Raw genomic sequence first — 57,671 nt, 5'->3', positions numbered from 1 at the left:
CAATGGTATCCTCTACAAGAGCTACATTATCAGCACTGGAAAAGTCTTTTCCAATTAGCTTGCCAGCTACCTGTACAGACAAATTCACAACTTCTGCACGAATTTGTTGCATTGCTTTTTCCCGTTCCCGTTCAATTTCTTGGCGGGCTATTTCTTTTTCTTTCACTAGTTGAGCTCGTAACTCTTTGATTTGTGCTTGTGATTCTGCTTCTGCTTGTTGTTTTGCGGTCTCGATAATCCCTTGTGCTTCTTTACGAGCCTCTTGCAATTGCGCTGTATATTCAGCTTTCAACGCAGCCGCTTCTTCTCTAGCATGTTCTGCACTGGTAAGATCATTCTCAATGCGACGTTTCCGTTCTTCCATGGTTTGCAACAACGGTTTATACGCATACTTTGCTAAAATCAACACTAGCACGATAAAGTTTAAAATCTGAAGTACGAGTGTGCCGTTTAAATCTACCAACGGTCATACCTCCTCTTAGCTAATGTCTATTATTTAAGTAAGTCTACCAATGGATTTGCGAACACTAATACAATCGCAATAACTGCTGCGATAATAGGCACCGCTTCGATCAAGCCTACAGAAATTAACATATTTGTAAATAATTTACCAGATTGTTCTGGTTGACGAGTCATACCTTCTAATGCTTTACCAGATACAAGACCGTCACCAATACCTGCACCAATCGCAGCCAAACCAATTGCTAAACCAGCGCCAATGGCAGAACCAACTAATACATACGCTTTCGCTAATAATAATTCCATTATAATTTCCTCCTAATACATTAATGTCCATCTCCGATTGTCATCCCCAAATATGAGGTAACGAGCATGGCAAAAATAAACGCTTGAATAATACCGATTGCTAGACTAAAGGCTAACCACACGATAGGAAGTACATAGGGTACCAATGCATATAATAATTCTAGTAGAATTTCCCCCGCTAGTATGTTACCAAACAAACGGAAGGCTAATGTGACTGGCTTCGCTATCTCTTCCATCAAATTAATAATGATAAATAACTTAAATGGTTGCACAAAGTGTTTGAAATAGCCTATACCTTTCACTTTCAGACCTACAATCCATACAAGAATCGAGCTGGAAATGGCCAATCCCAAGGTGGTGTTAATGTCATTTGTTGGCGATGCCAAGATATGCGGACTTGGAATCAAGCCCAATTCATTACTCACCAAAATAAATAGAAAATACGTAAATAGGATGGAGCTTAAAAACTTCCACTGATTGCCTAGGTTCGTTTTAAACTGTCCTGTCAATCCTTCTAACACGCTTTCCATCACATTTTGAATCCCCTGTGGTACCATGGCCCGTGACCGTGTAGCTAATAGTGTGACCACAATAATGATTGCCATCACTAGCCACGTCATGTATAGCGTATCCATATTAAAAGAGATACCCATCCATTGAACAACATGATGATGCCCTGCATGTAACTCCATATTCCCACCCCCTTTCACATAGATGATTCCCTATTACGTTGACGTACATACATACTATACTCAACATATTGCATAGGAACAAATACACAGATTCCGCCTAGTACACCTTTCATGGAAATAGAAGGAATCTGCGTGCTTATGCCTACTAACAATACGATTAAGCTAAACCGACTCATAACACCAATCCAAACTCGTCGTTTCACATCGTCTAAGGTGGCGTCTTTCATCTTATAGGTTTGAAAGGCTAAATACAAGAAATATACAACATAGGTCATAATTCCCCATAGCCAACCAGTAATATGACTAGACCAGTCCAGTATCCATAACACGACTACACCTAGTATAGCCACTGACAGTATCCATCGGCAATGACTTTTGATATAGGTTATATATTCTTTCATACAGTCTCCTTACATGCACTGACGTATGACACCATATAGACCTAGAAATCCACCGATTAATCCACCGAGAAGTACGCCCCAAGGGTGCGTGCCCACATAATGATCAATGGCATAACCAAGCCCCATACAGATACCGATAGAACAAAGTATGGTAAATCCCGTAGTAGATGCTTTGGAGATAGCCATCCATAGATCTGATTTTTCTTTCCCCATAGACATACCTCCCATACCTCTAACATTACAAATTATACCATCTACAAAGATAGTTTTAATAATATATATATTTTATACGTATCAAAACTAATCCCCTCGTGAAGCGAAAAATGATATGATTCTATCCATTTCAAGGCTATTGAAAGTAGATATCAACGATGTATGACTTTTACTCATGCATCTATTACTTTATACAAAAAGAAAATGGTTTTTCTTGCGTTTTATCAAACTCATAGCGCAATGCTTGCACAATCCGATTCGATGCCAATCCATCTCCATATGGATTCACTGCATTGGACATCTCTTTATAGATGTTTTCATTCGTAATCAACTCTTTGGCTGCTTTGTATACGGACCCTTTATCTGTACCCACCAATTTCACCGTTCCTGCATGTACCGCTTCTGGCCGTTCTGTGGTATCACGAAGTACTAATACTGGTTTACCCAATGATGGAGCTTCCTCTTGAATGCCACCAGAGTCGGTCATAATGAGGTAAGTACGAGCCATTAAGTTGGCAAATGGTTCATATTCCAATGGCTCAATCAAATGCACTCGATTCATGTGGCCTAGTACGTCTTGCACAATACTGCGCACCTTTGGATTCCGATGCATAGGGAAGATAACTTCTACGTCTTCATGCTCTCCAATAAGATCACGAATAGCCTCATACACATTGCGCATTGGGTCTCCCAAATTTTCACGGCGATGCGTAGTGACCAAAATGACCTTTTGATGTTCGTAGTCGATGTTGTTCAACAACTCTTCCTTGAACGTATAGTCTTCTTTCACCGTTGTCTGCAACGCATCGATCACCGTATTCCCCGTTACATACAAGTGATCTGGATGTATATTTTCTTTCAATAAGTTCGCTTCCGATGTAGTAGTCGGTGCAAAATGGTAGGTCCCAATAGCCCCCGTCAACTTGCGATTCATCTCCTCAGGGAATGGAGAGTAAATATTACCCGTCCGAAGACCTGCCTCCACATGTCCTACAGGAATGCCTTCATAGAACGCCGCCAGAGCCCCCACAAATGTTGTTGTCGTATCGCCATGAACAAGCACCACATCGGGCTTCGCTTCTTTCAATACCTCTTGTAAACCCATCAAAGCACGACAGGTAACATCGTACAACGTTTGCCCTTGGCTCATAATATTTAAATCATAATCTGGGGTGATGGAAAATAAATGCAACACCTGATCTAACATCTCTCTATGCTGCGCCGTTACCGTTACAATAGACTCCATATCAGGCGCTGCTTCCAAAGCCTTAACAACTGGTGCCATCTTAATTGCCTCAGGACGTGTCCCAAATATGGTCATGACTTTTAACATAGTACCTCCCACATATTTCGTTTACTTCCTTTACCATGAAAGCTGTCATACACAAACTTTCCTAAATCACTTTATTAAGCTTTTTCAATTATCTCTATTGTATCATGTACAAGCCTTCCATACTAGTAGAAACTACAAAGAAGTATGTCCAAACAAAATACCATGCCCCTCTCCCTCACAGAGTGAGCAAGTACGAGGCAAAATGCCATAAGCGTAAGCGACATGGCGTCCTATGCCCAATTCTGCAAACGCCAGAAAGCGTGGCACCCCTCTCCCCTACAGAGTGAGTAAGTACTAAGCAAAACGCCTTCAGCCGCGAAGTAGATTATCTAAGGCATATAGCATTTCATTACTAACATTAAGAAAACGCAAAAAGACCGCGGTATGTTCCCTCCCCCCTCACAGAGTGAGCAAATACTAGGCAAAACGCCATAAGCGTAAGCGACATGGCATCCTATGCCCAATTCTGCAAACGCCAGAAAGCGTGGCATGTTCCTGAACAAACATTATGAAATACCGTTTGTGAAGGAATGTGCCACGCTTTCCCTTTGCCTAAAAATAAAAAACGCCATGAAGCATGAGCTCCTGGCGTTTTGCCTAGCTATTTACGAACGTCGTTGTCTTTGGATATAATCCCAATTTTTGTTGCTGTCCACACACATGCACAAAGTATCACAAGCACTAGCAATACTCCGATAACAAAGTTTGCTTTTGCGGCCACGATAGACACACAACCTAAGAGTGCCGTAATAACATACATCAACAGCACAGCTTGTTTTTGTGTAAGCCCCATCGCCAATAGACGATGATGCAAATGCCCTTTATCTGGTTGGAACACAGGGCGTCCATTAATACGTCGCCGTACAATGGCAAATAAAGTATCTAAAATTGGTAATCCTAGCACAATCACAGGTACCACCAATGCCACAGTCGCTGCCGTTTTCACACTGCCCATAACAGAAATAGCCGCCATGGTATAGCCCAATAGCATACTACCTGTGTCACCCATGAATATTTTGGCAGGATTAAAGTTGTAGCGCAAGAACCCGCAAGCCGCCCCAGCTAATGCCAAGGTAATGCATGCCAATTCGATTTGACCCATTTGCAATGTCACGATACAAATCGTAATACACGCAATGAGGGAAATCCCTGCTGCCAATCCATCTAATCCATCAATGAGATTCACAATATTCGTAAACCCTACAATCCAAAATACCGTCAACGGTATAGCAAAATATTCTAAATACAATAGATGGTCACCAATGCTAATGAAATGCACGGCGTTCCCAAAGAGTGGCAACATAAGAGCCGCCAAAATTTGTCCCATCAATTTCGTTTTCGGACCAATTTGCTTAATATCGTCCCAAATACCTACTGCTACTAGGATGATAGAACCTACAATCAATCCTTTCACCGAAGATACATCTTTCACACTATATAGCAAAGATACCATATAGCCAATATAGATGGCCAATCCACCTAATCGTGGAATTGATACTTGATGCACCTTCCGTGCATCTGGTTTATCAATAGCACCTACCTTAACAGCAAATTGTTTCACCAAAGGCGTGCAAATATACGTTACTACAAGAGCAATGACAAAGGCCCATAAATATACTGTCATTTCACCACCTCCATACGTGGTATTTCATGATTATTACAAGTGATTGTCTACTAGTCCATCATTACAATACGAAGTTCTTTGTATAGACCATATTTATTAATTATATCAGTTAAACACAGCACATACAAGAATAGACACAGTAAACTCATGGAATCCCTTGTTCTTCATCCACTTGGTAAGCAATTATACATCATACAGATGTTATGACTAAACCTTCAATGATGCGTTTACCATCGTCCATGAGACGAGCTAATCCTTCCTCACCTGCATAGGACTCTGCATACATTTTATATAAGTTTTCCGTTCCTGATGGTCGCGCCACAAACCAACCTGTATTCGTCACAATTTTTACCCCATCAATGGGTTGATTTTCAAACAATGAGGTGGTACGAACGTCTAAGATGGGACTTCCCCCTAATTCTGTCACAGTCACATCACTAGGCTTCATCCCTTTTAAAGCATGTTTAATGTCCGCTGTGCAAGGCATATCCACACGTTGGAACACTGGTGTTCCCCATTGTGCCGTCATATCTGCATAGTGCTGTGCTGGAGTTTTCCCTGTAGTGGCTACCATTTCTACCGCTAAAAGTCCTAAAATGATGCCATCTTTATCAGTAGTCCATACAGTCCCATCTTGTTGCAAGAAGGAGGCCCCTGCACTCTCCTCTACCCCTAGACCAATCCGTCCATCAAATAATAATGGGGCAAAATATTTAAAACCTACTGGCACTTCATAGACGGGATGATTGGAATCTTTACAATAGGCATCCATCAAGCCTGTCACAACCGCTGTTTTACCTACCCCTTTCCCTTCCCAAGGACGAGTTTCATTCAAATACTTAGCAGCTACTACTAAATATTGATTTGGCGCTAACAAACCTTCTTCTGTGACGATACCATGGCGATCATAGTCCGGATCATTACCGATGGCTAGTACGTGATCACCCAGATTCTTAGCCACTTCTGCCATAGCATATGGAGAAGAACAGTCCATGCGAATCGCTCCATCATGGTCATAGGACATGAAACTAAATGTTGGATCATAGTCGCTATTAATAATGGTAAAGTTTAGATTATACTCCTCAGCAATGGCATGCCAATAGGATCCTCCACTGCCACCTAGCGCATTAATTAATACTTTCGGATTAGCTTGTTGAATCGCCTTCATATTGATAATTTGAGGCAATTCTTTTATATAAGCCATTTTAAAATCATAAGGCTCTAAGTATTGGCCTGCTTCCTCTACAGAAATTGCAACTGGTGCTACTGGTTTTTCTTCTTCATGATGACAGCAGCCACAATGAGCACTTTCATGAGCATCCACTAGATGATGAAAGGAGAATCGTTGAATACTATCTAATCCTTTTTGCAAATATTCGTTAGCTAATGCTTCAATTCGTTTGGTTACGGCTGTATCTGCTGGGCCCCCATGAGGTGGGTTATATTTAATCCCTCCATGTTCTGGTGGATTATGGGATGGTGTAATAATAATACCATCTGCTACATTCTCTGCTGTTGTATTTGCATTGTGTCGCAAAATAGCACGTGATACACTTGGAGTCGGCACAAATTCACGATGTGCATCCACACGTGTTTTCACGCGATTTCCCAACAAGACTTCAATAGCTACTTGCAAGGCTGGTTGCGATAAGGCATGCGTGTCTTGTCCAATATAGCAAGGTCCTGTGGCACCAAATTCTTGGCGTACATCACAAATCGCTTGGACGATAGCCGCCACATGTAATTCGTTGAAAGTTCCTTTCGAGGCAATCCCTCGATGTCCAGAAGTACCAAAGCTTACTCGTTCTTCTGGTTCATCATACCTCGGAGTTATTCGAAAAAAGTCTTTCACCACAGTATCTATATGAATCAAATCTTCTTTTTTTACAGGTTGTCCTGCTAATGGATGTACCATATTATCGTTCCTCCTTATGTTCTTCTAAAGGAATTTCATTTCTAGCCATTTGCACATCATGAATCATTTGTTCTGCTTCTGCAGCTTTTACAGGGTCACAGGTTTGCAATACCCGTTCTACAGCACCATTCGTAGATCGTGCGGAAAAACCTGTGCCGATAACCTCTGCCGCATCGGTAATGACCATAAATGCTGTTGGATCTTCTGCTTCTACGGCTGCTTTCAGTCGAGCCACTTGCAACAAACTTACTACTACCATAATAACCTGTTTAGGCTGATGTGTATAGGCTCCTTCTCCATTCAAAATCGTAGCACCACGACCAATTTTATCAATGATTAAATTACAAATCGTCACTGGTTTATAGGAGATGATAAACATCGCTTTCCGTTGACTAAATCCAGTAATCACCTTATTCGTCACCATCGCAGATAAATAGGTGCTAATCAATGTAGTAGCTGCAGCTTCAATATTAATCACAATAGCCCCAATGATTAAAATCATCATATTGATGCCAAATAGAATGCTACCGATTTGTAGACCAAAGCGATTTCGAATGATTAAAGCAATGGGATCAATACCACCAGTATTACCTCCCCCACGATAGACAATGCCAAGTCCTAGCCCAGAAAATAAACCACCCAAAATACCACCAATAATCGGATTTTGTGTTAAACCTAATTCCGCCAATGGGGATACCACATTAATTAGAATTGACATCAACACTGTACCAAAGATAGTAATACCTAGATGCCAGCCCCCTAGCCACCGCCATGCTGCATATAAAACAGGTAGGTTCAGCAGAAAGTTAATCATACCAAGGCTCAATGCTCCTTGGGTTACATAATAAATGATCAGAGTCAGCCCGCTAATACCACCACTTAATAATTTATGGGGTACTATGAATGCTTGCACGCCTACGGCAAACACGAGAGCCCCTACCAGAATGTGTAAAATAGCTTTCACCGTACTTAAATATTTGGGTTTGTTACTCATAGTCTCACCTATCCTAATACTACTTAAATCCTTACACCCCTATATAGATACAACACCATAAGCAAAAAGCTGCCACATTAAGAATCATCATAATGTAACAGCTTCAAGCACTCCCTATACCGCTTATGGTATAATACGATATATTATTCTGCTAAGGCAATCACTTCTACTTCTACCAAGAAGTTAGCTGGTAATGTTTTGACTGCCACACAACTACGAGCTGGTTTAGATGTAAAATATTCAGCGTAGATGGCATTAAATTTAGCAAAGTCACCCATATCTGCTAAAAAGCATGTTGTTTTTACAACTTTAGAAAAATCAGTGCCAGCTTCTTGTAAGATAGCTTCGATGTTTTTCATCGCTTGCAATGTTTGCGCTTCTACGCCACCTTCTACTAAAGCGCCTTGTGCTGGATCAATACCACCTTGACCAGAGATAAACACAAAACCATTTGCTTTGTAAGCTTGAGAGTATGGTCCTAATGCTGCTGGTGCTTGCTCTGTATACACTTGTTTCATAGTTGTCCCCTTTCATTACCATAAGACATTTATAATATACCATTAGTATAGCATGTAATGGTATCGAAGTGTAGCTATTTTTCATACTTCTATTGTACTTTATTTGCATATCTCTATAAGGAGCGTCTATATGTCTATTATTTATACTACTTATGAAAGTCCCTTGGGCACTCTCACGCTATATGCCACCGCTTCGGCCTTAGTAGGGCTCACCTTTCCTACACAATCCATCACCTTCTCAGCTCCTATCTCGCGGGTGAACAGTACAACCTCTCCTATACTCACACAAACTATCCAGTGGCTAGATCAATACTTCAGTGGACACATCCCAAGCATGACCATCCCCTTAGCTCCACAAGGGACACAGTTCCAACAACGTGTGTGGTCGCAATTAGAGCATATCCCCTACGGTACATCCCTTACCTATGGCGAGTTAAGCCAACGTGTATTCAACTCTCCCGCACCAAAAGGAGCCCAAGCCATCGGCTCAGCCGTCGGGGCAAACCCGATCTCCCTCATCATCCCTTGCCATCGTGTCCTAGGCAAAGGAAAAGCCCTCACGGGATATACCGGAGGGCTGTCCATTAAGCGAGCCTTATTGACGATCGAGCATATCGATTTTGTGGACAAGTAGGCTTACTTGATATATTGTAACATTTGTAGGAAGTATGGCTTAAAGAATGTACCTTCCACTTCACTAGTTCCCATTACAATCGTTGTCAAATACTGTGGCGTTCCCACTATAGCTATTCGTAGATAGGTTGGATATTGAACTCCTTTTATATCATACGTCATATTTCCCGCTGTTGTCATCGTACCATATTTAGTATCTGTTAAGGTATGTAATGGTTCTACATTGCGTAATCGTATCTTTGCTGGAAGTTTATTCTGAGAATAATCAATATCTCTGTCTTCTGCCATACGAATATTAAAATGGTTTAATAAGTCGTTTGCATCACGAGTAATTCTATCCATTTCTGCTGATGAAAGTCCCTCTTTTCCGTATGATAGAGATGATTGCGCATTCATTAACAACTCTTTAGGTAGTGGAAATACAAGAACCCAAGCTGTATTTAAACCATACTGATCTGTACCTTGCAATTCATAGAGATCCATATAATGCCCCAATTTAAGTCCGTCCTTCATATTCGACATGCTTGCATAGTCCTTTACTCTAGTAGTCCTAGTGCCTACTGTGCCTAAATTGGCATACATATACCCTTTTCCTACCTCTGCTAACTTTGAAGAAGACAATTGTTTAACGGTAATCTCTGGTCCTACGGTTTGACGCAAATCCACCAATGGATTCTGATCTAGCATCGCATCGAACTCGGCCGCTTTTTCTTCGCCTGTTTTTTTCTTTTCTTGTTTTTTCTTTTTCTCCATAGCTAAGTACTCACTCAAAGGAACTACTACTTCCCCCTCTTGCATTGGTCTAATACTACCTACCCTCTCATAGGTAGTATCCTGTACCTGTGCAGACACTTGTCCATAGCCCATCATAAGGCTGGCCACTAAGACAGCCAGTCCCATTCGCATCCAATATTTCATCGTTTTATTCTCCCTTCATACCTAATAGACTCATGATAACAGGGTCCCAATAAGCTTTTGATGTATCAGCCGTCGTTATCAGAGTGATAGATATCCCATCTTGACCATAGCGTCCTAAAAAACTGATATAGGCAGGTAACACGAATCCATCCACATCCAATTGCACTCTACCATGGGTATACAACCCTGTATCACCTTGTAGACGTACAGGTTTCATCATCTCTCCATCAAGAAATCGTACGTTCACAAGAGGTAGTACGGCTTTCATAATCTCGGTACTACTGAACTCTGGATTAGTACTTGTAACGAAAGGAACTAATGCTGCCCCATTCTTTTCTATACGTTTTCGTCCCCTAAGACTAACATTATAGAGGTCTATATTTCGTAGCTCTTGCACCGTTTTCTTATATAACATTTCTCCTACAGATTGTGGGGCCATCGTCGTTCCTTTATATTTTATCTTCCATGCTTCGGCCGCTTCTGCACCTGTCATGTGAAGGTGTACCAACTCTGCCGTATGTAAGCCTCGTTCATCACGCCCTTGCAACTGATACCGTTGCCCCCGTTGCACTACGCCTTTGACAATTTTATCCAGTGCCTCAGCCTCTGTTTCATCTATATGCCAATCATTAGAAGGTACTATACGAACTGTATCTTCTTTTTTTATAAAACCTTCCATTAGATCATCATGGTTAACTACCGAAACATAGCTAGGTAACTCTACGCTACTTTGTCCATCTAGCGTAATGGTTGCAGCCTGTGCAGACAGGATTGTCCCCACCAATGCTACGCCTGTCATCATACATTTCCAATTCATAATAACTCCTTTCTAGTTTAGGTTCCCCACTTTTTCCAACAATAATTTAGATTTCAATTGATGCAATTCTTCGCTAATATTAACTTTCACCTCTGGTGCTCGGCGAAGTCGCAAAAATTCTGGCCACAGCAATTGAATTTGCTCTTCTCCATAGGCTTTCACTTGTGCCAATGTTGGTACATCATACACTAATTCTCCATCTACAAAGATAGGTACCAATAGTTCTTGTACTCTGAACGTATTTGCTTTCAGCACCATTTGTTTCCACGGATGCAATGGATTTTTAAACACATAGTCCTGTGTGGTGTCCACCCTTTCATGATCCAAACAGATTAAATCCCCAATCAGTTTATTGTTCCGTGTATTGATGAACCGCAACACCTTTTTCTTACCAGGGTTTGTTACTTTTTCAATGTTGTCAGAAAATTTCATGGCTGGCATAAAGGTGTCACCTTCCCATTGACCTGCTAATTTGTATACACCACCTAAAGCTGGTGTTTCATCGGCAGTAATCAATTTAGTGCCTACACCCCAAGCAGTAATCGCCGCTCCTTGCTGTTTCAAGTCTGCAATTTTATATTCATCTAAATCATTGGTGGCAAAAATTAATGCCTCTGGGAATCCTGATTCATCTAGCATCTTGCGTGCCTCGATGGATAAGTACGCTAAATCGCCACTATCCAAACGAATGCCATAGATGGATGGCATCGTGCCACCTCGGCGTTCACGAATTTCTTGGAACACTTGGATGGCCGCAGGTACCCCTTTATGCAATGTATTATACGTATCCACCAAGAATACTAAATTATCTTCGTATTGGTCTGCATAGGCACGGAACGCATCAATTTCAGTAGGAAAACTCATGACCCAACTATGTGCCATAGTCCCTACAGGTCGCATGCCATACAATGCTGCACTGTACACATCGCTAGTGCTATCAAATCCGCCAATGAAAGCCGCTCTAGCACCTTGCACTGCTGCGCTCACCCCTTGGGCTCTTCGCATGCCAAATTCTGCTACTCCATCCTTGCCAATGACAGATCGGATACGACGGGCTTTCGTAGCAATTAAGGACTCATGATTTAAAAACATGGAAAGCGCTGTTTCCATTAAAATAGCCTCATCTTTAGCCGTCTCTACTCGAAGTAATACTTCTCCTGGGAATACGACAGATCCTTCCGGTGCTGCATAGATCGTACCTGTGAAGCGGAATGTTTTTAAATAATCCAAAAACGCTTCTGTGAACACACCTGTTTGTCGTAAATAGGTAATATCTTCCTCTGAGAAACGCAAGCCTTTCACATACTCGATAACTTGTTCTAATCCAGCGACCACCGTATAAGCCCCTTGGAATGGATTGATGCGATAAAAACGATCAAACACGCAACGCGTACGATGTTTATTTTGCGTAAATAAGCCTTGCATCATGGTTAATTGATACATATCTGTTAATAAAGCCTGTGTAATCATGAATATCTCCTATTCTTAGCAGTACGTACCAGTGTATACCACACTGTACAACGTATCATAGTGTACTAATTAGATGTTCTCTCCCACTTAGTCTCCTATTATTCTCTATTATAACCGAAGTTGTAAACTATATTCTACTATTTTTCACAGACCCTAGTATCTCTATATCTCAGCATCTATACCTTATACCTAAATTCCTATCCATCGTACTAGTATAGCGTCTATTGGTTTGTCTCTATACATATGGTATGATAACTATGGTATCAAGCCATACTTTCATCCATAATGACTACCATACACAGACTATGGTTTACCATATACATCTCTTCATTTCTAAAAGAAAGGACATGTCATGAATCTTTCACAGTTTTTTGCATTAATTCGCCCTCGTACATTAACGGCTGCTTTCAGCCCCGTTATCCTCGGTGCCGCTATGGGAGTGGCTCAGTTTGAAAGCACTCAACCAGTTTGGCTATCTCTACTATATACCCTAGGTATCCTCATTTGCGTCCTAAGCGCTCAAATGGCTGCCAATATTTGGAACGAATATTTCGATTTCAAATCGGGACTTGATCTCACCCAAGTAGCTGGAAACAGCGGTTCCATCGTCCGTGATGGCATTTCTCCCCTCATCATCAAACGATGGGGATACGTTACCACTATACTTCCACTCCTCTTAGGTGTTGCCCTGGCTAGTGCAGTCACGTGGTGGTACATCCCGGTGGGTATGCTCTGTATTCTAACCAGCATCTTATATTCCGGCGGGCCTAAGCCCATTTCTCGTACTCCATTCGGTGAACTCGCCTCAGGACTTGCCATGGGCTTTGCCATCGTGTGTATCACCCTCTTCGCATGGACCCACACCTTGCACTGGACCTACCTCATCCCAGCGGTGCCATCCACCATCTTAATCGGCACCATCATGATGACCAACAACTTGCGTGACTTCACCAACGATGCAAATCATGGTCGCCGTACCTTGGTGATTCTCTTAGGCCGTGAAAGAGGTCTCCAACTGTTGCGAGGACTCTTCCTCATTAGCTCTCTATGGATAGTAGCATGGGCTATCTCTGGTATCATACCTTGGACATCTCTATTGGCTCTGCTTTCTTTACTACCGGCTATGAAAGTCATCCATATCTTTAAGACCTATGCTGATCCACTTCGATTAAACGAGGCTATGAAGTTTACATCTATATCTTGTACGCTGTATCACTTCTTATGGGCTATAGGGCTTCTTTGTAATACTATTATGTAAAATAAGTCTTTGCTATACAGTACATGAATATATTAGCAACAGCCATACCAATTAAACTTTCATGCTGAGGCAGTTACTTCACATACCAACCTTGATGATAATTAGTACTTTCACAGAGTTAACACTAGCTACTGACAAAAAATAATTGGTATAACTAGGACATGTGGGTATTCATCAATATATAGTTAAAAACTATAAATGCTTAGATATATAACATATTTTACTTATAACAGAACTCTTGCTATACTAAGCAAGTAGAAATTCACTATGTAAGTATACAAAGAAAAGGAGATAACTTATGAAAAAATTATTTAGTTTAGCAGCTACAGCTGTATTAGGTGCTGCCTTATTAATCGGTGGCTGTGGTTCCACTGGCACTAGCTCCACTGGTTCCGACGCAGGTAAAACATTAAAAATTGGTGCTTCCCCAGTACCTCACGCTGAAATCTTAGAGCAAGTAAAACCAATCCTTGCTAAAGAAGGTATCAAATTAGAAATCATCGAGTTCAGCGATTATGTACAACCTAACGTTGCCTTGAATGATAAAGAACTTGATGCAAACTTCTTTGCTCACATTCCTTACCAAGAAAACTTTAATAAAGAAAAAGGTACTCATATTGCAACAGCTGGTGCCGTGCACATCGAACCAATGGGGGTATACTCTCATAAAATCAAAGACTTAAAAGACATCGAAGATGGTGCTCAAGTAGCTATCCCATCTGATGCGACAAATGGTGGTCGTGCATTACTATTGCTTTCCAAAGCTGGTTTAATCACATTGAAGGATCCTAACAGCATCTCTTCTACTGTACAAGATATCAAAGACAACCCTAAACATTTAAAATTTGTTGAATTAGAAGCAGCTCAATTACCTCGTGCATTAGATGATTCCACAATCTCTGTGATTAACACAAACTTTGCTTTAGGGGCTAACTTGAACCCAACGAAAGATGCATTATTCTTAGAATCCAAAGATTCCCCATATGTTAATATCGTATCCGTTCGTGAAGGCGATGAAAAACGTGATGAAATCGTTAAATTAGTGAAAGCCCTACAAAGCCCTGAAATCAAAAAATTCATCGAAGATAAATACAAAGGTGCTATTCTTCCAGCATTCTAATGGAATCACTTAGAATAGACTCCTCCAAATAAAAATAAACACTAACAACTATCATACAACACACATACACACAAACAACAGAGGAAAGTTGACACACACCAACTTTCCTCTGTTGTTCTATTTCTCATATAATGATTAGTCTACATTTCTCTTTCTCCTAACCTTCTCCAGCCAATATAAATGAAATTTACACGATAGCGCCACTCTAAATTCCTTATCCGATTCTTCGTAAGGCCCTGAGATAAATAGGTCTGTTATAGAGGCTTATAGATATGCTATGCATTTGTATATGTATATTGTATCGCAAAAAATATACCTTCAGGGGATGGCTTTGCTATCCCCTCAAAAATATATTATAGAACCAAAAAATGTTGGGGCTACTCATGTACGAGCAGTCCCAACATTTTATTTAGAATCTACTTTTACTATACAATTATTTACGTGCCATCGATTTACGTACGTCGAAAGCAACCGCTACAACAATAATTAAACCTTTGATAATCAATTGCCAGTATGGACCCATGCCAACGAATGTTAAACCATAGTTGATAACTGTGAAAATCAATACACCTGCGATGATACCAGGTACAGTACCGATACCACCAGTGATGGATACACCACCTACAACAGATGCTGCGATAGCATCTAACTCGTACATATTGCCATAGTTGTTAGTAGCACCACCAGTACGGGCTGCTTCCAAGATACCCCCTACACCGTATAAAGCACCAGCAATCACGTAAATAATCACTAATGTTACTGCTACGTTGATACCAGATACAACAGCTGCTTGTGGGTTACCACCAATAGCAAACATGTTTTTACCAAGAATTGTTTTGTTATATACCACATACATGATTAAAGAAATCACTGCCGCGATAATCACAATGTATGGAATCGTCACAAATCCTAGATCCAAGGAACCTGTACCAATTTGAGTAAACTCTGGGCGTAAACCACCGATTGGTTGGGAGTTATTGGGCTCCATATCAAAGTACAAGGAACAAATACCGTAGGTAATAACCATAGTACCTAGTGTAGAAATAAAAGGTACAATCTTTAAATATGCTACAATCACACCGGATACTAAACCGATGATAGCACCCACCGCGATAGCAATCACGATTGGTAGAATCAATGGCAATTCTGGTAAATGTTCAAAGAACGGACGCGGATAATCTGGCAATTGTGTTAGAGATGCAGATACCACAGCAGTCAAACCAACCACACGACCTGCTGACAAGTCACAACCTGCCGTGATTAAGATCATCGCAGAACCTAATGCAATGATAATACGTGGGGAAGACTGAATTAAAATATCACGAAAACTTGTGACGGATAAAAAGTTCGGGCTATACATTGAAATAGCCGCTACTAGTACTACTAGTACCAAATAGATAATATTCTGGGAAAGAAACTTTCCTAATTTACCTTGGCTCATACGATACCTCCTAGACTAAACCAGCTGTTGCTAGTTCCATTATTTTTTCTTCTGTCGCTTCATGGGCATCCAAAATGCCACTCATATATCCATTACTCATAACCATAATACGATCACTCATACCCAATAACTCAGGCATTTCTGAGGAAATCATAATGATACTTTTACCAGCACTAGCCAGTTCATTAATAATGGAATAAATTTCATATTTCGCTCCTACGTCGATGCCTCGTGTAGGTTCATCTAACAGTAGGATTTCTGGATTGGTATTCAACCAACGGGCAATGAGTACCTTTTGTTGGTTACCGCCAGAAAGACTTTGAATTTTCGTTTCTGGAGATGGTGTTTTCACTCGCAAAGAAGCCACACCTTCTTTTGTATCGTCTAGTCGTCTTTCATCATTTAATAGTTTAAACTTATTTTCATATTTTGGTAATGCTGCCATCGTAGTATTATCTACAATGGTGAGCATAGGGAAAATCCCTGTAGTACGGCGTTCTTCTGTGAGCAATGCCATACCCAATTTTTTCGCATCCCGTGGGTGGCGAATGCGCACTTCTTTATCATGCAAATAAATCTTACCAGACTCAATGCCCCGAAGACCGAATAAGGCTTCAATAACTTCTGTACGCTGTGCACCTACCAACCCGCCTACACCGAGGACTTCACCTTTGCGAAGAGAAAAACTGACATCTTTAAACGAATGTGGATGAATGGATGTTAATTTTTCTACACGCAATACCTCTTCACTTGGCGTATTTGTTTTTTCCGGAAATAACTGTGTCATCTCGCGACCTACCATTCGTTGAATGATAAGATCTGTCGTTAATTCATCAGCATGCCAAGTGCCTATATATTGACCATCCCGCATAATCGTTACTTCATCAGATATGCGTAGGATTTCTTCCATTTTATGAGAAATATATATAATTGCAACCCCTTTTTTACGCAAGGAGTTAATAATTTTGAACAGATGCTCTACTTCATCACTCGTTAGAGAGGAGGTAGGTTCATCCATAACAATAATTCTAGAATGATGAGATACTGCTTTTGCAATCTCAATATTTTGTAGCTTAGATACAGATAAATCACCAGCTAATTGTTCTGGATCGATATCTACATCGATTTCATTAAACAACGCTAGTGTATCTTCTTTCATCTTTTTATGATCCACAAATGTAAAGGGACCAATTTTTTTTGTTGGGAATCGGCCTAACCATAGATTTTCCATAACATTACGCTGTAATACAGGGTATAACTCTTGGTGGATCATAGAAATCCCCATTCCAAGAGCTTTTCGGGAGTCTGTCATTTCCACTACTTCGCCGTCAATGACCACGTCCCCTTGATCTTGCTTATAAATACCGAACAGGCATTTCATAAGAGTAGACTTTCCCGCGCCATTCTCTCCCATTAGAGCATGTACGGTGCCTGGTCGGACTTTGAAAGTGACATTATCCAAGGCCTTTACGCCAGGAAATTCCTTCGTAATTTGGCGCATTTCTAATATGTACTCGCCCATACATTTTCCTCCTACTAATCAGATAATAAAGGGGGCAAAATGCCCCCTTCCCGCATTTTCTTATTTGTCACCTAAAATCTTATCCGCATTTTCTTTTGTTACGATTTCGTAAGGTACCCAAATATATTTACCATCAACAATATCAAAACCTACATTATCTTTATTCGGTGTTTCACCTTTAGCTAGCACATAGGAAAGATTAAATACCGCTTGACCTTGTTTTTTAGCATTATTCAATACTGTACCTAGTAAAGTACCGTCTTTTAATGCTTGTACTGCTGGAGTTGTAGCGTCAACACCTACTACTGGAATGTATTTACCATTTGTGAAGTAGCCCGCTGCTTTTAAAGCTTCGATTGCACCCAATGCCATGTCATCGTTGTTAGAGATAACAGCATCAATTTTGTCACCGTAACGGCTTAAGAAAGCTGCCATTTTTTCTTGGCCTTTAACGCGGTCCCACATACCTGTGTCGCTAGCTAACTCTTCTACTTTCATACCTTCATTTTTAAGAGCTTTAATAGAGTGTTCTGTACGAAGCACTGCATCTTGGTGACCAGGTTCACCAGTAATCATAACATAATGGATAACACCGTCATTGCTATGGTATGCTTCTGGATGCTTTTTGAAGTATTCAGCTAGGATTTTACCTTGCATTTCACCACTTTGTTCAGCTTTCGCACCTACATAATATACTTTATCCCATTTCGCCATATCTTCTTTCAATGGTTCGCGGTTCAAGAATACCAATGGAATATTCGCTGCTTTCGCTTTATCAATGATAACGCCTGCTGCTGTACGGTCTACTACGTTAACGCCGATTGCTTTGTACTTCTTATTGATGAATAAGTCAATCTTTTCATTTTGTGTTGGTTGAGAGTTTTGGCTATCTACGATATCCACTTTCGCTTTGTCTTTAGCGGCTTTGTCAATTTCTGCACGAACGCCACTCATGAAAGTGTCATCAAATTTGTAAATAGCAACCCCGATTTGAGGTTTGTCACCGCTTGCTCCTTGATCGCTTCCGCAACCACCTAACACAAGTGCACCTACTGCTGCTGATGCAAGTAACGCTGCTTTCCAAGATCGTTTCATAATAATATCCTCCTTTTAGATATCCTATATACCTATAAGACTAGTCTTTCTAGTCGTGGTACCTACCGTAACCAAGCTTCTTCAGCTCGTTTTGCACTGACAATATCAATCATCCCTAACAATGTATAATAAGAACCATTGCCAGAATATTCTAGATTGATTGTATGTGCTTTGTATGAATTGCGTTCTAACACACCTCGAAGAATAGGGTCCATTACTCCTACTGCATTCCCCATAGCACTGCTCAAAATAATCCGCTCTGGATTAAATAAGTTGGCTATATTAGCTAAGGCAATTCCTAGATAATGACCTACCTGTGAAAGTGCTTCTAAACACACTTCATCGCCTTCTACTGCGGCCTCATAAATAGGCTCTACACGAAATGCTTTGCTTACAACCAATGGATTATCTTGTACCGATGTGTATCGGCCTTTTTCCATTTGCTCCATCACATAGGTATGAATCGATGTTTCCGATGCAATGTCTTCCAAGCGAACTTCATTTCCCACTTCATCCAGTCGAATCACACCATATCCAATTTCACCAGCACTATCGTTAAAACCGCGATAGAGTTCACCGTGGTAAATCAAGGATATACCAAGTCCATAACTAAATTTAAGGACAATAAGATTATCCATTTCTTTACCACTACCATAATAATATTCACCCGTCGATAAACAACGGACATCATTTTCTACATATACGGGCACATGGAATCGTTCTTCTAAGATATATTTGAATGGAATATTGTTCCATTTCCCATTAGGAGAATAAATGGAAATCCCTTTCCCCGAGTCTACCGGACCACGCAATACGAGTCCTATACTTTTAATCTTATAGTCTTCTTTAAAGATATCCTGCATGCCACGATACATATGTTGCATAATTTCATCAGAAGTACAACCGATAATTGATGTTTCTCTTTGATGTAAAATTTGCCGACCTACCGTCGTCACATAAAACACAATAGCATGTGTTCTTACATGGACGATTAGATACGTTTCAATATCATGATTAAAGTCTAATAACATGGATGGGCGTCCCAATGCAGACCGTTCTTGACGGTCTTCATAGACCAATCCTTTCCGAATTAAATTCGTACAAATATTAGTCACTGTGGGAGGCGTTATTTTTGTTTGTCTTGCGATCAATGCCTTTGATACGGGACCATGACGCCTGATGTAATTCAAAATAATTTCATCATTGCTTATTTGTGGCTTTATCATGATTCTATCTCCTTTACAGCGAATACACCCCATCACCAATATCAGCAATATACAGACTAGGGATAACACCTATTTGTTTCTCGTACTCTTCCGGAATAGCTCTCATAAAAGCCTCAATATGCTCATCTTTTACAAGGGCAATCGCACAACCGCCAAAACCTGCACCTGTCATACGAGATGCAATACAGCCTTCTTGAGATCGCGCTAAATCAACAATCGTATCTAATTCCTTACCTGTTACTTCAAAATCAACCTGTAAGGATCTATGCGATTCATTCAAGCAATGAGCGATGCCTGTTAAGTCGGCATTTTCCAAAGCTTTCATAAAATCTAATACACGTAAATTTTCAGTGATGACATGGCGAGCTCTACGCATCAACACATCATCAGAAATAAATTCCAAATCATCCACTGTAGCCAATGCCAAGCCAGAGATATCCTTATGCTTGCGAATAATTTCATGAGCCGCATCGCACTGACCTTTACGCTCGTTAAATTTGGAGTCCACAAGACCTCTTTGTTTATTTGTATTCATGATGACAAGGGTATGTCCATGCCAATTTAATGGAACTAGTTTTCGTTCCATTTTTGTGCAATCTAACAAGACACCATGGCCTTCTTTACCGTGTGCAATGGCATACATATCCATAATGCCCACTTTTACACCTACGAAATGGTACTCCACATGCATGGCCATTTTTGCCAATTCCGTGCGATCTATTGGTGTTAATCCCAATTCTGAAAGCAACATATAACCAGTTAAATCTAGCATACATGCAGAAGAGGACAACCCTGCACCTGCTGGCAAATTACCATTAAAATAAATGTCCATACCTGGCACTGTGTGACCTTTGTCTTTTAAGAATTGAATCACACCTAATGGATAATTAGCCCAATCGTGTTTAATATTATATTGGAAAGGTTCATTTACATCAACCACTACAGTTTTTTCCATATTATCCGAGTGTAAACGTACCTTGCTATCTTCACGTAAACGGATGGCTCCATAAATACCTACTTTCAATGCCGCCGGGAATACATGACCACCATTATAGTCCTGATGCTCACCAATCACATTGACACGGCCTGGAGCAAAATAACAATGCACCTCTCCTGAACCTTCGCCAAAGAAGGACAGAAAACGCTGTTGTAATTCTTCTTTATTCATTTTCTTGTTCAACCTCACTATATAGTTTGCGCAACTCCGGTGCAGTTTCTTCTACAGCACTCGTATTCGCTGCTGCCCATGCCCCCATTTCAGAGGATGCATAGTATTTAATTTTATTCGCTTCTCTGAAAGGCGGATAGAATTGAATATTAAAGTGATAATATTCTTCATGTCCTGCATATTCAGGGCTATTTACAGGATTTTGATGATATACCATCATGTATGGGAATGGCATATTAAATAAACGATCGAAGGCTTCCGTTAATGTTTTTAACATATGCGCCAAATCTTTCGTTTCTTTTTCAGTACAATCTGTGATGTAATTCATGTGACGTTTTGGCACGACAAACACACCATATGGATAATCTGTAAAGAACGGAATATAGGCTAAGAAAGAGTCATTTTCTCCCACAATGCGAGCATCTTTTTCTTTCTCAACTTGATTCATTTTACAGAATAAGCATTTACCATGTTCATGATGATGGTCTTTAGCACTATCCAGCTCCACTTGCAATTTTTGTGGTACAAAGGAATAACCATATAATTGACCATGTGGATGTGGCATTGTCACACCTACCGCTTCACCTTTATTTTCAAAAGGGTAGATGTATTTAATTTTCTCATCCTTCGCTAATTCGCTATGACGCTCTTTAATAAGGTTAAGCAATTTAACAATATGATCTTCCGATAATTCATAAAATTTAGCAGTATGCTCTGGAGAATATAAGATAACTTCACATTTCCCATAGTTTTCTTGGCTTTTGTAAAAGTCATTACCATCTTCATAGGGAGCCTCTGGCGTTTGCGTTAATGCTGGAAAGTCGTTATCATATTTCAACACATCATAATCTGCAGGGACTTTTTTATTAATACCTGGGCAGAATGGGCACCAATCCTTTGGCATCGTTGGGCGTGCTTTACGGTTTGAAGCGACCATAGTCCAAGTCCGCAATAAAGGATTCCATCGTAATTCTGACATGGAATACCTCCAATCTATAGCTATATCATGTTAATAAATAAAGATAATTTTTTATATAGTCCTATTCTTTCATATTTTAACATTTTTTTCAATACTTAATTAAATAATAAGTTATATGATTTACTCATAATTTAATCTTTTTTCATGTTTTTCGACTTTTTTGATATCCTATGATACAAAACAATGCCACATTCCCCTTCTCTCACTGCATTCTGAATGTTCGTTCAGGGGAATATGGCATTGTTTTTTCTTTATTTGGGAATATCAATACATATCGAAACTCCTGTAATACGCACAAATTATGAGTAAATCATATGGGGGCTTATTAGGGAGGGTGGGGGCTAATGTAGTGTATCTGCTAGTATGACTAAATGTAATAGATACTAAAGTTCACTAGAAGAAGGTATCTTGTGTACCACTTTGTTTGACTTCCATTTGGACCCGTCGTTCATCGGTGATGAAAGAGTCTGGTTTCATATTGATTAAGTGTAACAAGCCTCGCATGGAGTCTACACCTTTTTCTTTCGCTGCTGCAATGGCTACTTTGGCACATACTTCCGAGTCGTCCAAAGCGTTGTGATGGTTAAATTTGATACCTAAAAATCCGCCCAATGTATTCAACTTATGGTTCACCAAATCAGGCCATACTTTTCGTGTTATACGGACGGTGCAAGTATATTCTAAATCAGGCCATTCAATATTGTAGTAATCCAAGGTGGCACGTAACACGTCGATGTCGAATTTCGCATTGTGTGCTACTAACAGTTTACCTTTTAAATGGTTATTATAAATCGCCGGCCACAACTGATCAAAGGTAGGCTTATTCAGAACCTCTTCCGGTTGGATGCCATGGATACCAATGAACTCTTGGTTAAACTGCATCACTGGGGGCTTGATTAAACTATAACCACGTTTTGTGATCCGTCCATCTTCCACAGTCACCACAGCTAAGGAAATAGCACTATTCTTACTTTCATTAGCCGTTTCAAAATCTAAGGCCACAAAATTTAACATATATCCTCCTCACGCAAGACTTTAAAGTCTGCGATTACATCAAGAAAAAGCAGATGCACATAGCATCTGCTTTTATTATATAGTATTTTTAATGAAAGTAAAATCGATTATTGAATTGCTTTCTCAAACACGGCTTTGATTAAAGATTTTGTTTGTTCGTAGCTTTCACCAGGTTGTGCTTCATATTGTTTGTCCAAATCGAACCACAAATTTGGATAGTATTCATATGGATGTGTTTTGAACAATTCTACAGCATCTTGATCTTCCACCCAGTTAATTTTGATGTCTTTGAACGCAGGGTTTTCTGCTTGCAATTCTTCGATTGCGCGGAATGCGTTAGCGCAATATGGACAATGATGTAAATGGAATCCTAAAATTTCTTTCATGGTATACTCCTTTCCTATAATCGATGTATTATATCGAATTTATTCAATTATAAGTTTAGTATACCACATGGAAATTCATGTTACAACTATAAGCCTGCGTAGTATGTCGTAATCGCAGTCCAAGATGTATAAATCCAACTAGATACATCAACCTTTGTCTGTAGTGCAATGGCTAAAAACATGGCTCCTGTAATTACAGTTGCAGCAGTACTGCTCATAATCGCATCAATTCGTTCTAACATAAGAACACATCCTCTCTAATCTCTTACTTTATACGGCTGAAAGTCATCACTACACCCAGTCTTTGTAGTAGAGTCTCTCAGTTAAAAATCTAAACTATCTTTCATAGCAACAAAGATATGAAACACTTTGTCACTTATGATATACTATTAGTATAATGGAATTAAAAAATTTGACAATAATCACTTTTTCTATTTTGTTATTTACGATACATATATAGAAAAGTATCCTATATTGAACAAATATCTCATTTTATTTGATTTCTATATGTAAGGAGGAATTATGGATAAACGACAAATGAAAACTAGAAAAGCTATTTTCGACGCCTTTGTAAGGCTTTTAGAACATAAAAATTATAATGCTATCATCGTCCAAGACATTATCGACGAAGCCCTCATTGGCCGTAGCACCTTTTACGCACACTTTGAAACAAAGGAGGATCTATTAGAGGCCTTGTGCCAAGAACTATTCTCCCATATCATCGACACCGCATCAGACTTCTCTCATGCTCATGGCTTATATAAAAATAGTCACATCAAGGAAGCTATCTTCCTCCATATCTTGCAGCATTTAGAGGATAATGACAACAATATTTTAGGTCTTCTTTCCTGTGAAAGTAACGAATTATTTCTTCGCCACTTTAAAAGTAGTTTAAAAGAACTCATCCAAAGCCACTTCTTAAACAATCAAACTTGTCCTCATAACAACATCCCTCATGATTTTATCTCGAATCACATTGCGGGATCTTTTGTGGAAATGGTTCTTTGGTGGTTAGAAAACGATCGCCAATACTCTATCGAGGACATGTCACGGTACTTTTACCATATTACAGAGCCATTGATTTTAGAACATCAACATTAAGACAAGCAACAAGGCGCTACCTTGAGCATACTCGCTCATAGGTAGCGCCTTGTTATAGCCACACCACTGTATACATTTTTACTTATCATTAAAATATTCTTTATGGCATAGTGTGTTCTCACTAGGATATAAAATTTCCATATACTTTGGTCATACTATTCTATAATGTTCATATCGTACGATTCACTGAACATACACTATACACCCAGTTTAAATCATAAATAGAGTATGTATCTCCTATTAGACCTATTCGAAGCTCACTATACTTCTAGTGAAAACCGCTTTCTAGCCAACGGCAGGAACAGTACTAAAATGATGGATTCTAATAGATACGTGAGCACATAGGTCATCCATATGCCGTCATTACCGAATGGAGGGATCAGCAATTCTTGCATGCCTACGAAGAAGACCACTGCAATGAACATCATATTCCGGATAGATGCGGTCTGACCGATGCCATTGTACATACCATATAATAATAATCCTACTGCCGCACAGATAGGATAGAGCAATAGATAATGGGAATATTCCAAGGCCATCGTGTAAATTTCTGGTACTGAGGTCATAAGCATAATGGCATCATTACGGAATAATCCCAGCACGATTTCTACAATGACCACATACACCGCTAAGCATCGCAGGGAAATCTTTAACGTATCTTTCCAAAGCACCAAGTCACGTTTTCCAAATGCTTTTCCAGTAAATACGCTGACTCCGTTCGCCTGTCCATCTGTGAAGTATGCCATGATGAAGATCATCTCCAAAATCACCGCATTCGTCGCTAATACATCACTGCCCATAGCACTGCCTGCTTTAGCAAACAAATTGTTGATGGTCAATAAACAGAATGTACGAAGCATAAGGTCTGTGTTGACTTTCATGATAGATAGAAATGGTTTCACCTGTTTCAAAGTATTCCACATACGAGAAGTTAGGTCTAATCGTTCACGAACTAAGTACATAGCGCCCAGCCCTACTAAGGACGCATAGATTTGAGAAATCAAGGATGCCCAAGCCACCCCTTTTACGCCAAAGTTAAAACCAAATACAAAAAGGAAGGACAACGCAATATTCAACACATTCATGGAGATTTGCATAATCATAGTGGCGCGAATCATCATCTGTCCCATAAGCCAACCTAACGTAACATAGTTCACCAATACGAAAGGAGCTCCCCAGATTAAAATATCTGTATAGTCCGCCATCAAAGTGATCACCTCTGGATCGGGATGCATAAAACTTGCATAGTAATCAAATATCCACGGATAGCCAATGAGAAAGGCTGCGCTAATGAGTAAAGCAATGATGAGAGGTCGGAAGAAACTGAGTGATGTACTTTCCTTCGATTGTTCTCCCAAAGCCTGTGCAGAAAACACCGTAGTAGCTACTCGCAAAAAGCCAAAGAGCCAATACATATTATTAAATAAGATAACTCCTAATGCTACGGCAGCGATGTACATAGCATTATCCATATGCCCCATAATCGCCGTATTCACCGCCCCTAATAAAGGTTGGGTTACCGTAGAAATCATAAATGGAATTGTCACTTTTAAGTAGTCTTTATAGGTCAATCGTTCTTCCATCTTACCCTCACAAAAAAAGGGAGCCCATTACGGTGCTCCCCTTGAAACATTCTATTCTAACACCTTTTGATGTAATTATTATATCAAAGGATGTTCATATAACACAAATATATCTTATTCATATAGTTTATGTTATATTACAAAACAATCTATTCATCTAATGAAAAATAATGTTAGCCATAGATTAGCGGTCTAAATTATATACCGCACTTAACAATTGTTTTGTATATGGATGCTGCGCTTCTGCTAAGGCATCTCCATTCAGGCGTTCCACTACTTCCCCTTTATACATAACCACAACTTTGTGGCAGAATAAATGGACTAATGCCAAATCATGGCAAATAAATAAGTAGGTAATGCCTTTTTCTTTTTGTAAGCGCACCAATAGTTCGATGATCGTATCTTGCACAGATACATCAAGAGCGCTAGTGGCTTCATCGCAAACGATAATTTCTGGTTCTAATGCTAAGGCTCTAGCGATGGCCACACGTTGCCGTTGTCCACCACTCATATTATTCGGATAGCGACCTGCAAAATCTTCTGGTAGGTCCACCATTTTTAACAGCTCACGAGCCTTTGCATCCACATCAGCTTTTTCAATCAACCCAAAATTGCGCAATGGTTCACAAATGATGTCACGCACTTTCATCTTTGGATTGAAAGCCGCTGTTGGATCTTGGAATACCATTTGGATATGACGATAATTTTGGCGTTTTTCTTCACCTGTTAATTTCGTAATATCTTTCCCTCGGAAGATAACGGATCCAGACGTCGGTTCATGCATGTTCATGATTGTTTTTACCAAGGTGGACTTACCACAGCCAGACTCCCCTACGATAGCTAAGGTTTCGCCTCGCTCTACATCGATGGAAATGCAATTACATGCACGCAACGTAGAACCGTCAGCGAGAGGAAATTCTTTCACAATATCTTGAATTTGCATAATAATATCAGACATAGCGTTTTCCTCCAATTTCTGGCACTGCATTGAGTAATTGTTTCGTATACTCCGCTTGTGGGTTGCGAATGATTTCCTCAGCTGGACCGAATTCCACTACAGCCCCTTGTTTCATCACCATGATTTTATCAGACATATGAGCTGCTACGCCAATATTATGAGTTACAATAATCATGGATGTTTTATTTTCACGGTTGATGCGCAATAATTCTTCTACAATTTGCGCTTGTGTCGTCACATCTAGGGCCGATGTAGGTTCATCTCCCAATAATAACTTAGGAGAGAAAGTAATAGCCATGGCAATACCTACCCGTTGGCGCATGCCGCCACTGAGTTCAAATGGATATGCCTTCATGATGGCCTCGGGATGTGGCAAATTGGTGAGCGCCAACATTTCGATAGCTTTTGTCTCTGCCTCTTGTTTAGACATAGTGCTATGCAATTGAATGAACTCTACAAATTGTTTGCCGATTGTTTGAATTGGGTTCATCATATTGCCACTATCTTGGAAAATCATAGCAATATGATTGCCCCGTAGGTCTAACCAGTCTTTTGTGGAAAACCCTAATAAGTCTTGTCCATCAAAGGTAATGCTTCCTTCAGACACGCGACCCGTATTTGGCAATACACCTAATAGGGCACGGATGACCGTTGTCTTACCACTGCCAGATTCGCCTACGATGGAGACAATTTCCCCTTCTGCCAAGTCCAAGTTCACACCGGCAATGGTAGGATTTGGATTATTACCATAGGTAACGGCTAAATTTTTAATACTAAGTAACATATAGATCCTTTCTGCCTATTTCGTAAGTATCATACTGAAAGTTACTGCTATATACAACAAGGGGAGGCAAAAGTGCCTCCCAATTGTTGCGGACATCTGCAAAGGATTATTTTGCTGGTTTAATATCTTTAGTCAACCAGTAGTAGTCTGTTGGATACATCACTACATTTGTTAACCATTTGTTATTAACGATATTTGTTTTAGGGTAACCTAAGAACAATGCCGCACCATCATTCAATAAGATTTGTTGTGCTTCGATAATTAAGCTTTGACGTTTAGATTTGTCGAACTCAACTGCTAATTGATCCATGATTGCATCGAATTTAGGATTGCTGTAACCAGAACCATTTTGAGGGTTTTCACCATTCAAGTTAGTTTTCCAGTACCATTTCAAGAAGATTTCTGGGTCACCAGTGTTCGCTGTTACGATGTTGGAGATCAATAAGTCATAGTCGCCATCGATACCCATTTTATCGATTAAGTTATAGTCAACAGATTCGATGTTTACTTTAATACCGATTTTTTTCATGTCAGATTGAACTGCTTCTGCATAGATTGGAAGTTCTTGACGGCTGTTGTATACTACGAATCGCACTTCTAAGTTTTTACCGTCTTTATCTACGAAACCGTCTCCATCAGTATCTTTCCAGCCAGCTTCTGCTAGCAATTGTTTGGAACGTTCAGGATTGTATGCATTAGGGTCTTTCAAACCATCGAAACCATAATCCAAGCTTGGTGGAATTGGTGCTTTACCAGGAATGAAAGTACCTTTTAACAATACTTCGTTATAGGATTTACGGTCAGTACCGCTGATGAAAGCAGCACGAACTTTTTCGTCACCTAATACACCTTTTTGGTTAATACGAGCTAATACAGTACGCAAGGAAGCGATTTCATCTACTTTGAATTTGCTGTCATTACGCATAGTTTCAAGGTCACCAGCACCGATATTAACTGCGAAGTCTACGTCACCATTTTGTAATGCCAACGCACGAGTTGTAGGATCATCGATAGATGGAATTTCTACTGTTTTGAAAGGAACTTCCCCATCCCAGTAATTTTCGTTAGCTTCTACTACTGCTTTTTCTTTAGTGAAAGATTTCACTTTGTACGGGCCAGTACCGATAGGGCCTTCTTTAGCGAAGTCGCGGCCAGCTTTCTCAGCAGATACATCTACGATGATGAATAATGGGTCAGCCAAGAAACCAGGTACATTTGGATACGGTTTATCTGTGGTGATGATCAAGTTTTGACCGTCTGCTTTGATATCTGTGTATTTGAAGAATGTAGCAGCGCGTTTATTTTTCTCGAAGGCACGCTCAATGGATTCTTTTACCGCTTCAGCAGTTACTTTATTACCATTAGAGAATTTCGCTTTGTCGCTAATTTTGAAAGTCCAAGTCAATTTATCCGCAGATACAGACCAGCTTTCCGCCAACCAAGGTTGTGTGTTCATTTTTTCGTCGAATTTAGCTAATGTTTCGCCAATACCGTAACGCATAACTACCCAACCGAAGTAATTTTGTGTTGGCTCCAATGTATCTGCGAAGTTTGTAACACCAAATTTTACTACACTTTTGTCAGCTGGTCCTGCATTGTCGCTACCGCAACCTGCAATCACACCTAATGCCGCTACTGCCATAACGCAAAATGTAGCATTACGAAGCCATTTTTTCCAACTTTGTTTCATGTTAAGTTCCTTTCTACAAAACTTACAACTAACACATTAATGTGAATCTGTACTACGTGGGTCTAATATATCCCGTAGCGAATCGCCCCATAAATTGAAGATGGTAACCACAATGAAAATGGCCATCCCTGGATATAACATCAATTCTGGTGACGATAAAATATATTGACGGTTCTCATTCAGCATTAAGCCCCATTCTGGCGTCGGAGGCTGTGCCCCAAATCCCAAGAATGAAAGTCCCGCAATTTCCATCATCATAGTCCCGATATCCATCGCTCCTGTAACGATAGTCAAAGGCACTACATTCGGTAAAATATGGCGCCATAAAATGGTAAATTGTTTTGTACCATTCAATCTAGCTGCTGCAATAAAGTCATTATGGCGAAGTTTGATTACCGCAGACCGTATGAGTCGTGCGTATTTCGCCCAGCTCACCACTACGAGAGCCAAAATCGCATTGATGGCACTACCACCCATAATGCCAGCAATGGCAATAGCCAGTACCACACCTGGGAAAGACAACATAATATCTGTAAAGCGCATCAACACTAATTCTACTTTACCTCCAAAGAATCCAGACAAAATTCCCACTACAGTACCAACAACAGCTGTTAAGATAACAAGGATGATAGCCATGAACAAGGAAGTTTGTGTACCGTAAATAATACGAGAGAATGTATCACGTCCTAATTTATCAGTACCCATCAAATACTCTGCAGAAGGTTTCAAAAAGGATTTCGACATATCTGCATGAAACGCATCATGCGGTGTAATATAAGGAGCAAATATTGCAATTCCTACTACGATAGCCACTAAGAGGGAGTAGAAAGAAAAGCGCTTGTGTTGCAAAATAAATTCTTTCATCTTATCCCCTCGCTTTCAATCGTGGATCTAATATAGAGTAAGACAGGTCTACCAAGAAGTTGATGGCTGTATAGATAAGGGCCACCCACAATACAAAGCCCTCAATGAGTGGATAATCGCGCATGGCAATGGCATAGACCGCCATTTTCCCCATCCCTGGCCAAGAGAATACGATTTCAATCACCGCAGCCCCTGCCAAAAGCCAACCAATACCCATACCCATGATTGTTATCAATGGTAATAAGGCATTCGGTAATACATGTTTCCAAAGAATTTGCGATTCACTCATGCCACGAGCACGAGCCCCCATCACATAGTCTTGATGCAACTCCTCAATAATCACAGTCCGTACTTGACGTGTGAATTTAGCTGCCATTACAAAAGATAATGTGATGGCTGGCAAAATTAAAGCTTTAAAGTTAATCGCAGACGTAGCAATCGGTACCCAATGTAATTTCAATCCGAAGATGTACAGTAAAAGCATACCTAACCAGAAGCTTGGCATCGACACATTCACAAAAGAAAAGAATCGAATAATAAAGTCTGGCAGTTTATTCGCTTTTACCGCCGAATAAATTCCCATGGGTATAGAAATAAGCACATTCAGTACAAAGGCGGACACGGCTAATAGTGCGGTCGCACCCAAGCCTTCCGACAATTTTTCTGTAACAGCTTTTTTCCCTGAATAGGAAGTTCCCAAATCACCTTGTACAGCGCCTGCTACCCAGCGCACATACTGTTCCATGAATGGACGATCTAAGCCCATTTCTTTTCGTGTAGCATCAATCATTTCCTGTGACACAATAGTGTCCCCTGCCTCCAACACCATTAAGGCTGGATCCCCAGGAGCAATGTAGGTCAAGCAAAATGTCAAAAATGTAACACCAATCAAGGTAATCAGCAACTGTGACATCTTACTCAGTATGGTTTTCAATCATCCACATCCTTTCTTTAATGTTAGTGAGCATACATTGATGTAATTAATACATACCCAAAAAAGAAAAGCCACCCTTTGGGTGGATCTACATTAAGTTAGCAAGGGCTATAGTTTAGACAATCTTGCTCCATCTTGCCCATAACCCTATACAACTTTTAGCAATATCTTTCCCAAAATATTCTTCCCTTATTTAAGGCATTCATAATCAATATCTACGCCCAACTATATTATAGATATTACATAAATATGTTAATTTCTTTTATCAAAATTGTCAAATGACTAATGTGAATATTGCAAGACATGGAATGCATGCTTGTTTGAAAGTGTACATTTATAGGCATTTATCTGTGATTTATATCATTTTAAATCATTATTTTTACACAAATTGAAAAATATCTATATAGTAATTTTATTCACTTTGTATAATATTCATGACTTTTAAAGATAGATATAAGAAACTTTCATAAGTAACCTGAATAGTGACACAACAAAACACCTAAGAGGTTAGCCCCTTAGGTGTGTTACATTTTACTATGCAATTAAAAGAAATCGTTTTTCCAAAGCCAATAGCCTGCCAGTGCAGCAAAGCTAATACCGATTCCGATAACATATTCAAAACCGTATGGTGTATCTGCAAATGGTACCGGCACATTGATGCCCCACAAGCTAAAGATTGCCGTTGGTACCGCTAACATAATTGTCATAGCTGCCAATAATTTCATAACTAAGTTCAAATTGTTAGAAATAATGGATGTAAAGGCATTCATCATATTCATCAAAATATTAGAATACATTTCAACCATTTCCACAGCCTGCTTGTTTTCGATGATGACATCTTCTAATAGATCTTCATCTTCTTCGTAGATTTTCAACAAATAGCGCACATCATCATGACGACGAATACGTAAAATCCGTTCCATTACCGTACCATTACCACGTAGTGCAGAGGTAAAATAGGTCATGGATTTTTGTAATTCCAACAATTGGAATAAATCTTTATTCCGTGTCGTATGTCGTAATGTTTTTTCAATGTCATCCGTACGGCGGTCGATTTGTTGTAAGTATCGCAAATAGAGTACCGCTGTACGATACATAATTTGGAATAGGAATCTTGTCTTTTTAAAAGTAAAGAAGGTTGGCATTTGATTGCTCAAGAACGGATAGAGCACCTCGGCTTCTTCTAAACAGATGGTAATAAAGAAATCTTCTGTCACAAAGACACCCAACGGTACTGCATCATATACATCAGAACCACGCAGTACTGGAATGTTAATAACGACGAAAATATATTCATCTTCAATTTCTACGTGAGACCGTTCTTCCGTATCCAAAGCTGCTTTCAGTACGTCCGTTGGAATCTGTGTCATCATATTGACGATAGCCAACTCATCGGGGTCTGGGTTCACCAAATTTATCCATGAACCTTTTGTAGCATCTTGTACAGTGGAATCTGTAAACAATTCCCCCTCTACGTGTTTGTGTACCGTTAACATGTGACACCTCCTTAACGTCTTAATAACCCTATCCTTTATCTTAATCAATCGACGCCGATTCGTCAATTTTTTTATGATTTCTACTGAAAGTTTCTACCAATCTTTCACTGTTTCCGCTCAGTCAACGTATAGGAGTAAATACATTGGTAGGTGATAAAAGGGTTATAGAACAAAATGAGTTAGTAGACCATGCCCCTACACGACAAAGAGGACCTGGCCTAATGCCAAGTCCTCTTTGCTGTATAGTTGTTATGTAGTGATATATGCCTTGTATAACTACAAGGAAGGGAAGATATCACAGTTCCTCCTGCTTCATAGTTGGGCGTACATGCTAGCAGGAGGCCTTATGTTATTTGCTGTAGAAAATACGGATAGAGTTCAAGATACAAAGAATAGATACCCCTGTATCTGCAAAGATAGCTACCCACATATTAGCAAAACCGAATACACCAGCTACCATAACGATAATTTTCACAGCAATGGCGAAGAAGATATTTTGCCAAGCAATGGATAATGTACGATCTGCAATGCTCAAGGAACGCCATACAGAATCTAGATTAGAGTTCATGTATACTACATCCGCTGCTTCGATGGCAGAGTCTGCACCGCTCCCCATAGCACCGCCTACATCGGCACCTGTCAATACAGGCGCGTCGTTGATACCATCACCTACGAACATGACAGAACCATGATCGCCTCGAAGAGATTGTACTACTTCTAATTTATCTTGTGGTAATAACTCAGCACGTACTCCTTGGATACCTACTTGTTGAGCAATGTACTTCGCACTAGCTGCCACATCACCTGTAAGCATCACTGTTTGATATCCTTTGCCGTTCATGCGACGGATTGCTTCTTTAGAATCAGCTTTTAAAGCATCGGCGATGATAATACGACCTGCGTATTGACCATCAATGGCTACGAATACTTCACTACCATACACATAATCAATCAATGGGGTTGCAATATTTTCTTTCGCCAACAAACGACCATTGCCGACTAATACAGTATGACCTTCTACGGTGCCTACCATGCCGTGACCAGAGATTTCTTTCACATCCTTAGCCGCAGTAAACTCTACCCCTCTACGTTGTACTTCTTCTACGATGGACATCGCAATTGGGTGTGTAGATACGGCTTCTAAGGCTGCTGCATATTGCAACACTTCGTTTTCTGTATACTTACCAGCTACTTCTACTGTTTGTACGTTGAAAGTACCTGTTGTGATGGTACCAGTTTTATCGAAAGCAATGGCTTTCACACGGCTCATAGCCTCGATTGCTTTACCACCTTTGAACAAGATACCTTGTCGAGAACCAGCACCAATGCCAGAGAAGAATGCCAATGGCACAGATAATACAAGAGCACATGGGCAAGATACTACTAAGAAAGTTAAAGCTGTATAAATCCAATATTGCCATTCTCCTGTGAATAATGGAGGTACTACGGCAACAATGATAGCCAATGCCACTACGATTGGCGTATATACACGAGAGAAACGAGTAATGAATCGGTCGATTTTTGGTTTCGATGCCGCTGCATTTTCCACGGCATCGAGAATACGCATAACCATGGAATCTTTTAATTCGTGAGTCACTTCTAAGACAATGCGGCCATCCACATTGATACAACCAGACATGACTTCAGTGCCTACTGTAGCGCTTACAGGAACAGGTTCCCCTGTCACCGCTGCTGTGTCGATTCGTGTAGTCCCTTCTACGACACGACCATCCAATGGGATACGATCGCCAGGGCGAATTTCAATATGAGATCCTACTTGTACATCCTCTGGATTCACCACTTCTACAGAACCATCACATAGAACTAAACGTACTTCTTCAGGACGAAGATCCACTGCATCCATGACCGCATTACGACTGCGCTCTGTAGCACGTTCTTCAAAATAAATCCCTACTTGGAAGAACAACATAACGCCTACGGCCTCTGCATATTCACCAATGATTAAAGCGCCGATAGTAGCAATGGACATCAAGAAATTCTCATCAAAGAATTTACCTTTCATACCATTTTTAATAGCTGCCCATACAATACGCCATCCTAATACAATAAATGTTACGATTAACAATGGAGTCATATATTGTTCTGGTACAAGGTTAGTAAACTCTGCTACTGCCATCACGATAGCACCTACAATAATGGCCACTAAACTAGAATTATGCTCATGATCATGTTCATGGTTGCTTTCTTTTTTAGCTGCTCGCACAAATGGTACAACCACAACACCATCTTCTGTAGCATCACAAACCGCTTGGATTTGTTCTTGCAAAGCATCCGTATCTTCTACGGTAGAGGTAATCCGCAATTGTTTCGTACCAATTGTGAAAGTCGCTGCCGACACAGATTCTAATTGATTTAATTTTTCTTCAATGACACTAGCGCAATTTGCACAGTTCAAATTTTGTAATGTAAAAATGCGTTCCATAGTAGCTCCTTTTTATTGATATATTACATACGTTTTATACTTGAGTGTTTATTCATATGTTTATTATATCTACAAAATTCTATTTTGTCAATATATGATTATGTATTCATTTATTATTTTTTTATCCCTAGTTTTATCTCATTTCGATAATAAAAAAGCACCCTATTACTTAGAGTGCTAAAAAGAGGGTTATAGGACAAAATGAGCTGGTAGACTATGTCCCTACACGACAAAGAGGACTTAGCCTAATGGCCAAGTCCTCTTCGCTGTATAGTTGTTATGTAGTGACATATACCTTGTATACCTACAAAAAAGGGGGAAGATATCACAATGCCTCCTGCTATATAGTTGGGCGTACATGCTAGCAGGAGGACTTATATTATTTACTGTAGAAAATACGGACAGAGTTAAAGATGCAAAGAATGGATACCCCTGTATCTGCAAAAACTGCCACCCACATATTTGCAAAGCCAAATACACCAGCCACCATAACGATAATTTTTACAGCAATAGCGAAGAAAATATTTTGCCATGCAATGGACAAGGTACGTTCTGCAATGCTTAAAGAACGCCATACGGAATCTAGGTTGGAGTTCATATATACTACGTCTGCCGCTTCAATGGCAGAGTCTGCACCACTACCCATAGCACCGCCTACATCAGCACCTGTCAATACAGGCGCGTCATTGATACCATCACCTACGAACATGACAGAGCCATAGTCATTACGAAGAGATTGGACAACCTCCAGTTTATCTTGTGGTAATAACTCGGCACGCACACCTTGGATACCTACTTCTTGGGCAATATGGTTCGCACTGGATGCCACATCACCTGTGAGCATCACTGTATGATATCCTTTTCCATTCATACGACGGATGGCCTCTTTAGAATCTTCTTTCACAGCATCGGCAATGACGATACGACCTACATATTGACCATCAATAGCTACGAATACTTCACTACCATATACATGTTCAATGGTTGGTACCGTTACATGTTCTGTTTCTAATAAACGACCATTACCAACCAATACGGTATGGCCTTCTACAATGCCTACCATACCATGACCAGAGATTTCTTTTACATCCTTAGCCGTATTAAACTCTACTCCTCTACGCTGTACTTCTTCTACAATGGACATAGCAATCGGGTGTGTAGAACCAGCTTCTAGAGTCGCTGCATATTGCAACACTTCATTATCTGTATAAGTACCAGCTACTTCTACTGTTTGTACATTGAAAGTACCTGTTGTGATAGTACCAGTTTTGTCGAAAGCAATCGCTTTCACGCGACTCATAGCCTCGATCGCCTTGCCACCTTTGAACAAGATACCTTGTTTAGAACCAGCACCGATACCAGAGAAGAATGCCAAAGGCACAGACAATACAAGAGCACATGGGCAAGATACTACTAAGAATGTTAACGCTGTATAAATCCAATATTGCCATTCTCCTGTAAATAGAGGAGGTACTACGGCAACGATAATCGCCAAGGCTACTACGATTGGTGTATATACACGAGAAAAACGAGTAATAAAACGGTCAATCTTTGGTTTTGATGCCGCTGCATGTTCCACAGCATCGAGAATACGCATAACCATGGAATCTTTTAATTCATGCGTTACTTCTAAGACAATGCGTCCATCCACATTGATGCAACCAGACATCACTTCTGTACCTACGGTAGCGCTCACTGGAACTGGTTCACCAGTTACCGCTGCTGTATCGATACGTGTAGTACCTTCTACAATACGGCCATCCAATGGAATACGATCACCAGGACGAATTTCGATATGAGATCCGACTTGTACATCTTCTGGGTTCACCACCTGCACGCTGCCATCGCAAACGATCAAACGCACTTCTTCTGGACGAAGATCCACTGCATCCATAACCGCATTACGACTGCGTTCTGTAGCACGTTCCTCAAAATAAATACCCATTTGGAAGAACAACATAACCCAAACAGCCTCTACATATTCACCGATGATTAACGCACCAATAGTAGCAACAGACATCAAGAAGTTTTCATCGAATAATTTACCTTTCATGAAATTCTTAATTGCTGCCCATACAATGCGCCAACCTAGTACAACAAAGGTTACAATTAATAATGGAGTCATGTATTGCTCTGGCACCCAATTTGTAAACTCTGCTACCACTATCACGATAGCGCCTATAATAATCCCCGCTAAACTAGAATTATGCTCATGGTCATCCTCTACTTGTTGTGCTTTTTTAGGTGCACGCACAAATGGTACCACTACTACGCCATCTTCCGTAGCATCGCACACCGCTTGGATTTGATCTCGTAACATATCTGTATCTTCTATACTAGAGGTAATACGCAATTGCTGGGTGCCAAGCGTGAAAGTTGCTGCTGACACAGATTCTAGTTGATTTAATTTTGTTTCAATCACGCTAGCGCAATTGGCACAATTCAAATTTTGTAGTTTAAAAATGCGTTCCATAGTATCTCCTTATGAATTATAATATAAAAGCCCCCTATTACTTTAGAGTACTAAAAAGCGTTGTATGCGGATTCGAACCGCATCTTTATAACAATATATTATCGTCGTGCCAGTAGACCAACAGCGATTTTTTATTTATTCTATTATCCCATAGATTTAATAGATTTTCAATATCACTCTACCCCCTAATACTTTAGATATCTCTGCCTCTATATAAATGTTATCCCATTTCTTCTTGACTTTGCCCCTCTTATAAGATGTAATATAAGTAAAAGAAAGAGCAGTACATAACACTAAGGAGGCCTATCATGATTCCTATCGATTCTGCTTTACATGGTGATGTGATTATCTACCAATCAGGAGAAGAAAATATTTCAACTAACGTTTTATTTAAAGACGAAACATTTTGGATGACACAAAAAGATATGGCGACGTTGTTTTGCGTTGATATATCCACCATTAATTATCATTTAAAAGAAATATTTGATTCTGAAGAATTATCAGAAGAGTCAACTATTGGAAAATTTCCAATAGTTCGCTTAGAGGGTACCAGAAAAGTAACTCGCACCATCACTTTCTACAACCTAGACGCCATCATAGCTGTTGGCTACCGTGTAAACTCCAAAGAGGCTACACAATTCCGTATTTGGGCTACAAAGGTATTGCGTGAGTATATTGTGAAAGGTTTTGCCCTCAACGATGATATGTTAAAAAATGGTACTCCATTCGGTCAAAACTATTTTAAAGAACTTTTACGTAGAGTTCAATCCATTCGAGCTAGCGAACGTCAAATCTATCAACAAATTACAGATATATTCGCAGAATGCTCCGTTGATTACGATGTACAGGATCCTTTCACCCGCCAATTTTACGCTATGGTGCAAAACAAATTCCATTATGCTATCACAGGCAAAACTGCAGCTGAAATTATTTATAATGCCGTTGATAGAGATAAACCACACATGGGATTACAAACTTGGAAAAGCTCCCCTCATGGGCGCATTCATAAATCCGATGTAACCATCGCAAAAAATTATTTAACCGCAGACGAAATACGTAAACTAGAACGAACTGTATCCTCCTTTTTTGACTATATCGAAGGCATCATCGAACGAAAACATACTTTCACCATGAAAGCCTTTGCTGAAAGCGTAGATAAATTCCTATCTTTCAACGAATACGAAGTGCTCACTAATAAAGGGCATATTTCAAAACTACAAGCTGATAAGAAAGCAGTTACTGAGTATAAAGAATTTAATCGTACGCAGAAAGTATTCTCTGATTTTGACAGAATCATACACAAGCAAAACGAGTAACATGATGAGAGCCTCAAAAAGGTTGAGCAACGGTTGAGCAACCGAATCGAAAACGCCTAAAATTAGAGTAAATAGAAAACGAGAAAACCCCGTAAACACGTATGTTTACGGGGTTTGTTATTTGCTTGAATTATTCAGCTGTGATTGTTGCTACTGGGCAAACGGATTCGCAAGAACCGCAATCGATACAAGTATCGTTGATTTCGTATTTAACTTCGCCTTCAGAAATTGCTCCTACTGGACAAACAGAAGCACAAGAACCACATTTAATGCATGCATCACCAATAACGCGCATGAGACACCTCCATAAAAAATAGAAATTCGCTAACTTTATGATTATCATTTAACTAAGGTACTTACCTTTTTATATTCTCATTATTGCACGTTTTTTTAGTCTTGTCAAATACTTCTGCATACTTTTTCTATCCAATTTTTACAATTAATGTTGCATTTTTTGTATCGCTGAGTCCATGTATTATACTATTTGATAGAATTTATCATTTGTATTCAACTAAATATACAAACAATAACTATAGCTCCTCACATTCTCAATTATTCCTTCTCAATATGTATTTTGATAATAATTATATTATCAACTAGATATCTATCCAAAAAACTAATTCCCATCCAGTTAGTGTAACTGATTTGATTCGTATCCCATTATCCGTTGCTTGATCTTATACATCCGTACCCGCTGGTAATCGACTTCATCATGACACACCAAGGTTGCTACATCAACTCGCAACGTCTTGGCAATCAAATACAATACCTGTACCGATGTACCTAACGACCCTTTGGCTCCTTCAATTTTTGCTAAATAGCTTGGACTAATACCACATCGTTTAGATAATTCTTTCTGTGAAAGACCCTGACAACGTCTAACCCAAGCAATTTTTCTGCCTAAGCAAATACAAAACTCTTCATACTCTGGCATAGATTCCATTGATTGTAAATGCGTCCCCATATCTATACACCTCATTTCAAAAGTATACGACCAAACTGCTCTACTCACATTATATATAGACAAAATTCATAAATCAAGGGCATAACTGATAAAGTTTTAATCGCTATACCACATGCTAAAGCTTTCCAAAATGTCTTCTTCATTGTTGTATGATTTCTCCCTGTAATACTCTTCATAGTATGTTCTCCCTTGATCTATACCAATTTTCACAAAATATTTGCGCTAACTCATTCTTTCTCCAGCTCTATTCGACCAGACCGCTGGATAGTCACCTTCGTTTTGCTCGTATCATCCCAAGTAGATTGAGAGGTAATCCCTTCATCGGTAATTCTTAATTCCTGTTCTTTACGCACCGATGGCTTGTTTTGGCTTAACTCTTGATGGTACAGGTCTTCAAGGTTCGTTACATCCTTCGTTTCCATCCACATGTCTGACAGCAATGCAGATGGTAGACTATACCCTTCGTCTACTAGTGAAGGGTCTCTCTGCTCCTCAGTCTGTTGCTTTTCGTTTTGCTGAGCATCTGCCTCACTTTCATCTGGCAAATACTCCAGAATATCCACTAAGTGTTTCAATGATTCTATACTATACTCTTGGATATCATCATAAGTAAATGTAATCACATACCGATGTGTAGGGTCATCTTTCAAAATCATGTCCACCGTAAAACGCACCTTTGGTCCTTCCGGAGTCATTTGTACCGACCGATCCCAACGAGCCGCCGTCATATCTTCTCTCCACAGCAATCCACCTGTAAGCTGTATATACTTTTCAAATGTCCGAGAATCCTCCCGTCGCCAAATTGCCATATACTCCTCATCGGTCATTCCCTGTATTGGTTGGTCGTACCACGTCGTATTCCACCGCTCCTGAAAAACACCTTGCGTTGGCTTGTTATCTCGTCTCGTGATCATCATAGTCGTATTCTCGTCAAAATCTACTAAGATACCGACCATATGTCCACTATCTGTAGGAACTACCTTATCAATCCAATGAACACCTTTCACAGTGCCATACATATTCACCCGAAAATGAGCTGGTCGGTGGCTAATATAGAGCCCCCTCTTCTCTGGTGTAGCATTCTCCTTTTGTAATACGAAATGTTCCCCATCTATTCCTTGGGTATCGACGGCTTGCACCATTCCTATCTCCTTTGTCAAATCCTGCACCGGCTTTGCCTCCATAGCATGTGCTATACCTACAACACCTGTGAAAGTAACCATCGCCATGCCACATACCACAGCTTTCCACCATGTATTTTCAACTAGTTTGCTTTTCATTCGTTTATTTCCTTTCTTAGTGATACCTCTATACATCCGATGTTGATTTCTATACACCGCTAACATTAACACATATATATAAACCTCTAATAAGTTTTGCCATATCATTGTATTGTTACCTAGCACAATTATATATCTAGTATACCATAAATGGCTTATTACAAGCATCTAAGCACTACGTCACACTGTTTGTTTATGATATTGTGTATCCCCAAACCAATATTCATACATATCAGCACCAGTTCTGACGATACTCCCCCTATGACTATAAAATATACTTAGAGGTAGCTGCACCTGCTGAATATAGTATAAAATCATATATGATAAAACCCTAACACATAGGAACATTGGCGTCATCAATCAACTTCTCTCTATTAAATTAATCATATATCTTATGATACCCTTAGATTATGTTATCCTATAACCCATCTTGTAACGATAACGTTCTTAGAAAATATCCATCCCTATCTACGCAACAAAAAGAGAACCCACCGAAGTGAGTTCCCTTATTATAGTATTATATAGTGACTATATCTTACAGTTTGTCCAATGCTTGTGCTAAGTCAGCAATGATATCCTCAACGTTTTCGATACCGATGGATACACGCAACTGTTCTGGTTTTACACCTGCTGTCAATTGTTCCTCAGGGCTCAATTGGGCATGTGTTGTACTTGCTGGATGGATAACCAAGGATTTCGCATCCGCCACGTTCGCAAGGTTAGAGAAGATTTCAAGAGCGTCAACGAATTTGATACCTTCCTCTTTGCCACCTTTCACACCGAATGTGAATACTGCACCAACCCCATTCGGGAAGTATTTATCAGCCAACGCTTTGTATGGGCTGTTTGGTAATTCAGGATAATTTACATAAGCAATTTTTGGATGGTTTACCAAGAAATCTACTACTTTACGAGTGTTTTCTACATGGCGTTCCACACGCAAGGACAATGTTTCAATACCTTGAATAATCAACCATGCTGCTAGTGGAGTAATGGCTGCCCCAGTGTCACGCAATAATTGAGCACGTACTTTCACAGTGAAAGGAATTGGAAGATCGCCATATACTAAACCATTATAATGTACATCACCTTCTACGAATCCAGGATAACGACCGCTTGCTTTGTAGTCGAACTTACCACTTTCCACGATCACACCAGCGATAGTTGTACCATGACCGCCTAAGTATTTAGTTGCGGAGTGAACCACTACGTCTGCACCGTGTTCAAATGGACGGAACAAGTATGGAGTACCGAATGTATTGTCCACGATTACAATGATACCGTGTGCATGAGCAATCTCAGCGATAGCTTCCAAGTCCACAAGGTTTGCCCCTGGGTTACCAATAGATTCTACATACACAGCTTTTGTGTTGTCGTCGATAGCTGCTTTGAATTCTTCTAAATTATCTGGGTTCACGAATTTTGTAGTAATACCGAAGCGTGGCAATGTGGCACTGAATAAGTTGTAAGTACCACCGTACAATGTGGATGCTGCTACAATGTTATCGCCAGCAGATGCTACGTTTTGGATAGCATACGTAATCGCTGCAGAACCAGAGGCTACGGCGATAGCACCTGCGCCACCTTCTAAAGCAGCTACACGACCTTCTAATACGTCTTGTGTAGGATTACCTAAACGAGTGTAGATAGGACCTGCATCAGTTAAGGCAAAACGACCTGCTGCTTGTTCTGCATCTTTAAATACATAGGAAGTTGTTTGATAAATTGGCACCGCACGGGAACCTGTTGCGTCCACTGTATGACCTGCATGTAATTGTAATGTTTCAAATTTGTAATTGCTCATGTTACTTTCCTCACTATTCTTAAATCTTTACTAAGTTTAACTAGGATTAAATCACCCAGTCTAGTATATATGTTTCTTCAATCGGTCTCGATTGTAATTCACTGACCTCGTATGGTGTTTCTTGGTACACATAATAATTTAACCAGTTTGTATAGAGTATAGTCGATGCGGATCGCCATCGAATGATAGGATCCTTCGTCGGGTCATCTCCAGGGAAATAATTTTCTGGAATCTCAATATCTAACCCTAACTTTCTATCCCGATCATACTCTTGATATAAAGTATCTCTATCATATTCAGGATGTCCAAAGACAAACACATGTTTATTATCATAGGACCTAACGATACCAACACCAGTCTTATCCGCGCGGACTAGCACTTCCAACTGAGGGTGAGCGTTGATTTCCCTTTCACTCACCGTCGTATGCCGTGAATGAGGCATATAGAAGAGTTCATCTAGACCACGCATAAGCATGGGTTTCGTGTTCTGCACTTCTTGTTCATATACACCGAACAACTTGCTAGGCAATTCTTCCTTGTGGATACCGAAGTGCTTATAAATCCCTGCTTGGGCTCCCCAACAAATGTAGAGGGTCGAACACACATGGGATTTGCTCCATTCCATAATCTCTGAAAGCTCATCCCAATAATCCACTTCCTCAAATGGCATTTGCTCCACAGGGGCACCGGTAATAATCAAACCATCAAAGTATTGATCCTTGATTTCCTCGAAAGTCCTATAAAACGTTTCCAAGTATTCTTGGCTCGTGTTACTCGCTGTATAGGACGTCATATACAGAAAAGTAACCTTTGTTTGTAACGGTGTATTGCTCAATGCCCGCAACAGTTGAATCTCCGTCGCTTCCTTCCGAGGCATCAAGTTAACCACCACCAAATGTAGGGGGCGAATATCTTGTGATTCAGCCCGTTCAGAATCCATGACAAATATATTCTCTTCTGAAAGCTTCCCTATAGCAGGTAGCCCTTTCACCACTCGTATAGGCACACAATCCACCTCACTTTCCCGTAAAACCTATCGAATAACGATGAATTAAGTATACTAAGATGTCCATCATATGTCAACAATATACGTACATTTATCCTTATACAGGATACATATTATTATATATAGTCACTACCTATAACAAAATAGCAAGTCTACAAATTTGCAAATATTCCTCCGTGGATACTAGCTCTTTATCACCATCACTAGAGTCACAATGATATATCCCCCAGAAAAGTACGATGTACCCCGCCCCACCCCTGAGGAACGCAGTTAGACGTAGCAGCCTTCGTGGCGGTCGCTTACTGACTACTCTACTCGCACAAACAGAAAAGCCCGTAACATACCCCTGAGCAAGCATAACCACTGTATAGCTTGTGAAGGGGTGTGTTACGGGCTTATTTTGCCAGTATTACGGTATGCGACCGTAGCAGGCTGCATAGCGTTACAAGAGACGATACATTATGAAATACCGTTTGAGAGGGGGTATACCGTGCTCTTCCCTTTGCTATATTCAGTTACGACCGCCACAGGCTGCATAGCGGAACAAGTGACGTTTTATAAGAGCGCATGCTCTTTTCCGATTTTAATCACTTGCTCTACAGACATATTGGTAATACGAGCAATCATCTCTACTGATAATTTTTCATGTAGCATACCAATAATCGCATCAATCTTTCCTTTAGTTTCACCTAGAACCATGCCTTCACGCCAATACTTCTTCCGATCCATTTCTAATTTCATATACTCACCTCTCCATTCTTTACTCTGCTTTACAACTTTTACTACCTCGTCCATCTGTTGTACCAAACTATCTGTTGGTGGTTTTCCATCTACATAGTCTAAAAAGTTCTGCAACAGTTCTGATACATCATTCATTTGTCCCTTTGTACTTAAAAATATAGTTGTTGTGCCATCTCCTAATTCTTCTCCCTGTTCTTCTCTACATGTTTTTATATAGGTATACTTGTGTCGCTTTCCAGAAAATATAGGAAACGTGCAAATAAAGATAACATAACAATCATTCAAGGTTACATAGTCGTCGCCCTTTTCCATACAATAGTGATCAATTCCAGCATGATAGAATCTCGTCCGCTTTATCATCTCTGACATATTCTTGTATGTTTGCATTTCAATGTTATATACCGTCCCCTTATCATCACTGACATACACATCCAAACGGATTCCCTTACCATCAAGACTTGAGTCCATCGTCTTTTCCGTTTCAATGTAGGCAATATCCCGAATCGGAACCTCTAACAACCGTTCCAACAATCCTTTACAGATAGATTTCTCACGCATAACTTTTTCAAAGATGAAATTATCCTGAATACTCAGGTCATCAAACTCTTTGAATTGCATAGATGCACCTCGTTCTTTAGTTTAACTAAATTATACCACATACATGCTGCAGTACGGTAGCACACCATGTACCACCTATCTACACAATTCTTTAAAAATACTATAAACCCTCTAACATTTCCTACCAATATAATTATAGAAATAATTATTCAAGTCTTATTATAATACACATCCCCCTGAGGAACGCAGTTAGGCGTAGCAGCCTTTGTGGCGGTCGCTTACTACCTAAATCACACAACCACAAAAAGAGCGTGGCATATCCCGAAGCAAATCTCAGTGTAACGTAAATTTGCGGAGGGATGTGCCACTCTCTTCAATTCCCAAAGGAACGCAGTTAGGCGTAGTAGCCTTTGCGACGGTCTTTACTGACTAAATCAAACAAACACCAGAAGAGCACGGTGTGCCCCCGAACAAACATTATGAAATACCGTTTGAGAGGGGGTATACCGAGCTCTTCAATTTCCTGAGGAACGCAGTTAGGCGTAGTAGCCTTTGTGGCGGTCTTTACTGCCTAAATCACACAAACACAAGAAGAGCGTGGCATATCCCGAAGCAAATCTCAGTGTAACGTAAATTTGCGGAGGGATGTGCCACGCTCTTCCCTTTATCCTATTCAGTTACGACCGCCACAGACTGCATAGCGGAACAAGTGACGATTCACAGGCTTCATAGACTAATAAGTAGTATTTTTACTGAAAGTATGCTACAATATAATTGTAAATAAGAAGAGCCACAAACGTGTCCAAGGCGTTAGGCTCATCTCAAATCTAGTAAAAATGATGATGCCTAACGTGTATAAGTGCTCGTAACACTTATCTTTTACGTTAGGCTTTATCATTTCTAATTAAAGAAACGATAAATATCTATAATAAATTTCAAAAATTTTACTACTAAAAGTAATTTTTTCCAAAATTTCATAGAAACCACCCCCTCCCATAGTAGGAAGAGATGAGCCCAACAACACGTTGATGGCTCTTCAATTTTATTATAGCACAAATCACACATAACGTTAATGATAATTACTAAAAACCCTAAGGAACGCAGTTAGGCGTAGCAGCCTTTGTGGCGGTCTTTACTACCTAAATCACACAAACACAAGAAGAGCGTGGCATATCCCGAAGCAAATCTCAGTGTAACGTAAATTTGCGGAGGGATGTGCCACGCTCTTCCCTTTATCCTATTCAGTTACGACCGCCACAGACTGCATAGCGTTACAAGAGACGACCCACAGGCTGCATAGCGTTACAAGAAACGTCACTACCCGAAGTGGGCATCCACTAATTCTTGCATGGTTCCTTCTTTCGCATACGGAATTGTATCCACCTGTACAAAGTGATCTCGACAAACACTTTCACCAATAGGTCCAAAGATAAAATTCATAGCAATTTTATAAATAATCGTAGATGGGGCAAATCCATATACTTGATGTTCCAGAATATGTGCTAAACGGTCTTCATCATTGGGAAACTCAGCTTTCATCGCAGGATTATTATATAAACGTTTCACAATTTCAGCGATGTACAACCCAGATTTCATATACAAATCAATAAATGTTTTAGAAGAATCTTCAAATATATGAGGGTTCTCTGTTTCTAATGCATCTACCATTTGTTTCACTATTTTTTTCGGTGTAAAAATCTGATTCGTTTGTTGTGGTGGAATGTAGTCAAAAATATCTTCTGAGCTATCTTCAAAGTAATTCGCTAATTCCACCCTTTTTCGTAAGAACTCTTGAATAGACTCATTAAATGTTGACGAATCAAATAACTGTCCAGCGAACCCTTCGCCACCATCTCGCAAGTACCTAAACTGTTCCAATGTAATTCCCGTTACCTCCAAGAATACATTTTCATCTACATAGGTATCAAAGTTCTCTAAGGTAAGATTCATATCCCCATACGCCATCAAGAAACTTGGTATTGTTCTCGCAAATCCACGCAAATGACCACGAATTTTTTCTTCGTCACCATTCACCCGTTTTTGTAATACCTCTTCCTCTTGTTGACGAATTAATTGTTTTGGCAAGTTTTCTAACGTGTCCTTCAATTTGTCAGCCAATTTCGCTTGATGTTCTTCTTCTACGGCACGAATTGCTTCCTCACGCTTCACAATCAGTTCTTCTTTTTCCGCTTCACTAGTTGCTTCGTTCATCTTATCGGTAAATTCCCGCTGTGTATGAGCAATCGCTATCTCTTGATTAGCATTATTCTTACGAACCGTATCTTCTATGGCACTTTTTACCTCTTTTTCAAGGCGTTGTGAGCTTCTATTTTTCAGACCGTAGGTATCTTTCATTTCCTCAACGATAGGCGTAATATAAGGATCAGTAACCTGTCTAATAATCTCGTCCGCTGTTGGTTTCGTTTCCTGATGACGTACCGTACTTTCAATGTGCTCAATAGAGGTGCGTAATCTATCTCCAAACAGTTCACCCTGACGATTGACTACAATTCCCTCTGGCACCACTGGACGATTATCCTCATCCAATTCCACATCTTCAATGGCAAGTTCTTCGCCCATCGTAATTCTACCTTGGTCAGCCACTGGCAGTTCTTCCAAAATATCCAAAACAGCTTGCGTTGCTCGGAATACATTCGCCATGTTATCAAACAAGAAATTCGACATAAATCCACGTTTCACAACCTCTTGTGCCTTAATTTGTCGAGGTATGGTCAACACTTGAGTAGCATCGATTTCCACCATGCGACCATCTGTATCCTCTGCAATGACAGGGAAAAAGTTCAATAACTCCCCAATATTTTCTTTTCTATCCGAACTCGTTCCAGCCCCATTAGCAGTAGTAGACCGTAAATCATTGGCAAATTGGTCATACACTATGAGAGTTCGTTCTGGTGCAAAATCAAATACGTAGGCACGCTCTTTACGATAATGCACACCTTTTTCTATCCAAGCATAAGGATTTTGTGCTCGAAATGCCGCTTGCATATATAAGGCAGGCGACTTCATATTGCACAGCATCATGACACCCGTCCACTCTGGTACCGTCACGCCTGTGGTGAGCTGACCTACTGAAAGTGTGATAGTCCGTTCATGATCCTTAATCGCTGTTCGTACCGCTTCCAAAGAACGAAGATTTTCATTTCCCTCATCGGACGTATAGGCATTACCAGAACCAGCCGCCAATACAATACCATAATTTTCAAAGGTAGGATGTTCTTCCAGTAATCGTTTCAATGCTTTTGCGGAGTCTACTCGATCTAAGAGCCAGAATGTATGCTTTAGTTCATTTCGCAGCTCTTTTGTCGAAAACGGATATTTCTCATTCCGTGTCAATGTATCTAACCAAGCTTTTACCGCATCAACATGGATAAATTCTCCGCTCTCTTTCGTGGCGAAAAATTCATTTAAATCAAAGGCAAAGTCATAGGTTTCCCCATCAATGTGTACTCCTTCTCGTACCACATCTGTAATCATATGTGACATTTGATAGGTAAACATGTTGAGTTCTGGCAAGGATTCATAGGGGTTTTCACTTTCACTATGAGGGTCCCACTCTTGTTTCGCCCGTTGTTCATCCGCATAGGACCAATGGTAAATTTGTTCCTCTCCAAAACGACCTGACCCGATGGATTTAAAAGGAGTACCCGATAAATGAAGTGTCCATCTACTTTGAATCTTCTTAAATGCAAAATCTGTTTTCCAAGTATCAACACCTTCATGGGCCTCATCAATAATCACAAGATCCCACATTAACTTAGCTACCCAATCTAATTTATTATGTTGCCCACCAAAATCGATAGACCCTTTCAAATCTTGTAAGCTAATAAACGCAATTTGCCCTACCTCTTCACAATCCCTCGCATAGTCCATAAACTCATCACGACTCATAGCTGGGCGATGTTTTAAGGATTCTGTACTACTTACGAATTTATACTTTGTATTCCCTGCTATAAATTTGTGAAAGTCATCATACCAAGAATTAGCTACCGCTGGACGATTGGTGAGGACCAATACATTCATCACGTCTAAGCGCTTCACTAAATCGTAGGCCGCTAAGGTTTTACCAAATCGTGGTTTCGCATTCCAAAGGAACTCCCCTTTGTCATGGGATAAAAAATACTCCAAGGTCTTACTAACAGCTCGGTCTTGCTCCATCCGCAACACATACTCACACTGTTGACCCGGTTGGTACCCCGACACATCATGACGCGTAAACTTATGAAAAAGGTCCTCTGCAGCTTCAGGATGCCCATTAAAATAAAACCATTCCGTTCTCGGCTTACGCTCCACTTCATGATATGTTAAAAACTGGTGAAAGTCATAGTCTTTAAAGTTAATCCCTTTATTGGGTTCCTCCGTATATTCTGCGTCATGATGCCACAAAATAGCTGCATCGACACCAGACGTATGGACCTGTTCATTCACACGAACCTGCACCTCTCGCTCCGTATAGCCAATCTTAATCCAACCTTCATGACTTGGCACAGCCGGTAACGTATAGGCATAAATCTTTGGTTCCACTTGTTTTTTCGTTTGTATGGTCGTTCTCATCAGTCCATAGCCCTCACTTTCGATTCAATAAACTCTATCTCCTCTTGTGAAAGCCCATATTTGCGATACAACTGACGGTCGATATCTTCAATCGACCGTGACCAGTCGATATCAGAATCGACCGTAAAATCTTGGAGGGGGACGAAACGCCAAGTATTTCTTTTATTATCTTGAGTGATTTTAAGGATTCCTAACAAAGTTCTAGCGAACTTTGTTTTGATGTATTTCATACATGAATTTACAGCATCAGCGGTTTCAAAATTCCCAACAGATAGAAAAGTTTGTGTGTGCCCGATTAGGGGTTCCCCGATTAGGGGTGTGGATAACACTTCCCCTATAGCACCTGTACCATTTGCTTTAGGTAAAATCACCTTATAGTTCTCTAAATTTTCTGGTCCATTAATATAGTCTCTTCTAACCCATTTATAAGCCCTAGCATTATTTTCGCGTCCTATAATCTGAATATAATCTTCTCGCATATCTCCATTTGATAGTTCAGATTTAAATACCTCCGGCAGTTTATCAAATATATTCGTTGTTACATCATATTTATGACCTTTACTTAATTTCATTTCTGCATCTGGATAATCACTATGTAGCTTATCTGTTAATTTATAACTTTCAGGAGCATATATTAAATCGCTAAATGTTTCAAATCCATCAAATTCATATACCTTATGATATATACTATTTAATTCAGGAAAAGCGGTAAACGTACCAATTTCCCCAAACTCTTTCTCTTTATCTGTATAGGTAATTGCCACTCCACCTTTAATATCTGTATTAGGAAACACCTTTGATGAGTCTTGTTCATAGTACAACACTTTAAAATGAGGATCGTTCAATTTTTTGCGGTTCCATTCCTTCGGAGTTTTTCCCGCATTAAATAGAAATCGAGCCGGAGTAATTAAACACACTCTATCCGATACCTCTTCAGCTCCATCCATCATATAATTATAGATAGGCTTGTCACTTGTACCTTCTGTTTGCTCCTGATACGGCGGATTCCCTATAACAACATCAAACTTCATCTGTCCCTCTCCTTTGCTAATACTCTCTATGGTGACTAATTCCTTATGCTTCCAATCTTTCACAACGGTCAACATATCCCCTTGAGGCGCAGGGGTACTATCTGTTTCTGTATCAAACAAATTCATTTGCATTTCTTTCACAGATTGATCCGAATATGGCGTCCGTTTCGTCAATCCATTCATTTGAAAGATATTATACACGATGATAGTAGCGATGGCTTTCACCGTTTTAATCGTTGGCAATATACCAAATGTCTGTTCATAATGTTCACAGAAGGATAGCAATAAATTTTCTCGTGCTAATAGCAAGGAATCCCCTTGCAGTTCATACCCATAGGTACTTTCATAAGCTAATTTTGCTAGCTTGATAAATTCCTTTTCCGAAGTCACCTCTTGGCTAATTCGTTGTAGTTTTCTATCTAAACATCCTACTCGTTTTAGCACTGGAATACTATCGCCCGTCACAGAGTCGTAGCGAGTCACGATATACGGTGCTTCCCCACAGGCAAGCTCTAACCAGCGAAGACCAACCCACTCTTTCAAGGGCATATCGTTCCATTCCTCTAACACCGCTGACACCTGTTTTTCCACTAACCACGGTGGCGTAAACACCTCACCACTAGACCGTGTTCGTTGCTCTTGCTTACGAGCATGCTTTGCCACCCTTGGTTGTACAATCGCTTGATGTTTACCCACCAAGAGATTCCTTCGTATTGGTTGATCACTACAAAAGGACTTTCCCATCCCCTCATAGGATGGAGATGCCCAAACAATATTCCGTTGTGTCGTCTTATCTTTTAACAGAGTCCTTAAAAGACTATCTATATCTTGAGCCGTTTGATCAATCCCAAGCTGTGTAGTTACTATCTGCATCGCATTCCCTTTACCGTAGTGCATGTAATATATTTGTATTACCAGTAGTTACCAGAACTGAACATGTATCTGTGATTGTATATAACACTGTCATATATAGCACTATACAAATATCTAGATTTTTATTGTATCGAGCGTTCATTTTCATTACATAATTAAGCAAAAACATCTGCTTTTTTATTTTAATCAATGTCCAATTTCGTTATACAATTAAGTAAAGATATCTTTCTATCATTATCTTTATTATAGCACACTAAACGAAGTATACTGATTTCACAAGAAAGATAATCATGGATACTGTAGCCAAAATTTACAGCATCCCCATCACAGTAAAAGCACTAATATTTCTTCGCAAACTGTGCTAGGCTATGAGTAGATCTATAGTAGTATTTTTTCTTAACATATGCTACAATATAAACGTAAACAAGAAGAGCCATCAACGTGTCAGTGGCGTTAGGCTCATCTCTAAAGATTCTAGAAATGGATAAGCCTAACGTGTTAAGGTGTACAAGACCTTATCCGTTGGGCTTTTTCATTGGTTATTTAAACAACTCAATGAGCTGTACTATTAATTTAAGAAGTAAAATCAATACATTGATTTTTCTAAACTTTTTCATAGTACCACCTCCTCCCAAAGTAGGAAGAGATAAGCCCAACAACACGTTGATGACTCTTAACTTCATTATAGCAAAAAACTAGACAAACCGCAGAAGTAAATTGAAACTAGTTCTTATATTCTGATCATATTTTATCCATATATTAAGAGAAGTAAAATCCAACCCAAAGATTCCATATAAGTATCGTGCACCTACAATACACCCACCTGAGGAACGCCGTTAGGCGTAGTAGCCTTGTGGCGGTCGCTTAATAACTACACGCACAAACACAAGAAGAGCACGGTACGCCCCCGAACAAACAACATCCCGCTGAGGAACGCAGTGAAGCGTAGCAGCCTTTGTGGCGATCTTACTGACTAAATCAAACAAACGCAAGAAGAGCGTGGCATATCCCGAAGCAAATCTCAGTGTAACGTAAATTTGCGGAGGGATGTGCCACGCTCTTCCCTTTGCTATATTCAGTTAGGACCGCCACAGACTGCATAGACTAACAAGTGACGATTCACTGGCTACACAAACTAAAAAGTAGTATTTTTTCTTAACATATGCTACAATATAGACGTAAACAAGAAGAGCCATCAACGTGTCAGTGGCGTTAGGCTCATCTCAAATATTACGAAATATGATGATGCCTAACGTGTATAAGTGCTACGAACACTTATTTTTTACGTTAGGCTTTATCATTTCTAGTTAAAGAAACGACAAATATCTATAATTAATTTCAAAAATTTTACTACTAAAAGTAACTTTTTCCAAAACTTCATAGAAACCACCTCCTCCCAAAGTAGGAAGAGATGAGCCCAACAACACGTTGATGACTCTTAATTTCATTATAGCACAAAACTAGACAAACCATAGAAGTTAATTGAAACTATTTCTTATATTTTGATCATATTCTAATCAGATTCTAGCCATATATTAAGAGAAGTAAAATCCAACCCAAAGATTCCTTATAAGTATGGTACACCTACAACAATCCCCCCCACCGAGGAACGCAGTTAGGCGTAACAGCCTTTGTGGCGGTCTTACTGACTAAATCACACAAACACAAGAAGAGCGTGGCATATCCCGAAGCAAATCTCAGTGTAACGTAAATTTGCGGAGGGATGTGCCACGCTCTTCAATTCCCTAGGAACGCAGTTAGGCGTAGCAGCCTTCGTGGCGGTCGCTTACTGACTACCCGCACAAACACAAAAGCCCGTAACATACCCCTCAATCCCGCTGAGGAACGCATTTAGGCGTAGCAGCCTTTGTGGCGCTCGCTTACTGACTACCCGTACAAACACAAAAGCCCGTAACATACCCCTGAGCAAGCATAACCACTGTATAGCTTGTGAAGGGGTGTGTTACGGGCTTATTTTGCCAGTATTAGGATATTCGACCGCCACAGGCTGCATAGCATCACAAGTGAGTAACCTTTAATTATATCGACTTTTATAATCCGCTTATATACCATTAGAAATAACTAGCATATGCATTATATTTTTCAAATTCTATATGCCAATTTGATATTTATGAGCAATTTTGATTATTTTATTGATGACTTTTCTCATTTCTTGTTTTATAATTCTAATCAACAGTACAAGCGCTTGCACCATAATCTATTTCCCATTCTAATTAACAAGAGCTAGGAGGTGTTTGCCAAAACTAATGAACTGGATGACACATCAACTAGTATTATAGTGATAAGTTCTTTCCTAAAAGGAGGAGATACTATGGCAACATCGTATATTACCAAATGTCTTCAAGCGGCACGCCCCGATTTCGGAGAAGATTCTTATACCGATGAAGAGCTAGTCGCCTTAGCCCAAGCAGGTCATACATCTGCTACTGTCATTTTATGTCATCGCTATGTACCACTTATCACACGGTACTCTCATGTACGTCAACTCCGCAGCCTAGAACATGATTTAGAGGCTACATTATGGGAAACATTCTTAACAGCTATCCAAACCTATGATTTGAACGGCAAAGTCCCATTTGCAGGTTTTGTAAAATCTCGTATCCATTACAGGGAAATGAACCTTTTCCGCAGTAGCCTTCAACAATGGAATCACGAGTCTTTGCTACACGAAGATAATGATGATACAAATCCTATCATCCACATTCCCTCAGAGGATGATACAGAAGAGACCGCCCTCGCCAACCTACAAATAGTAGCGTTGAAAGAGGCACTTTCACGTATCAATACAAGCCACGCAAAATTACTAGAACAAATTTTATTTCAAGGTAAATCCATTAGTGATATGGCTGAATCATATGGAATGAGCCGCCAAGGCATGCACAAAAAGTATAAAAAGGCTATTGCTTTAGTACAACAAAAATTAGAATATTCTAACTATTAATTGATGGTAGGGCTTATCACAAAACCTGAATCTCTCCAAGAGGGATTCAGGTTTTACCGTTTCTTTTATATAATGTTAGCTCAACAAATTCCCTACTTTCAGGTATATAGACATAACAATAGCCACCTTGCTACTACTTAGCAAGATGGCTACGGTAATCCTTGGCACTAAGTTCCTATATACTAATGTTTACATATACCTCTAGGGTATGCGTGGCACCTCTGTCTAAAGGTTCTATCCTACCTTATCGTTTCAACCACTTATACACCCATAAGGCAATTCTAATAATTTTAACTACTTTTTCAAGCTTGTCCATACTAGGCGGCCAAAGTGATCGCGTTATTACGAACAACTCCCACCAATGGGTATGCATATAATTTACCTAATGCATCACCTACGGCTTTGATGTCTTCATTAGACGCTGCTTCGTTCACATAGGCAAAGTTTGCTACTTTCACATTGTGCGCACCTTCACCTTTTTTAAATTGTAATTGTAATTTAGTCACCATTGCTGTTGTCATACTGTACTCCCTCCTTATGCTACCACTGTAGATTCTGTGGTTACTAATGTACCACGTTGAAAGCTAGTCAAGCGTTGATCTTTGCGACCACGAAGCACATCTTTTTCCACCATAAGCTGACCTACTGCATCAATTTCAGATTTGGTCACACCTTCTTTTGGGAATCCTACTACGATGCTCACTTCTTCCTTAGATGTGTCCGTAAAGACTAAATGTAATTCTTTTTTCATGACTGTACTCATTTCCATATTGTTCTCCTTTCTTAGTACCAAGTCCTTACACTTAGATACATTCAAAAAAAGAGACCTTGTCAACCAAATACAAACATTTTTATCATTCTCTTCTCCGCCACTGAAGTCTGCGTCATAGGCAAGCTACCTTCTCCTTATGTTTATGATATAGCTGTATGCTATAACAATTTCCATATTATCCGTATTTTACTTAGTCCTATCGTATTGCTATACTATATTTGTCGATGTGATACTCGACAGGAACTATGAAATCTCATACGTTCCAGCCTTTCAAACTACTTACATATGTGATAACGGTGACTTCCCATACACACCAATAGTTATCACAAAAAGCCACCTACTCGGCCCCATACGAGTCAGGTGGCTTTTACCTTATATGTAACTTTTATTATAAAGCCTGTAAAGACAGAGTTATATGCCCAAGTGTTTACAGGCTTGTATTGTTATATAGACGGTGTATGCTTATGTATCCTGCAATACTGATACAGCTAGCATGTACTGATACACTATGTTTACACTAATAAAGTACGTATACCCCTATAGGTTATGTGCATACTATTATCCGCCAATACAGTCTGTATCTTACACATGCAGAAGATTAGACTTGCCACGAAATCCACGCAATGGTATCCGTTGTGTGGTTTTCTAATTTACCATCTATAGCTTTCGCAGATAAGAACTCACGAATTTCTTCTTTGATTATCTCCAAGTCACCGCCCACTTTACGATGCACGCGCAAGCAGAAATAATCCACTGCCTCATCAACAGTCAAGGTTTCCACTTCTTCCACCGTTTTGTAGGTAATGTTGACATTCTTTCCAATTTCGTTGACTGTACCCAAGCAATCTTGCAACATGGATTCCCATGGGCTACCACTTACACCGTATCGTTCGGAGTAAATGGCATCTAAATATTCATCTTTCCGATCGGCGAACATGATACATAAACAATGCTTGCGACTCGCCCGATGTAATACTTGTAAATTAGCTGTATCCGACATAATCGGACAGAAAATGCTGTACACCAAGTCGAATTGTTTATCCCACCCTAGTGCTTGTCGTGCCTCTTCGGACCATGGTCCCAACCATAAATCTAGTGAAAGTCCTTCTTGTTCGCTAATGACCTTGCCCCCTTCTAACATGCCAGTAGAAAGATCCACACCCGTTACTTTCACCCCATTACGAGCAAGTCCCATCGCATAGTCACCAGTACCACAGCCTACATCAAGAGCTGTTTCTCCTTCTGCTGGATGGATACCTAGTTCTTGTAATCGTCCTACAAAACCCACCACTTGTGCCACCCGATCCTCGCGCTTGTGCATATTGACGAAGAACTTAGACGTTTGATTCCAAGATTGTTGTTCCTCTTGCCAGCCTTCCATAGAAACAGGCATCGTTGTGATTGTACTCATGAAAACCTCCTTATCATTTTATATTTCAAGGAATAGATATCATTTACACTCCTATTACTAATAGTTGTAATCGTAATATTAGCACTATTCTTACTACTATCATTATATACGATATGTCTTACATTATATATGATAAAAATTATCAATTTATATATTTTGATTATACTATACAATACGCACTTATACTATGCCTATGACAACAAAATTTATGCACCCATACATCATAAATTCTTATAATCATCTAAGATTCTATACATCTATCATATCATGTTTAACAACAAACTCCATTATGAAAGATATAGGATTGTAAGTACAAATACCTATATATTCATAGGGATACCTATGTTGGAAGACTAATTACAAAGAGTATAGAAATTTTTTACCAACTCATTTTGTCCTATAACCCTAATTAGAACACGAAAAGCGACCTTGCGGTCGCTTTTCGTATTTAGAATCTACGATTCTGTTAGATTATGCTTCGATAGCTGTAACAACACCAGCGCCTACTGTATGGCCACCTTCGCGGATCGCGAAACGTAAACCTTCTTCAATA

General features: G+C 39.8%; 49 protein-coding genes (1 of these 49 running past the window's edge). 6 read left to right on the top strand and 43 right to left on the bottom strand.

Going from position 1 to position 57,671, the window contains the following annotated elements:
- The 10 genes from atpF to EO125_RS02255 all read right to left on the bottom strand — a co-directional run.
- Positions 1 to 463 carry the 5' portion of a F0F1 ATP synthase subunit B gene (atpF, locus tag EO125_RS02300; RefSeq protein WP_127147476.1) on the bottom strand. It extends 32 nt beyond the left edge of the window, so 463 of the gene's 495 nt are visible here — the first part of the coding sequence; it begins with the start codon at positions 461 to 463; its stop codon lies beyond the left edge, outside the window.
- A 29-nt stretch (positions 464 to 492) separates the two neighbouring features.
- Complete coding sequence (atpE, locus tag EO125_RS02295) at positions 493 to 765, bottom strand: F0F1 ATP synthase subunit C (RefSeq protein ID WP_009353316.1); 273 nt, start codon at positions 763 to 765, stop codon at positions 493 to 495.
- 20 nt (positions 766 to 785) lie between these two features.
- Positions 786 to 1,457, bottom strand: a complete 672-nt coding sequence (atpB, locus tag EO125_RS02290; RefSeq protein ID WP_127068361.1) for a F0F1 ATP synthase subunit A — start codon at positions 1,455 to 1,457, stop codon at positions 786 to 788.
- 14 nt (positions 1,458 to 1,471) lie between these two features.
- A complete protein-coding gene (locus tag EO125_RS02285) occupies positions 1,472 to 1,858 on the bottom strand; it encodes an ATP synthase subunit I (RefSeq protein ID WP_127147475.1) in 387 nt (128 codons plus the stop codon).
- 9 nt (positions 1,859 to 1,867) lie between these two features.
- Positions 1,868 to 2,071, bottom strand: coding sequence for an AtpZ/AtpI family protein (locus EO125_RS02280; protein ID WP_164723754.1), 204 nt, complete (start codon positions 2,069 to 2,071; stop codon positions 1,868 to 1,870).
- 184 nt (positions 2,072 to 2,255) lie between these two features.
- Positions 2,256 to 3,404 carry a non-hydrolyzing UDP-N-acetylglucosamine 2-epimerase gene (gene wecB / locus EO125_RS02275; protein WP_127147473.1) on the bottom strand — a complete coding sequence of 383 codons (1,149 nt, stop codon included), beginning with the start codon at positions 3,402 to 3,404 and terminating at the stop codon, positions 2,256 to 2,258.
- A gap of 601 nt (positions 3,405 to 4,005) precedes the next feature.
- Positions 4,006 to 5,028 (bottom strand): glycosyltransferase family 4 protein, encoded by a 1,023-nt coding sequence (locus tag EO125_RS02270; RefSeq protein WP_127147472.1) that lies wholly within the window; start codon positions 5,026 to 5,028, stop codon positions 4,006 to 4,008.
- Positions 5,029 to 5,218: 190 nt separating this feature from the next.
- Positions 5,219 to 6,943 (bottom strand): phosphoglucomutase, encoded by a 1,725-nt coding sequence (locus EO125_RS02265; protein ID WP_164726412.1) that lies wholly within the window; start codon positions 6,941 to 6,943, stop codon positions 5,219 to 5,221.
- Position 6,944: 1 nt separating this feature from the next.
- Positions 6,945 to 7,937: a YitT family protein gene (locus EO125_RS02260; protein WP_127147471.1), complete on the bottom strand. Its 993-nt coding sequence runs from the start codon at positions 7,935 to 7,937 to the stop codon at positions 6,945 to 6,947.
- A gap of 143 nt (positions 7,938 to 8,080) precedes the next feature.
- Entirely contained in the window at positions 8,081 to 8,455 is a 375-nt protein-coding gene (locus EO125_RS02255) for a RidA family protein (protein ID WP_127147470.1), read from the bottom strand.
- Between the two features lie 256 nt (positions 8,456 to 8,711).
- Here EO125_RS02255 and EO125_RS02250 point away from each other — a divergent pair, with 256 nt between their 5' ends.
- Entirely contained in the window at positions 8,712 to 9,089 is a 378-nt protein-coding gene (locus tag EO125_RS02250) for a methylated-DNA--[protein]-cysteine S-methyltransferase (protein WP_206168344.1), read from the top strand.
- A gap of 2 nt (positions 9,090 to 9,091) precedes the next feature.
- Here the strand turns inward: EO125_RS02250 and EO125_RS02245 are convergent, their stop codons facing one another.
- Genes EO125_RS02245 through EO125_RS02235 form a run of 3 tightly spaced genes read right to left on the bottom strand, consistent with a single transcriptional unit; the run spans position 9,092 to position 12,293 of the window.
- Positions 9,092 to 10,006: a hypothetical protein gene (locus tag EO125_RS02245; protein ID WP_127147468.1), complete on the bottom strand. Its 915-nt coding sequence runs from the start codon at positions 10,004 to 10,006 to the stop codon at positions 9,092 to 9,094.
- A gap of 4 nt (positions 10,007 to 10,010) precedes the next feature.
- Entirely contained in the window at positions 10,011 to 10,823 is an 813-nt protein-coding gene (locus tag EO125_RS02240; RefSeq protein ID WP_127147467.1) for a hypothetical protein, read from the bottom strand.
- A 12-nt stretch (positions 10,824 to 10,835) separates the two neighbouring features.
- Positions 10,836 to 12,293: a nicotinate phosphoribosyltransferase gene (locus EO125_RS02235; protein ID WP_127147466.1), complete on the bottom strand. Its 1,458-nt coding sequence runs from the start codon at positions 12,291 to 12,293 to the stop codon at positions 10,836 to 10,838.
- Between the two features lie 352 nt (positions 12,294 to 12,645).
- Between EO125_RS02235 and menA the strand changes: the two genes are divergently transcribed.
- Both menA and EO125_RS02225 read left to right on the top strand, forming a co-directional pair.
- Positions 12,646 to 13,551 carry a 1,4-dihydroxy-2-naphthoate octaprenyltransferase gene (menA, locus tag EO125_RS02230; protein WP_127147465.1) on the top strand — a complete coding sequence of 302 codons (906 nt, stop codon included), beginning with the start codon at positions 12,646 to 12,648 and terminating at the stop codon, positions 13,549 to 13,551.
- A 298-nt stretch (positions 13,552 to 13,849) separates the two neighbouring features.
- Complete coding sequence (locus EO125_RS02225; protein ID WP_127147464.1) at positions 13,850 to 14,671, top strand: MetQ/NlpA family ABC transporter substrate-binding protein; 822 nt, start codon at positions 13,850 to 13,852, stop codon at positions 14,669 to 14,671.
- Positions 14,672 to 15,104: 433 nt separating this feature from the next.
- On the opposite strand, the gene mglC is transcribed toward EO125_RS02225, so the two are convergent.
- The 9 genes from mglC to EO125_RS09795 all read right to left on the bottom strand — a co-directional run bounded on the left by mglC (position 15,105) and on the right by EO125_RS09795 (position 23,744).
- Positions 15,105 to 16,112 (bottom strand): galactose/methyl galactoside ABC transporter permease MglC, encoded by a 1,008-nt coding sequence (gene mglC / locus EO125_RS02220; RefSeq protein ID WP_127147463.1) that lies wholly within the window; start codon positions 16,110 to 16,112, stop codon positions 15,105 to 15,107.
- A 10-nt stretch (positions 16,113 to 16,122) separates the two neighbouring features.
- Positions 16,123 to 17,634, bottom strand: coding sequence for a sugar ABC transporter ATP-binding protein (locus EO125_RS02215; RefSeq protein WP_127147462.1), 1,512 nt, complete (start codon positions 17,632 to 17,634; stop codon positions 16,123 to 16,125).
- A 60-nt stretch (positions 17,635 to 17,694) separates the two neighbouring features.
- On the bottom strand, positions 17,695 to 18,729 hold the full coding sequence (locus EO125_RS02210; RefSeq protein WP_127147461.1) for a galactose ABC transporter substrate-binding protein: 1,035 nt from the start codon (positions 18,727 to 18,729) through the stop codon (positions 17,695 to 17,697).
- Positions 18,730 to 18,791: 62 nt separating this feature from the next.
- Positions 18,792 to 19,955 (bottom strand): ROK family transcriptional regulator, encoded by a 1,164-nt coding sequence (locus EO125_RS02205; RefSeq protein ID WP_240630419.1) that lies wholly within the window; start codon positions 19,953 to 19,955, stop codon positions 18,792 to 18,794.
- A 13-nt stretch (positions 19,956 to 19,968) separates the two neighbouring features.
- Entirely contained in the window at positions 19,969 to 21,123 is a 1,155-nt protein-coding gene (locus tag EO125_RS02200; protein ID WP_127147460.1) for a galactokinase, read from the bottom strand.
- The gene (gene galT / locus EO125_RS02195; protein ID WP_127147459.1) at positions 21,116 to 22,102 is read right to left on the bottom strand and encodes a galactose-1-phosphate uridylyltransferase; all 987 of its coding nucleotides are present in this window, start codon (positions 22,100 to 22,102) and stop codon (positions 21,116 to 21,118) included. Before galT ends, EO125_RS02200 begins: the two co-directional genes overlap by 8 nt.
- 393 nt (positions 22,103 to 22,495) lie before the next feature.
- On the bottom strand, positions 22,496 to 23,116 hold the full coding sequence (locus EO125_RS02190; RefSeq protein WP_127147458.1) for a 3'-5' exonuclease: 621 nt from the start codon (positions 23,114 to 23,116) through the stop codon (positions 22,496 to 22,498).
- Between the two features lie 107 nt (positions 23,117 to 23,223).
- The gene (locus tag EO125_RS02185) at positions 23,224 to 23,502 is read right to left on the bottom strand and encodes a glutaredoxin (protein WP_127068381.1); all 279 of its coding nucleotides are present in this window, start codon (positions 23,500 to 23,502) and stop codon (positions 23,224 to 23,226) included.
- 86 nt (positions 23,503 to 23,588) lie between these two features.
- A complete protein-coding gene (locus tag EO125_RS09795) occupies positions 23,589 to 23,744 on the bottom strand; it encodes a hypothetical protein (RefSeq protein WP_164726411.1) in 156 nt (51 codons plus the stop codon).
- 280 nt (positions 23,745 to 24,024) lie between these two features.
- Here EO125_RS09795 and EO125_RS02180 point away from each other — a divergent pair, with 280 nt between their 5' ends.
- Positions 24,025 to 24,603, top strand: coding sequence for a TetR/AcrR family transcriptional regulator (locus EO125_RS02180; protein WP_127147457.1), 579 nt, complete (start codon positions 24,025 to 24,027; stop codon positions 24,601 to 24,603).
- A gap of 260 nt (positions 24,604 to 24,863) precedes the next feature.
- Here EO125_RS02180 and EO125_RS02175 read toward each other — a convergent pair whose 3' ends face one another.
- The 9 genes from EO125_RS02175 to EO125_RS02135 form a co-directional block, all read right to left on the bottom strand.
- A complete protein-coding gene (locus EO125_RS02175; RefSeq protein ID WP_127147456.1) occupies positions 24,864 to 26,186 on the bottom strand; it encodes an MATE family efflux transporter in 1,323 nt (440 codons plus the stop codon).
- A 184-nt stretch (positions 26,187 to 26,370) separates the two neighbouring features.
- Entirely contained in the window at positions 26,371 to 27,144 is a 774-nt protein-coding gene (locus tag EO125_RS02170; RefSeq protein ID WP_127147455.1) for an ABC transporter ATP-binding protein, read from the bottom strand.
- A complete protein-coding gene (locus EO125_RS02165; protein ID WP_127147454.1) occupies positions 27,137 to 27,928 on the bottom strand; it encodes an ABC transporter ATP-binding protein in 792 nt (263 codons plus the stop codon). Before EO125_RS02165 ends, EO125_RS02170 begins: the two co-directional genes overlap by 8 nt.
- 106 nt (positions 27,929 to 28,034) lie before the next feature.
- Positions 28,035 to 29,618, bottom strand: a complete 1,584-nt coding sequence (locus EO125_RS02160) for an ABC transporter substrate-binding protein (RefSeq protein WP_206168343.1) — start codon at positions 29,616 to 29,618, stop codon at positions 28,035 to 28,037.
- Between the two features lie 36 nt (positions 29,619 to 29,654).
- Positions 29,655 to 30,482 carry a nickel transporter permease gene (nikC, locus tag EO125_RS02155; RefSeq protein ID WP_127147453.1) on the bottom strand — a complete coding sequence of 276 codons (828 nt, stop codon included), beginning with the start codon at positions 30,480 to 30,482 and terminating at the stop codon, positions 29,655 to 29,657.
- A gap of 1 nt (position 30,483) precedes the next feature.
- A complete protein-coding gene (nikB, locus tag EO125_RS02150; protein ID WP_240630418.1) occupies positions 30,484 to 31,416 on the bottom strand; it encodes a nickel ABC transporter permease in 933 nt (310 codons plus the stop codon).
- Positions 31,417 to 31,958: 542 nt separating this feature from the next.
- Positions 31,959 to 32,912, bottom strand: a complete 954-nt coding sequence (locus EO125_RS02145) for a magnesium transporter CorA family protein (RefSeq protein ID WP_127147452.1) — start codon at positions 32,910 to 32,912, stop codon at positions 31,959 to 31,961.
- A gap of 349 nt (positions 32,913 to 33,261) precedes the next feature.
- Positions 33,262 to 35,355 carry a cation-translocating P-type ATPase gene (locus EO125_RS02140; protein ID WP_127147451.1) on the bottom strand — a complete coding sequence of 698 codons (2,094 nt, stop codon included), beginning with the start codon at positions 35,353 to 35,355 and terminating at the stop codon, positions 33,262 to 33,264.
- Between the two features lie 379 nt (positions 35,356 to 35,734).
- Positions 35,735 to 37,828, bottom strand: coding sequence for a heavy metal translocating P-type ATPase (locus tag EO125_RS02135; RefSeq protein ID WP_127147450.1), 2,094 nt, complete (start codon positions 37,826 to 37,828; stop codon positions 35,735 to 35,737).
- A gap of 308 nt (positions 37,829 to 38,136) precedes the next feature.
- Here EO125_RS02135 and EO125_RS02130 point away from each other — a divergent pair, with 308 nt between their 5' ends.
- A complete protein-coding gene (locus tag EO125_RS02130) occupies positions 38,137 to 39,144 on the top strand; it encodes a virulence RhuM family protein (RefSeq protein ID WP_127147449.1) in 1,008 nt (335 codons plus the stop codon).
- A gap of 130 nt (positions 39,145 to 39,274) precedes the next feature.
- Here the strand turns inward: EO125_RS02130 and EO125_RS02125 are convergent, their stop codons facing one another.
- The 8 genes from EO125_RS02125 to EO125_RS02090 form a co-directional block, all read right to left on the bottom strand.
- Positions 39,275 to 39,439 (bottom strand): 4Fe-4S binding protein, encoded by a 165-nt coding sequence (locus EO125_RS02125; protein WP_009353470.1) that lies wholly within the window; start codon positions 39,437 to 39,439, stop codon positions 39,275 to 39,277.
- Positions 39,440 to 39,775: 336 nt separating this feature from the next.
- Positions 39,776 to 40,108, bottom strand: a complete 333-nt coding sequence (locus EO125_RS02120; RefSeq protein WP_164726410.1) for a helix-turn-helix domain-containing protein — start codon at positions 40,106 to 40,108, stop codon at positions 39,776 to 39,778.
- 227 nt (positions 40,109 to 40,335) lie between these two features.
- Positions 40,336 to 41,388 (bottom strand): hypothetical protein, encoded by a 1,053-nt coding sequence (locus EO125_RS02115; protein WP_127147447.1) that lies wholly within the window; start codon positions 41,386 to 41,388, stop codon positions 40,336 to 40,338.
- Between the two features lie 535 nt (positions 41,389 to 41,923).
- A complete protein-coding gene (locus EO125_RS02110) occupies positions 41,924 to 43,192 on the bottom strand; it encodes an O-acetylhomoserine aminocarboxypropyltransferase/cysteine synthase family protein (RefSeq protein WP_127147446.1) in 1,269 nt (422 codons plus the stop codon).
- A gap of 46 nt (positions 43,193 to 43,238) precedes the next feature.
- Positions 43,239 to 44,198: a homoserine O-succinyltransferase gene (gene metA / locus EO125_RS02105; protein WP_127147445.1), complete on the bottom strand. Its 960-nt coding sequence runs from the start codon at positions 44,196 to 44,198 to the stop codon at positions 43,239 to 43,241.
- Positions 44,199 to 44,753: 555 nt separating this feature from the next.
- Positions 44,754 to 45,557, bottom strand: a complete 804-nt coding sequence (locus tag EO125_RS02100; protein WP_127147444.1) for an Rpn family recombination-promoting nuclease/putative transposase — start codon at positions 45,555 to 45,557, stop codon at positions 44,754 to 44,756.
- Positions 45,558 to 46,814: 1,257 nt separating this feature from the next.
- Positions 46,815 to 50,069: a DEAD/DEAH box helicase family protein gene (locus EO125_RS02095; protein WP_127147443.1), complete on the bottom strand. Its 3,255-nt coding sequence runs from the start codon at positions 50,067 to 50,069 to the stop codon at positions 46,815 to 46,817.
- Positions 50,069 to 51,973: an Eco57I restriction-modification methylase domain-containing protein gene (locus EO125_RS02090; protein ID WP_127147442.1), complete on the bottom strand. Its 1,905-nt coding sequence runs from the start codon at positions 51,971 to 51,973 to the stop codon at positions 50,069 to 50,071. The genes EO125_RS02095 and EO125_RS02090 overlap by 1 nt, the downstream gene beginning before the upstream one ends.
- Positions 51,974 to 54,305: 2,332 nt before the next feature.
- Here EO125_RS02090 and EO125_RS02085 point away from each other — a divergent pair.
- The gene (locus tag EO125_RS02085; RefSeq protein ID WP_127147441.1) at positions 54,306 to 54,935 is read left to right on the top strand and encodes an RNA polymerase sigma factor; all 630 of its coding nucleotides are present in this window, start codon (positions 54,306 to 54,308) and stop codon (positions 54,933 to 54,935) included.
- Positions 54,936 to 55,252: 317 nt separating this feature from the next.
- On the opposite strand, the gene EO125_RS02080 is transcribed toward EO125_RS02085, so the two are convergent.
- The 4 genes from EO125_RS02080 to EO125_RS02065 form a co-directional block, all read right to left on the bottom strand.
- On the bottom strand, positions 55,253 to 55,456 hold the full coding sequence (locus tag EO125_RS02080; RefSeq protein WP_127147440.1) for a hypothetical protein: 204 nt from the start codon (positions 55,454 to 55,456) through the stop codon (positions 55,253 to 55,255).
- 14 nt (positions 55,457 to 55,470) lie between these two features.
- Entirely contained in the window at positions 55,471 to 55,704 is a 234-nt protein-coding gene (locus EO125_RS02075) for a DUF2922 family protein (RefSeq protein WP_127147439.1), read from the bottom strand.
- A gap of 601 nt (positions 55,705 to 56,305) precedes the next feature.
- Positions 56,306 to 57,118 (bottom strand): class I SAM-dependent methyltransferase, encoded by an 813-nt coding sequence (locus EO125_RS02070; protein ID WP_127147438.1) that lies wholly within the window; start codon positions 57,116 to 57,118, stop codon positions 56,306 to 56,308.
- A 471-nt stretch (positions 57,119 to 57,589) separates the two neighbouring features.
- Positions 57,590 to 57,671, bottom strand: an 82-nt coding sequence (locus EO125_RS02065; protein ID WP_164726418.1) for a hypothetical protein, incomplete at its 5' end; no start/stop codon positions are given.

This window comes from Veillonella sp. VA139 (assembly GCF_003992005.1).
Lineage (GTDB): Bacteria > Bacillota > Negativicutes > Veillonellales > Veillonellaceae > F0422.
Note: the sequence above shows the minus strand (reverse complement) of the source record. Positions and strands in the feature narration are given on the sequence as shown.

What these genes read in the sequence shown, in the direction of transcription:
- EO125_RS02205 (WP_240630419.1), bottom strand. Translation starts at nt 19,955, where the DNA reads ATGATAAAGCCACAAATAAGCAATGATGAAATTATTTTGAATTACATC.
- EO125_RS02265 (WP_164726412.1), bottom strand. Translation starts at nt 6,943, where the DNA reads ATGGTACATCCATTAGCAGGACAACCTGTAAAAAAAGAAGATTTGATT.
- EO125_RS09795 (WP_164726411.1), bottom strand. Translation starts at nt 23,744, where the DNA reads ATGTTAGAACGAATTGATGCGATTATGAGCAGTACTGCTGCAACTGTA.
- EO125_RS02225 (WP_127147464.1), top strand. Translation starts at nt 13,850, where the DNA reads ATGAAAAAATTATTTAGTTTAGCAGCTACAGCTGTATTAGGTGCTGCC.
- wecB (WP_127147473.1), bottom strand. Translation starts at nt 3,404, where the DNA reads ATGTTAAAAGTCATGACCATATTTGGGACACGTCCTGAGGCAATTAAG.
- EO125_RS02145 (WP_127147452.1), bottom strand. Translation starts at nt 32,912, where the DNA reads ATGTTAACGGTACACAAACACGTAGAGGGGGAATTGTTTACAGATTCC.
- EO125_RS02160 (WP_206168343.1), bottom strand. Translation starts at nt 29,618, where the DNA reads ATGAAACAAAGTTGGAAAAAATGGCTTCGTAATGCTACATTTTGCGTT.
- EO125_RS02125 (WP_009353470.1), bottom strand. Translation starts at nt 39,439, where the DNA reads ATGCGCGTTATTGGTGATGCATGCATTAAATGTGGTTCTTGTGCTTCT.
- EO125_RS02110 (WP_127147446.1), bottom strand. Translation starts at nt 43,192, where the DNA reads ATGAGCAATTACAAATTTGAAACATTACAATTACATGCAGGTCATACA.
- nikC (WP_127147453.1), bottom strand. Translation starts at nt 30,482, where the DNA reads ATGAAAGAATTTATTTTGCAACACAAGCGCTTTTCTTTCTACTCCCTC.
- EO125_RS02115 (WP_127147447.1), bottom strand. Translation starts at nt 41,388, where the DNA reads ATGAAAAGCAAACTAGTTGAAAATACATGGTGGAAAGCTGTGGTATGT.
- EO125_RS02190 (WP_127147458.1), bottom strand. Translation starts at nt 23,116, where the DNA reads ATGTTAAATTTTGTGGCCTTAGATTTTGAAACGGCTAATGAAAGTAAG.
- EO125_RS02130 (WP_127147449.1), top strand. Translation starts at nt 38,137, where the DNA reads ATGATTCCTATCGATTCTGCTTTACATGGTGATGTGATTATCTACCAA.
- EO125_RS02075 (WP_127147439.1), bottom strand. Translation starts at nt 55,704, where the DNA reads ATGGAAATGAGTACAGTCATGAAAAAAGAATTACATTTAGTCTTTACG.
- EO125_RS02215 (WP_127147462.1), bottom strand. Translation starts at nt 17,634, where the DNA reads ATGGGCGAGTACATATTAGAAATGCGCCAAATTACGAAGGAATTTCCT.
- mglC (WP_127147463.1), bottom strand. Translation starts at nt 16,112, where the DNA reads ATGAGCCAAGGTAAATTAGGAAAGTTTCTTTCCCAGAATATTATCTAT.
- EO125_RS02120 (WP_164726410.1), bottom strand. Translation starts at nt 40,108, where the DNA reads ATGGGGACGCATTTACAATCAATGGAATCTATGCCAGAGTATGAAGAG.
- EO125_RS02090 (WP_127147442.1), bottom strand. Translation starts at nt 51,973, where the DNA reads ATGCAGATAGTAACTACACAGCTTGGGATTGATCAAACGGCTCAAGAT.
- EO125_RS02270 (WP_127147472.1), bottom strand. Translation starts at nt 5,028, where the DNA reads ATGACAGTATATTTATGGGCCTTTGTCATTGCTCTTGTAGTAACGTAT.
- EO125_RS02260 (WP_127147471.1), bottom strand. Translation starts at nt 7,937, where the DNA reads ATGAGTAACAAACCCAAATATTTAAGTACGGTGAAAGCTATTTTACAC.
- EO125_RS02100 (WP_127147444.1), bottom strand. Translation starts at nt 45,557, where the DNA reads ATGCAATTCAAAGAGTTTGATGACCTGAGTATTCAGGATAATTTCATC.
- EO125_RS02210 (WP_127147461.1), bottom strand. Translation starts at nt 18,729, where the DNA reads ATGAAACGATCTTGGAAAGCAGCGTTACTTGCATCAGCAGCAGTAGGT.
- EO125_RS02280 (WP_164723754.1), bottom strand. Translation starts at nt 2,071, where the DNA reads ATGGGGAAAGAAAAATCAGATCTATGGATGGCTATCTCCAAAGCATCT.
- EO125_RS02135 (WP_127147450.1), bottom strand. Translation starts at nt 37,828, where the DNA reads ATGGAACGCATTTTTAAACTACAAAATTTGAATTGTGCCAATTGCGCT.
- EO125_RS02070 (WP_127147438.1), bottom strand. Translation starts at nt 57,118, where the DNA reads ATGAGTACAATCACAACGATGCCTGTTTCTATGGAAGGCTGGCAAGAG.
- EO125_RS02140 (WP_127147451.1), bottom strand. Translation starts at nt 35,355, where the DNA reads ATGGAACGCATTTTTACATTACAAAATTTGAACTGTGCAAATTGCGCT.
- EO125_RS02255 (WP_127147470.1), bottom strand. Translation starts at nt 8,455, where the DNA reads ATGAAACAAGTGTATACAGAGCAAGCACCAGCAGCATTAGGACCATAC.
- menA (WP_127147465.1), top strand. Translation starts at nt 12,646, where the DNA reads ATGAATCTTTCACAGTTTTTTGCATTAATTCGCCCTCGTACATTAACG.
- galT (WP_127147459.1), bottom strand. Translation starts at nt 22,102, where the DNA reads ATGTCAGAATTACGATGGAATCCTTTATTGCGGACTTGGACTATGGTC.
- EO125_RS02170 (WP_127147455.1), bottom strand. Translation starts at nt 27,144, where the DNA reads ATGTCTGATATTATTATGCAAATTCAAGATATTGTGAAAGAATTTCCT.
- EO125_RS02240 (WP_127147467.1), bottom strand. Translation starts at nt 10,823, where the DNA reads ATGAATTGGAAATGTATGATGACAGGCGTAGCATTGGTGGGGACAATC.
- EO125_RS02185 (WP_127068381.1), bottom strand. Translation starts at nt 23,502, where the DNA reads ATGAAAGAAATTTTAGGATTCCATTTACATCATTGTCCATATTGCGCT.
- EO125_RS02245 (WP_127147468.1), bottom strand. Translation starts at nt 10,006, where the DNA reads ATGAAATATTGGATGCGAATGGGACTGGCTGTCTTAGTGGCCAGCCTT.
- atpB (WP_127068361.1), bottom strand. Translation starts at nt 1,457, where the DNA reads ATGGAGTTACATGCAGGGCATCATCATGTTGTTCAATGGATGGGTATC.
- EO125_RS02285 (WP_127147475.1), bottom strand. Translation starts at nt 1,858, where the DNA reads ATGAAAGAATATATAACCTATATCAAAAGTCATTGCCGATGGATACTG.
- EO125_RS02165 (WP_127147454.1), bottom strand. Translation starts at nt 27,928, where the DNA reads ATGTTACTTAGTATTAAAAATTTAGCCGTTACCTATGGTAATAATCCA.
- EO125_RS02085 (WP_127147441.1), top strand. Translation starts at nt 54,306, where the DNA reads ATGGCAACATCGTATATTACCAAATGTCTTCAAGCGGCACGCCCCGAT.
- EO125_RS02200 (WP_127147460.1), bottom strand. Translation starts at nt 21,123, where the DNA reads ATGAATAAAGAAGAATTACAACAGCGTTTTCTGTCCTTCTTTGGCGAA.
- EO125_RS02175 (WP_127147456.1), bottom strand. Translation starts at nt 26,186, where the DNA reads ATGGAAGAACGATTGACCTATAAAGACTACTTAAAAGTGACAATTCCA.
- EO125_RS02180 (WP_127147457.1), top strand. Translation starts at nt 24,025, where the DNA reads ATGGATAAACGACAAATGAAAACTAGAAAAGCTATTTTCGACGCCTTT.
- EO125_RS02095 (WP_127147443.1), bottom strand. Translation starts at nt 50,069, where the DNA reads ATGAGAACGACCATACAAACGAAAAAACAAGTGGAACCAAAGATTTAT.
- atpE (WP_009353316.1), bottom strand. Translation starts at nt 765, where the DNA reads ATGGAATTATTATTAGCGAAAGCGTATGTATTAGTTGGTTCTGCCATT.
- EO125_RS02235 (WP_127147466.1), bottom strand. Translation starts at nt 12,293, where the DNA reads ATGATTACACAGGCTTTATTAACAGATATGTATCAATTAACCATGATG.
- EO125_RS02080 (WP_127147440.1), bottom strand. Translation starts at nt 55,456, where the DNA reads ATGACAACAGCAATGGTGACTAAATTACAATTACAATTTAAAAAAGGT.